The organism is uncultured Acetobacteroides sp. (assembly GCF_963667355.2).
Lineage (GTDB): Bacteria > Bacteroidota > Bacteroidia > Bacteroidales > ZOR0009 > Acetobacteroides.
Genome location: NZ_OY763328.2, coordinates 3,522,227 through 3,579,897, shown reverse-complemented (window position 1 = coordinate 3,579,897; position 57,671 = coordinate 3,522,227). Strand labels below are relative to the sequence as shown.

Below are 57,671 nucleotides of genomic sequence, written 5' to 3'. Positions count from 1 at the left end.
TACCATTCAAAATTTTTGTTCCCGTTTTTCTACAACATGCTTCCTGAAGGTTCCAACAAGCAGGTGGTATGCAAGCATAACAGAATAGATCAGGATGACTATTTCGGACTGCTGATGACCACTGCAAAGAGCGATAGTATTGGAGCCGTGAGAGTAATTAAAATTGAAAATGCATGAGCCTACCTGAAATAAACCATTGCCCAGGCACATTAGCCGAAGGCTTCAACACCTATAGCAGGACTTGCTTAAACAGAGTATTTCAGGGTAAAAAGGTGCATCATGTGCTACCATACGACTCACCAACATCTAATCCTGAAACAGGTGAACTCTTTGAAGAGAACCAAAAGCGAATGTCCATTTCTGGAGTACAGGAGAAATTCTCCGTATTGCTTGAGAAAAATAAGCTGCGGCTTATCAATGAAGGTGAGCGCGGAACCTATATTTTAAAGCCAATCCCAAGGGTAGGTAAAAAGCCTGACCAAATGCCCGCTAACGAGCATTTAACCATGCAAATAGCCCGACAGGTATATGGCATAGAAACAGCTGAAAATGCCTTGATTTTCTTTAAGGATGGTACTCCAGCGTACATTACCAAGCGATTTGATGTAAAAGAAGATGGAGTTAAGTTGGCGCAAGACGATTTTGCATCATTGGCAGGAAGAACACCACAAACACATGGGGAACATTACAAGTATTTAGGGAACTATTTGGAGCTATTCCAGCTGATGGAAGCACATCTACCTGCTTACAAGTTGGAAGCACTAAAGCTGCTAAAAGTGTTGATTTTTAACTACCTGTTTTCAAATGGCGATGCTCACTTTAAGAACTTCTCACTGTTGGAGACTCCAATGGGAGATTATCGCCTTAGCCCTGCTTACGACCTGCTAAATAGCCGGATTCATATAGATGATCGAGATTTTGCTCTTGAAGATGGCCTGCTGCCAAGGAACTTGGCTCAAGGGAAAGTTAGCAAGCAGTTCGCCATACTTGCAGAGAAGGCAGGTGTCAACGAAAAGATATTTAATGATTTGATGACGTTAATGGTTTCAAAATCTGATTTGGTTGAAAAAATGGTGAGCGCTTCTTTCCTGAATGAAACTACAAAAAGGAACTATTGGCAGTCGTATCAGGGACGTTTAAATCAGTTGTTGAAGATTTAATGTAAGTTGTGGATAATCTGCTATGTGTAAAATGGCCTAAGACGAAAAGTCCTGCATCGTATTCAAAGTAATAAACAAAAGAATATAAAATGCAGACAAATTTGGTGCAGTAAGTTTAATACTATAAATTAGCCATGTTAACTTTTTGTGTGACAACAATCTTAAAATTAAAATATGAGATTTACATATAACCCTAGAGTTATTAAACAATTAGGCACTGAACTAATTACGTCAGATAGTGTCGCTCTAACTGAATTGATCAAAAATTCTTATGACGCAAAAGCATCTCAAGTCAACATATTTTTCCTTGATGATATTAAAAATATTTGTGAAAAAGATCTTGTTGTTCCTATTCACGAAAGGATTATTGCTGAAATCTCTAAAATAGGAGGAAATCTTATTTTAATTGAGGATAATGGCATCGGAATGGATGAGTATCGTCTTCAAAAAGGCTTTTTTGAAATAGGATCAGATATAAAAGAAACAGAACAGAGGCAAGCAAATGGGGCAGATTTAACCGTAATTTTAGGAAACAAAGGAATAGGTCGTTTATCTGCTCAAAGACTTAGTCCGATCTTGTTTGTAGAAACAACTGCTGAACAATGCGATTTAATCAAATTGGTAAAAGTCAATTGGGTAGAATTAGAAAAAGATGCGAACGCTGAAGCTCAGAATTGGGATATAGAAAAAAGTTCTAAAAAAACGTATACGAGACTATGGCTATTGGGATTACCCGATCAACCATTGAATTTTTCTAAGTTTTTTCATAAAGTAGAAGAACAGTCCAAAGATTTATTTGGAACGCCATATGGCCCTAAATTACATTATTACAAGACAAACGAGGATGTTTTGTCGAAGTTAAATTTCTTGTACTCTCCGTTTGAAGTAGAGAATAACCCTATCTCTTTAAAAATTAAATATAATTCCACTCGCATAAAAACGGACTTCAACAAGGATAATTTAACAATTGCGGAATCTCTTCATAAATTCAAAATACAGAAAAGTAAAACAGGAGAACTTATTTTATCAGTAGAATTAGACATAAGACCTTGGTTTATTCAAAGAATACATCATAGCCAAGTTGGTGATGGTCTTTTTCAAGACTACAAAAAAGATCCTTCATTCTATCGCCAGTTACAGCATAAGTATAGAGAACGGTACAATACGAGTTTAAAGGATATAATACTGATAAGTTCATATTTAGAAAAGAGAATAAAAAGAGAATCAAGTAAGATATCAAGTGATGATTTAGAAAAACAAGTGGCTACTAATATTTCTAGCATAGAACAAGTATCGCCAATTGAAGGAGAAATATATTCTTTTAAAAGAGATAGAAGAATGCTAGAGTTGGCATATAATTCAGCCAAAGACAATGGATATATTAGTAATGAAAGTCAACTTCATGATATTAAGGCTTTTTTAGAAGCTTATAATGGTGTTAAACTATACAGAAATGGATTTAGAATAGCAAATCTTGGAGATAAAAGCAGTGATTGGTTAAAGTTACAGCAAAAAAGAACAACAGGTCAGCAATTCTATAGATTTGAATTAGGAAATGCTTTGGGGTATGTTAAAATCAATGACCCCAAGCAGGAGTATATTTCCGAAACAAGTTCACGAGAAGATATTACAGATAGACCAAATAAAAAGACCTTATCTGATTTGTTAGATTATATTTTTAATGAATGCTTTTATTATCTGACTAGAAATGCTGTAGGAATAACTAAAGATATTTTGGATGAAGAAGGGCTTATTCCTAGAAATCAAAGTCAAGATATTGAGAGAGAATCAAATTCTGCGAAAGAATTACTAGTTGCTGCGGAAAAAAATCTAAGTGCGTTTTCTGAAGCATTCAAAATAATTCGAGAAAATAAAGATTTAGATTCTGAGATTAAGATTAATACAGTAAAAAATCTATTGGACTCGGTAGATGGTTTAGCTCAAACACTGGGAGGTAGCCTGCAAAATAGTTTCAAGGCTTTAAGATCAGCAGACACAATATTAACTATTGCTCATCAAGAAAAGAAGCGTATAGAAGTTGAGACTTATAACAATTATAAATTGATGGCTAATGGATTGGTTACTGAAGTTATTACGCATGAACTTCATTCGCTTATTCAAAATGACCATTCGGTTGATTACGAAGAGAAGATAAACCTCGTTAAGAAATATCTATTTGAACAAAACAATCCAACTCTTTACAAAGATAATTTATTCCCTGTTAAGCAACATTTAGAGCAGGTATCGCACAAAATGTCTGAATTACAACAATTCTATAATTTTTTAGAAAAAACTTTTGTTTATAGTGGTAAGACAGATGATTTCGAACAACAAAATTTGAAATCGTTCTTAGTGCTATTTGAAGAACGTAATAAAATTAGATTGGATAAATATAAAATTGATATTGATATTACTGAAGCGGATCAGATTTTTTCTATTCCACGTGGTGCATTCATGCATATGTTTTATAATCTTTTTGATAATTCTATTTATTGGATCGGAGAAAGGCAAAGCAAAGCAATATATGACAAATCATTTCAACATCCTGATAAAGACAAAATCACTATACGAGTAAAGGATGGTAATTCATTACAGTATTTTGACTCTGGTATCGGTGTATTAGATAAATATCAATATACATTATTTCAGCCTCTAGTGTCAGGAAAAGAGAATGGAAGAGGTATGGGAATGTATATTGTACGCAAATTTTTGGAATCATTTGATGCTAAAATTGAATTACTTAATGATAGAAATAAATATGGTAATCGCTATATTTTTGAAGTAACTTTTAATTCTAATGTTGAATAAAATGGAACATTTAAGAAAAATAATTAATCATTTAGACGTGTCTTGTGTTGTATTTATCGAAAATGGTTTTGTTAAATGTGACAAAGCAAACGAATTAATCTCAAAGTATTTACTGTTACCTCTTGTAAATAAACAAAATATTATAAATAAATTAATTCGATGTAGTTATAATGAATTGGCAGAAAAATTATCTTTGTTTGAGAAGACATTTGCCAGTCTTAATCATGTGGAAACAAAATCTACTTACCTAGAGACTGGAGATATAGAATCTTACATTGGAATACTAGACGATAATCAAGGGATTGAAGCTCTGTTAAGTGAAGTATGCCAGTTTATACACCCCCACCCTGATATTATAGACATATTTTTTCAATATGGTGTATTGGGAAGTTATCCCTCTCAATATGACAACTTGTTAAAAGAATTTTTAAAAATCGATTCTACAGTTGGAGTATTGCTTTATTCTAACATTACACCAAGTGAAATAAAAATATTTGAAGAAGATGTTTTATTATTCCTTAACAAAAAGACTAATAAAACATTTATTTCAATTATTGATAATAAATTAGGCAGCGGAGATGATGAGGGTGTAAAAATAGCCAATGAATATATTAAAGGTATTTTAGATCAAAATACTAATATTTCTGGTTACTCAATTGTATTTACATCACAAACACCACCTGCTGATAATGTTAATATTGACAATGGTTATTTTCAAGTAGTGACAAAAAGTGAATGTGCAAACCGTGATATATCCCATGCTCTTTCTTTAATTGCCTTTTCAAGAACATTTTCTTATATTCATGATAAGATGCGCGAAGCTGTAGATAATGTTCCTTCAATTATGAGAGAACATAAACATAATATAGCATATATTATTGATAAGGCGAACAAAGAAGGAATGTTATCATACGAAGCGATTAGTCTTTGGTATGAGAATGCTATAAATTATAGTATCAATCAATCTATTAAAACTGAAGAAAATGCATATCTCCTTTCCTCAATAGGATTGGCAAAAATGGTAGATTCATCATTGATACTACATGATGATATTAGTCAAAGTTTGCAAGAAATAGGTTCTAATGAATTATTTGACTTTTCTATTAACGCAAAACATCTGCCCATTGCTCCTGGTGATGTATTTCAAATAGGGAAAAAATCATATCTAGTTTTAGTAGGACAAACTTGCGATTTAGCAATACGATCAAATACTTTTAAGCGAAATGCTTTAGTTGCAGAACTACTTCAAGCAAATTTTAGAACTATAGAAAGTGTAAATAAATATTACGAACTTAAAGTAAATAGCCAAGACATAAAAGCGGACAAACACAAAGAATGGATAAGTGATAATGTGAAACGGAAAATAGGCAGATGTGAAAATTATCTTTTATATAATGGATTTAAACATAATGGAGAATTGGGATATTTAAAAATACAATATAAGACCAATAATTTGAAATTAGTTGGGTTTGAAGTGTTAGATCTTTGTATGTATAACGAGAATGGAGATTGTAGTATTGACACCGTAGTTGAGTTAGATACGAAGTTGCAAAATTATTTGACAGACTCAAATTGTGCGAATTATAAGAATATTCAATCTAAATTAAATTCACTTGTTAATATTACAGATGAAAAGGTGATCTCGTTATTAAAAAACGAGACAAATGGGATCTTAGAATATAAACAAGAAGGTAATTTAATTATATTCCCTTACAAACGTGTTTGTCGAATAAAAGGAAATTTCAACAAACTTATACATCATAATTACTGGCACTATCGTAGTCGCATAGACTTAAATGAGATAAATCTATCGAATAATGAAAAATAAAATTTTTAAAATATTATCTATATTTACAGGTGGAGGATTCTTAGATATTGGATTTATAAACAATGGTTTCCAAATTGAAGAGGCTGTTGAAATAGATCAATCTTTTATCTATGGACATAATAAGGGTTTTGAAAGTTATTTTGCGACTTCAAATAACTATTACATCAAGAATAATCTAATATCTAATACTTTGATAAATCGGCCTATAGATGCATCTGATGACCTAGAGATTAATAAATTAGGTAAAAAACATCATAATATTTGCGGTATTATTGGAGGCCCACCATGTCAAGATTATTCAACGGGAGGGAAAAATGCCGGAGTAACAGGTAACAGAGGTAAACTTATTTTTAGTTATTGTAGAATTGTTGATAGTGTTAAACCTGATTTTATAGTATTTGAAAATGTTACAGGTCTTGTAAGTACAAAGGTTCACAAAGAAGAGGGATTTGATATATTAGTAAATAAACTTAAGGATCTAGGCTATGAGATTTGGTATGATGTACTTAATTCACTTGAATATGGATTACCACAAGATAGACCTCGTGTTGTTCTTGTTGGTTTTAGGCGTGAAATAGTAACAGATTTAACAAATGCTGGTTATATTCTCGAAAAGGATAATCTTAAATTAAAAACTGAATGCTTAGATAATGTTGTATTTAGATGGCCAACTGTATTATATCAACACCCCAAGAAACTCAAATGGCCCACTAGAAATACTTTTCGGAATGAATTATCTAAAGGTAACCTATGTTTAGATTTAGAAATTTATGATTCAATGACGGTTACCAGTGCATTTTGTGGCCTATCAGAGCAAACTCCAAACCAGAATGAGTTTTTTAAACCTAAATCTAATAAATTTGATACGATTGAAGAAGGTGATACTAATAGGAAGTCATTTAAACGATTGCATCGGTATAGGTATAGTCCAACAGTAGCATATGGAAATAATGAAGTGCATTTGCATCCAACTGAGGCAAGGCGTTTAAGTGTTAGAGAAGCCCTTCGTTTACAGACAGTTCCAGATAATTATATTTTGCCCAAAGACATGACTTTAACTTCTAAGTTTAAACTAATAAGTAATGGTGTACCTACTAAAAAAGCAGAACTTATTGCAAAAGAGATAAGAAGAACTTTATTATTATGGAGTCAACTTTAAATCTAAGTTTTGTTTCTACCTAATTTACATATAAAATACTATATAGTGAATATTATTATTTATAAAATATGAATGTTGATCTTTTAGAATGATTGGTTGTTTTAGAAGTTACACATCAATTTGCCTTTTCCTTTGACTTATAAATCCAGTAATTCTCGCGTTTGGAATAACTGTAAAATTGCTGTCATAATCTTCAGATGTAAGAAGAGCAATTAATCTTTCATATTGACGCCATTTTTTCATTGGATATTATTTTAATATAAGCCGCTAATTTGTATGAATACATTTGTTCTTCCAATTTTAAGGTGCAAAAAGATAGATTACAGATCAATTGTAGTAAATCAACAAGTCTTTTATCTGTTCTTCTTCGTGTGTGCACCAAAAAACAGTTGCACACGTTTTGCACACACCTAAGGGGTAAAAGATGAAACTGGATGATAACGGATGATAAGGAATAGTTATATTCAGGCTTGTAAATCAGCAGTTTTAGCGACAAAATGATAACAGATGAAAAGTGATGAAATGCACCCGAAGCCGACTCGAAATCAGGTGTACTGCTTGCAGTACCGGGGGTTCGAATCCCTTTCTCTCCGCCAAAAAGAAGCGGCTACCAACCCAATGGCAGCCGCTTCTTCTTTTTGTGCCCTGTGCGTGCTGGCAGTATAAGACCTCCGCCTATGTTCGACGCATTTACAAGATGCGCCAGCCTCGTGAGCTTATTCTACGGCGAGCAGGGAACAAGAAATTACAACCAGATAGAAAACGTCGGTATAATACCCAGGTTCGCTGAAAACGCACCATACCTCGCTAACAATCTACCATACTCCGCTGACAATTTACCCGTCTTGTTAGCAATCTACCATGTCTCGCTGACAATTTACCCGCCTTGTTAGCAATCTACCATGCCTCGCTGACAATTTAGCCGCTTCGTTAACAATCTACCGTATCTCGCTGACAACATACCATGCTCCGCTAACAATCTACCTGCTTTGCTAACAATTTGCCAGCCTCGTTGACAATCTCCCAACCTCCGCTGACAACATACCATACCTCGCTGATAATAACAATAGCCCCACTAGCCGTAGTCTACATCAGCGCTCAAGGCTAGGCGAAGTTTGCAACTTCGACTTTGCTAAGTAGCGGTTTACAGACCGCAATCAAAGTAACAAAAAGTAAAGCGCAGCCGTTGAGGTGGCTACGCTTTACTTTTTTGCTGGTTTGGCATTCAACCATAGTATAATTTACGGCTAGCAGGAGGCAAGATTTGTGAGAATAAGCCTCTACTAGGAATACCTACACTTCGCCCACCGCCATCAGCAGTACGCCTACTTTACAGATACGGCCTCCACGTAATACGATGCGGCACTCCCCTCCGATACGCTCTTGGCGCAATCTTTGCCATCGCATCTGCCACAGGGCTTAGCGGCAACGTAGGTCACCTTCTTGAGCACGCCTTTTACCGTAACCTCTTTCCCCTTAAAGCTGGCTGCCGAACCGCTTTTCAGGACAACGGCCATGCGCACGCTCCTATCGCTAGCGGGCGACACAAAGAGCCGCTTGTCGCTTTTAGGGCAAACCGAGAGCACCGTTCCCTTAAACTCTATGCTCTTACCCACATGCTTGCCCGGATTCTTTGCCACATCGGCGAGTTCTACCTTGCCGGCCTGAGCCACAAACACCCCAATTAGGAATAGGGATACCAGAAAAAATCGTTTCATCGTTACAAATTTTTAATCAACTATTGTAGAACCAAAGAAAGCAATTGTAAGCGATCTGTGAAATACTCCTTGGCAGTTTTAAGGCTAAAACTGCCCAACAAAAAACCCCGCAGACTAAGCAAGCGGGGTTCTGTAGATGCGTTTAAATGTTACTGCTGCATGGTATGCAGTTTATGGTAAATTCCTTTATTGGCCAGCAGCTCGTCGTGCGTTCCCCTTTCGGCAATCTCGCCCTCGTTTATCACAAGGATCTCGTCGGCATTCTTGATTGTCGACAGGCGGTGGGCAATAACGATGGAAGTTCTATTCTGCATCAGGTTGTCCAAAGCCGATTGAACGATCTTCTCGCTCTCGGTATCCAAAGCCGATGTAGCCTCGTCGAGGATGAGGATGGGCGGATTGGCCAGCACTGCACGCGCAATGGATACGCGCTGACGCTGCCCCCCCGACATCTTGCTACCCCTATCGCCTACCACCGTTTGGTAGCCATCGGGCGATGTCGAAACAAACTCGTGCGCATTGGCCACCTTCGCAGCAGCTTCCACGTCATCGGCGGTTGCACCCTCTACGCTAAACGCGATATTGTTGTAGTAGGTATCGTTAAACAAAATTGGCTCCTGGTTAACAATGCCCATCAGCGAGCGCAGCTCGCGAAGCTTATAGTTCTTCACGTTGACGCCATCCACCAGAATTTCGCCCTCCTGAATGTCCCAGAAGCGGGGCAAAAGGTCTACAATGGTCGATTTTCCCGAGCCCGATTGGCCTACCAGCGCAACAGTTTTCCCCTTCTCTACGGTAAAGCTAACGTTGCGGAGCACCCAATCGTCGATGTACTTAAAGCTAACGTTGCGGAACTCAATCTTGCTCTTAAATTCGGATATTGGCTGAGAGGTCGGCGTATCCTTAATCGGATTCTCAGCCGAAAGAATGGCATCAATGCGGTCGGCAGAAGCCATACCTTTTATGATGTTGTAGTACGATTGCGAAAAGCGCTTTGCCGGATTGAGCAGCTGCGAGAAGGCAGCCAAGTAGGTGATCAGCGCAGCAGCGGTAAGGGTTGGGTGAGGCTGCAAAACCAAGCGTCCACCGTACATCAGCACGGCAACCACAACGCTCACGCCAAGAAACTCGCTTAGCGGCGAAGCCAAATCGCGGCGCCACGAAGCATGGTTGCATAACTTACGGTACCTATCGTTTAGCTCCTTAAACTTTTTGGTCATATGCTTCTCTGCGGTAAAGCCCTTTACCACTCGCAGCCCGCTAAGGGTCTCCTCTATGGCCGAAAGAATATCACCCAAACTGTTTTGCGCCTTGTACGACGTTTTACGAAGCGAACGACCAATACGCCCCAGTATGAATACGGTGACGAAGATCATCCCCAGCACGAACAGCGAAAGCTGCGGGCTGATTATGATAAGCGTTGTCAGATACGCAATCAGCAGTAACGGATCTTTAAAGAGCAGTTCCAGCGAGCGAACCACCGAAACCTCAATTTCGTTGACATCGTTGGTCATCTTCGAGAGAATATCCCCCTTGCGCTCGTTGCTGTAGTACCCCAAAGGCAGCTCGAGAACCTTACGGTATAGCGTCATACGAATGTCCATTACCACGCCGTTGCGAAGTGGAATCATCACAAAACTGGTAAGGTATTCGAACAAATTCTTAAACAGGAATAAGAGCGCAACACAAACGCTAAGCACGCTTAGTGTCGCAATCTCACCATGCGTAACAATATACTGGCTGATAAAATATTTTACGTTATGAAGAATAGCCTCCGAATTCAGCGCCCAAGGCACAGCGTTGGCAACTACCGGCGACTGCTTAAACAAAATCTGAAGGAAAGGAAGCACTGCTGTAATCGAGGCAACCGAAAATATTGCAAGCAGAATGGATAAAATAACGAAAGCAACGATTCGCCCCCTATAGGGAATCATGAATCGGAAAATCTTAAAAATATTCTTCATTAAAAAGACGGTTATTTTTATTTCAACAGCCCCATACAACCGTAAAGGACGCTAACCCAATGGAAAAATCGGTCAAAAATAGCAAAAAGCAGGGTACTCCCCTGCTCTTTTGCATTTAATGTGTAACTTCTAGAATAATCCCGTGTAGTTTTGGGGGGTAATCTTAAGAATCTCCTCCTTAACCGCATCGCTAACCTTAAGCGTACCCACAAACTCGCGAATCGCAGCCTTTGTTATGCCCGACTTACCACGAGTTAGCTCCTTTAACGCCTCGTAGGGCTTAGGATATCCCTCACGGCGAAGAATGGTTTGAATAGCCTCTGCAACTACTGCCCAATTCTCCTCAAGATCATTGTTTATTGCCTCGTGGTTAAGGTAAACCTTGCCCAATCCCTTAAGAATCGACTTAAATGCAATAACGGTATGCCCCATCGGAACACCTATGTTACGAAGTACGGTAGAATCTGTTAGATCGCGTTGCAGGCGTGAAATAGGAAGTTTAGCCGCAAGATGCTCGTATAGCGCGTTGGCAATACCCAAGTTACCTTCGGCATTCTCGTAGTCAATAGGATTTACCTTATGTGGCATAGCCGACGAGCCAACCTCGCCCTCTTTCACCTTTTGCTTGAAGTAGTCCATCGAGATGTACATCCAGAAGTCGCGCGACAGGTCAATAAGGATGTTGTTTATGCGCTTAAGCGTATCGAAAATAGCGGCAAGGTTGTCGTAGTGCTCAATTTGGGTGGTGTACTGCGAACGGGTAAGCCCAAGTACATTATTTACAAAGTCGTTACCAAAATCAACCCAATTGATTTCAGGATAGGCAACATGATGCGCGTTGAAGTTTCCAGTAGCACCGCCAAACTTAGCACTTACTGGAATTTCCTGAAGCAAATCAACCTGCTTTTGAATACGTTCCACAAACACCATAATCTCCTTCCCCAACTTGGTTGGCGATGCTGGTTGACCGTGAGTACGAGCCAAAAGAGGAACCTCTGCCCACTCGCGGGTAAGCAGTTCGAGCTGCTCCACTACTTCATCCAAAAGGGGGTAGTAGATTTCGCCTATTGCATCGCGAAGTAAAAGCGGAGTTGCAGTATTGTTTACATCCTGCGAGGTTAAGCCAAAATGGATAAACTCAAGATATTTGGTAAGTTTAAGCGCCTCCATCTTTTCCTTAAGGAAGTACTCTACAGCTTTCACATCGTGGTTGGTAACCTTCTCTATATCCTTTATCTTTTGAGCTTCCTCTATGGTAAAGTTTGTGTAGATATCGCGAAGCTTCGAGTAAACGGCTTTGTCAACATCCGCAAGTTGAGGGAGAGGAATCTCGCATAGTGCAATAAAATACTCAACTTCAACTTTTAAGCGATAACGGATTAGTGCAAATTCGGAGAAGTAATCTCCAAGTTCATCAACTTGTCCTCTGTACCTTCCATCGATAGGAGAAATGGCTGTTAGCTTCTGTAATTCCATCTTTAAGGGGTTTATTTTGACGGACAAATTTACCAAAAAAATGATGGCTTCGACAGCCAGCCCAGCCTCTCAAGCGCCATTTAAAGACAATTTTGTTTTGGTTTGCAAATAAAATAATACCTTTGCGCCGGTAATCAAAGTAATTTAAACAATGCCCTCGGGATAAATTCGATAGTTGAATGATTTGTAGAAAAGTTTCGGCGGTGCTTCAAAAAAGCACTACCCCAATCGTAAAAGGGTTTAAACGCACGAAATTGTCGGCAACCTCCAATACTGCTGACCATACAAGTCTACACCGATTATCATCAGCACAACAATCCTTCCCGAATTACTCCAAGTTTCTCCAACAAATTTTCAACCACAAACGACGACGATGGTCAACGCAATCGGGCTTTCGATTGTGCGACTTACCGACATCCCTTTGCGCTGAAGAGGGCTAACGCTAGCCAACTCACTCCTCCAGAGCTAAACACCCCATTGTATAACCGGTAAAAACCAAGGGTCGATGGTAACCTTATTCGTTCGTGGCGACAATAAAATCATTCAAGAAACAGAGATAGAGCAACTCGAAGAGCTCAGTTTTGACGATATCATTTGGATTGACATGAACAATCCAAGCCTTAAGGAGAAAAAGGCTATCGAAAACTTCCTCCACGTAAACCTGACTACCCGACAGCAGGCAGAGGAAATTGAAAGTTCATCGCGCTACTCAGAGTCGGAGTCTACCATAATGGCGAACTCGAACTTCCTTATTCAGGAAGATGATGAATTCACCTACGAGGCGGTATCCTTCATCCTTAAAGAAGGAATACTTGTAACCGTTCGCAATATAGATTTAAAAGTATTCTCCGATACGATTCGACGCTTTTTGCTCAACAATCGCGCCTTCCCAACATCATTTCACCTAATGGTGGCAATTTTAGAAACGCGAATTGACCTTGACGCTGATATGGTAGAGCAAATTGCAAGAGATATCGCCAAAGTTAGTAAGGAACTAAGCCTCTCCGGTAGCGTTGATGAAGAGGTACTGCTGGACATCAACCAACTGCAAGAAAACTCGATGCTGCTCCGCGAGAACATCATCGATAAGCAGCGCGTTCTCTCGGGAATCCTTAAAAGCGAGCGATTCCCCAACGACCTTTACCCAAAGGTAACCATCATGCTTAAAGACGTTGGCTCACTTATCAACCACACCGACTTTAGCTTCGAACGTTTAGAATACCTACAGAACACCTTCTTAGGTCTTATCAACATCGAACAAAATAAAATCATCAAAATATTTACGGTGGTTTCGGTTATCTTCATGCCCCCTACTCTTATTGCAAGCATGTACGGTATGAACTTTAACTTTATGCCAGAGCTCACCTGGAAATATGGCTACCTATTTGCAATCTGCGTTATGCTATTCTCCTCGGGAATCACACTCTTCATCTTCAGAAAACGAAAGTGGCTTTAACACATTAACAATAAAAGAATTAAGGCGCTCGTTAAGTTAACAAGCGCCTTGATTCTTTTAAATAGTTCTGGATTTCTTTTGGCACCTTGACTTAAAAGCCGCAAAAACTCTTCATCACTCGCTTATTTTTTTCGATTTTTACAATTAATATCCTACCTTTACCGTAACATGTGTTAAATAACATCGTCTCGGAAAATTGCTTCAGATCAATTGTATGAAAATGTTGTACGAAGAGTTAAATAAGGACATCAGGTTTCAAGAAGGCATAAATTCATGCATAAGCTGCGGCACCTGCACCGCAATATGCCCTGCTGCTCAGGTTTATCCTTACCAACCACGCGCAATTGCAGAAACTATTTCGACCAAAGATGACAAACTCATAGAAGAACTCCTCAAAAGCGAAACAATTTGGTATTGTGGCGAGTGCATGTCGTGCAAAACCCGCTGCCCTCGAGGTAACGCTCCTGGATTGCTCATTATGGCTTTACGTGCTTTATCTATTAAAAAGGGATACTTTGCCGAATCGGAAAAAGGAAGGCAACAACTGGTACTCAAGCGAACAATTGGTGAATGGTCGTACAAATACGGTTATTGCATTCACGTGGACCATCTTAATACCGAAATGTTCCCAGAACTTGGTCCTATTTTCGATTTTGAAAAGCAACACATGGTTGCACTAATGGACCGTGTTGGCGCAAGTTACCATCAGGATAAGCCTGGAGCACTACGCAACATTCCAAAGGAAGCACTCGATGAAATTAGCAGCATCTTTGAGGTTACAGGAGCACACCAACAGTTTCAACATATTGAGGATGTATCCGCAATCAAAGCCAAGGAGATGGATCTTAAGTTAGACGAATCAGGTCTTGAATCGGAATACGTTCAACATATATACAACTTTAGCAACGAAGACGACCACTCGATATAAAAGCAGCAACACAATGATACCAGAAGGAAAGAAAAAGCTTTGGGCTAAATATCAGAAAGAAATTGCGGAGGACAACTACTACTACGCGCGAAGCTGCATTCGCCAAAACTTCTTCCCCGGCTCAGAATCTACATTTCTTCGCATTTTGAAAGGCGATTTGGGAAAATCGATACTCGATGATCCCCGCCATACAACCTGTACAGGGATAGCCTACCATACAGACTTGGTTCCGTTAGAAACAACCATGACTGTGGTGGCTCGCCAGTTTTCTCTAATGCACGAAGCGGGACTAGAAAACTACGTTGCCAGCTGCGTTACCTCATTTGGCATCTATACGGAGATACTCGACCTCTGGCATCATAATCCAGAACTGGAAGAAAAAGCACATAAACTTCTCTACAAGGCAACTAAAAGAGAGTTTGTAAAGCCCAAAAACTTAGTTCATACCAGCGATGTCATATATAAGTTTAGAAACGAAATTGCTCAAAAGTCGAAGTATCGGCTGGTAAATAAAGAAACAGGAGAACCTCTAAAGGTTGTAGAGCATATTGGGTGTCACTATGCCAAGATGTTTCCACACAAAGGTGTTGGCGGAGCGGAATACCCTCACGTACTTGTTGGAATGATTGAATCGTGGGGTGGGGATGTTGTAGACTACCCCGAACGTAGGCACTGCTGCGGATTTGGCTTTCGCCAGTATCTGGTAAAAGCCAACAGAGGCTACTCGGTGTCAGCATCAAAAAAGAAATTTGAATCGATGGCTCCATACAAGCCCGACTTTATACTAAGCAACTGCCCAGGATGCGCCTACTTCTTAGACAGATGGCAATACGTTATCGCCGACATGGAAGGAACAACCTACGACGATAAGGGATACGGAATTCCATCGCTAACCTACGAAGAACTTGCAGGGTTAGTTTTGGGCTACGATCCTTGGGATTTGGGACTTCAGCTCCACCAGGTAAATGTAGAACCTCTTTTGAAGAAAATTGGGATAGAATACAACCCCGATGCGAAGTTTAGAACAAAAGACGGGCAAGACTTAGGGCAACCTGAGAAACCTGAAATTCTTAAGTACTAGAGTTTACTAATTAGCGTGTGCACTTACTTATGATTAACGAAGGAAACAAAAAAATAGCAGTTATTGGAGGCGGCATCGCAGGGATGCAGTCCGCTAGCGTTCTTGGTCGCTTAGGCTATCAAGTAACTATTTTCGAGAAATCAGAGAGACTCGGAGGGAATGTAGCTAATTGGAATCACCTATTCCCCCACAACGAGAATGCCGCAGATATGGTAAATTTGCTAGACTCTACGCTTAAATCCCTATCAAACGTAAATATTACAGCAGGCACTACGGTATTAACAATTGACCACAAATCAGACAACATACTTATAACGACCCAAGCCAAAGAATACACCTTTGACGCAGCCATCATTGCCTCAGGATTCGAACCTTTCGACGCTACTAAAAAGGAAGAATACGGCTATGGCATTTACAATAGGGTGATTACATCTGTAGATTTCGAGAAAGCCGAAAAACAGGATCAACTAGGTAAGTACATCCAGAATCAATCGGGTAAGGTTGGCTTTGTTCACTGCGTAGGTTCGAGAGATGAAAAAGTCTGCAACGGTTACTGCTCTAAGGTTTGCTGTATTACTGCAGTAAAGCAAGCGATCGAAGTAAAGAAAACAAATCCAAATCTTGATGTTTACTGCTTTTACATGGATTTACGCCTGTTCGATCGCCATTTCGAAAGTATTTACCGTGAAGCACAAGAAACATGGGGAATTCAGTTTATTAGGGGAAGAATGTCCGAAGTAAACGAAGATATTGATGGCAAGCTTATTGCTCGCATCGAGGATACCCTATCGCGTCGTCCAATGAAGCTGTCGCTTGACATGCTCGTACTCATGGTTGGAATGGTTTCTTCAGAAAACACCCAACAGTTTGGAGACCAACTCAACATAAAATCGGAAGTTGACCGCTTTATTGTAGATAATAGTCAGGTACTAACTGCTCAAAACTCAAGTATAAAAAAAGGATTATTCGTAGCAGGAACAGCCAAAAGCCCTTTAACGGTAAAGGAAACGCTTGCCGATGCTAAATCGGTAGCCGTAAACGTCCACTTCTATCTTAAACAGATGTACCAATAATATGGCAAATTTTGGATTTACGACACGAAAGGATAGCATAATTATGCTCGACAAGGTAGATTTAACCCTTCGTCGCTACCTAATATCGGAATATCCCGAATACCAACTCTGCATCAACTGTGGTGTTTGTTCTGCAGTATGCACGGCAGCACAGCTAACATCATTCAACATTAGAGAAGTGAAGTTGAACATTGATAGAGGACAAACAGTTACTCTTGAGAATGATCTTGCCAAATGTATGGTATGCGGAAAGTGCGAAATGGCTTGTCCTAAAAATGTGAGCAATCGAAGAATCGTTCTTTTAATCAACAAATACCTTCAGGAGCAGCATGGATAAATTCAACATATTTGTACTCCCATTTACTATTGGATTAGTATTTGTTGTTGGTGCTTACATTGCCCAGCTTATTCACTGGATTCGATTAATACCAAAAGACGAAAGGAGAAAACTTAAAGTTCTTCTGGCCTCTCCTGTTAGATTTGTCAAATGCTGCACCGAAATAGCCAAAGAAAGTCTTCTTCACATAAACCTATTTAAAACCAACCTATTGCTCGGCTTTATGCACATGAGCCTTGCCTTTGGATGGTTTATGCTAATCGTCATTGGCAATCTTGAATCGAAAGTTTTCACGGCAAGTCACTTAAATCCGCCCTACTTTCCAATCTTCCTAGAGTTCTTTATTCCTGGCATGAGTAAATTCAAATACCATCAGGAATTCTCTTTTATAATGGATTTTTTTCTGTTATTGGTACTAACAGGCGTCGTTTTAGCCTTTTCGAAGCGCTTCGTTTCAAAGAAATTTAGTATTGCCAAAAAGCCAAAGCTAACGGTTATTGATAAAATTGGTCTTTACTCGCTTTGGTTGATATTCCCCCTACGATTCTTAGCAGAGAGCATCAACTCCGGAATTCACGAAACTGGAGGCTTCATCACCCAACCAATGGGAGAATTACTTTACAATGCGGGGTTTGGAAAGAACAGTTCCTATGCTGCATGGTGGGCATACTCCATCTCTTTAGGCGTATTCTTTATTGCAGTACCCTTTACCCGCTACATGCATATTCTTACAGAACCATTTTTCATCTTTTTGCGAAATGCAGAAGTGGATTCCAGTAAATTTCAACAAACATTCAACCAAGTACAGGCAAAAAGTTGCTCAAAATGCGGAGTGTGCTTAAATGCTTGCCCATTAACAACTACAAATATCAGCGGCAACCCGCAACCTATATACCTGCTCAATGCTCTGAACCAAGGGACACTCTCTCCCGAAATGGTTGAGAACTGCCTAAACTGCCGACGCTGCGAAGAGAATTGCCCTGTAGGCATTACCATAGAGCCATTAAGAATATCGCTGAAGAAACAAGTCGAGCACAATGCCGATTTTAGCTACACCTCATTGGCAGAATATCCTAAGGCAAAAATTGGATACTTCTCGGGATGTATGGGCAAGCTAACACCAGCCACGACGAGCAGCCTAGGAAAAATAGCAGAGACTGCAGGAGACAAACTTGTTCACCTCGATAAAGATGGTGGTATTTGCTGCGGACGTCCTCAAAAGCTATCAGGGCAGCTAGAAGCGGCAGAAGAACTTGCAAAGAAAAACACCGCCCTTTTCAAAGAAAGCGGAGTTGAAATGATAGTTACATCGTGCCCGATATGCCTCAAAACATTTAAAGAGAATTACCAGCTGAGCATACCTGTAATTCATCATACAGAATACATTAAACGCCTAATAGAAAATGAAAAGATTGGCGTAAATAAATCAAGTGAAATAACGGTTTACCATGATCCTTGTGAACTCGCTCGTGGTTGTGGCATCACCAAGGAGCCTCGGTACATTCTAAAGAAAGCCTCTCACTTTACAGAACTTCCTAAAGAAATCAAGGGGCAATGCTGTGGAAATACGATGGCTCATAATTCACTAAATTATGCACAAAAAGATGCCATTGCTAACATTACGCTCTGCGGCATTCCATCGAAAGCAAGCTCGCTCATTACTAGTTGCCCAGCCTGTAGTAAGGCTTTTAAACGAAGTGATAGCATAACGGTGGAAGACATTGCTGTTTTCACAGCAAGGCACATGTATAAGCCGGAACCTGTTTACGAAGAGCAATACTACAAAACAGCAAATAAGAGAACCGCAACAACATAGAATAAGGTATTGAAGGTAGCTTAAGGTTAGGCTACCTTTCCATTATTCCCCCTATCCCTTTTTGTTAGCACTAAAGATCCTTGCACAACTATAACACCTGAGAAAGCACTACAGCATTTTCTTGAGTTATCGCGCCACCTCCCTTATGGGAACTGACGAATAGTCATTTCGTTTACGAAGAAGCAACTACCGAATTAAGCACTCCTATAGACAATAAACGTTATTCGCAAGACGTTAAATTGGGGAGGAACTTGATATCGGCAAGAGTCCTGACAGAAGGGATTATTCTAGTACACATTAAGGGCAAAGAGGCATCAGGAACAAAAAGGTCACTTATTTTGTAGGATAAGCGCCCAAAAGCTTTCACTAAAATATCGATTTTATATTTTTGTGAGCGAATAAAACTAGAGTAACCAATGAGCCAGAAAATAAGACCGATGATTAAGATGAAGCGTGGTGTGAAATTTTTTACCCTGCTCTTTTTTACGTCATCGATTTTCTCGGTTCTCGTCATGAGGTTTGTGCCGATCACCTTTACTCCGCTTATGCTGATTAGAAGTGTGGAACAAGCTTTTGATGGAGATTTCCCAAAAGCAAAAAGAGACTGGGCTTCCTACAAGAATATCAGCAAAAACATGGTGTTGGCGGTAGTTTCATCGGAGGATAACAAGTTCCCGGAGCACTACGGATTCGATTTTGTAGCCATAGAACGAGCGCTAAAGCACAACTCTAAGAAGAAAAAGATTCGTGGAGGAAGCACCATATCGCAGCAAACCGGCAAAAATGTGTTCCTTGTACCGGCTCGCAACTGGATTCGGAAGGGATTCGAAACATACTTTACCGTACTAATAGAGGCAACGTGGTCGAAGAAGAGGATAATGGAAGCTTACCTAAATATTGTAGAGCTCGGGAACGGCATTTACGGGGTACAGGCAGCATCGGAGTACTACTTCGAAAAGGATGCCAAGAAGCTGACCAAGCGCCAATCGGCCCTGCTCGCCGCTACGCTACCGAGTCCGTTGAAACGTAATCCGGGTAATCCCAATGCAGCAATGACGCATAAGCAGGAGATGATACTTCGGATTATGCGAAAAATTCATGATGTTGACCTTTAGCTCTGCCAAAGAAAACACCCCAAACCCTTAACATTAGCCTACAGTGAGTACATTTCGTAAAATTGCCATAGTAATTCTGGTGCTACTCGTTAGACCAGGCTCGCTCTTCGCCCAAATCGATAAAGACTACTTCTTTAACAACGGGAGGCAATGCCTGATCGACCAAAAGTATGCGGAATCGCTGGACTACTTCAACGTACTGATAAAAACCGACAGGACGCTACACGAGGCGTTTTTCCTAAGGGGGATTGCAAAGTACAACCTCGATGATCTGATTGGGGCTAACCAGGACTTTTCGGAGGCGATCAAGCTGAATCCGGTATACACTCAAGCCTACCACTATAGGGCAATTACGCTCGCCCGAATGGGGAACACCGAATCGGCCATTGCTGACCTGAACGCAGCCTCGCTCCTGCGGCCGGAGTACCCCGGCATCTACTTTAGTAGGGGTATTACCCACTTTATGTCGAAGCAGTTCGAAAAGGCAATAGATGACTACAACAGGTTTATCCAGAAGGAACCCAAGGTTAGCGATGCCTACGTAAACAGGGGAACAACCTACCTTTTCATGAAGGATACCACTGCTGCTTTGGTCGACTACAACAAGGCCATTGGGCTTAACTTTGCGAATTCGGACGCCTACCTGAAGCGAGGCCATGTTTTCTCGCTGCAAAAGAAGATGAAGGATGCCCTTGCTGATTTCAACAAGGCGATTGAACTCGATTCCACCAACTCGATGGCCTTCTTCAACCGCGGTTTGGTGTACTACGACATGAAGAAGTACAACAACACCATGGCCGACTTCAGCAGCTCTATTCGTTTGGAGCCGAACAATCCGGTTACCCTATACAACCGCGCCATCCTGAGGGCTCAGGTTGGAGACCTGAACAACGCGGTTAAGGACTACGACAGGGTTGCCAAAATCACCCCCAAGAATGTGCTGGTTTACTACAACCGCGCGGCCGTGCTTGTTGAGCTGGGGATGCTCAGGGAAGCGCTGAAGGACTATACGCGGGCAATTGCGCTCTACCCCGACTTTGCCAACGCCTACATGAATCGATCGTACATCAAGCGTAGGCTGAACGACATGAAGAGCGCCAAGGCCGACTTCGATATCGCCAATAGGAAAATCAGGGAGTACCGGTCGAGGCTTAACGACAGCACCTTCTCGGTGTATGCCGATACCAGCAAGAAGTTTACCGCCATGATGTCGTTCGATGCCAACTTCGACGATAACGACATGCTCACCAACAACCAGGTTGACATCAAGCTTCGCCCGCTTTACCGCATTGAGGTTACCAAAGCCGATACGCTGCCACAGCTGCAGAACGCCTACTTCTACCCGGCCTACGACAGGTTCAGGAACAGCCTTCGCAACAGCTTGCAGCTTACGCTCACCAATCAGCCACAAAAGCCTACGCCGGCCGTTCTGGACAGCCTAAAATCGCTGGCAGGAACGCTCGCGGGAAAATCGCCGGCAGTGGCCAATATGGTGGAAGCCATCGTAGAAAGCAGCCAGAACCAGTTCTCGAAATCGGTTAGCGCCTACGGCAAAGCCATTGAGGCCGACCCAAAGAACGGATTCACCTACATCAACCGCTCTACCGTACAGGCCGAAATGATCGACTTCACCAAATCTATTGAGAACAGCATGCAGCCTACGCTGCTCGACGAGAAGGGGCTTACCCCAACCATGTCTAAGCAAAAAACGGAGGTGGCCGTTTACAGCTACGATCAGGCGATAGACGACCTTAATAAGGCGGCAAAGCTGCTCCCCAGCTACGCCTACATCGACTACAACCTGGGCAACATCTACACGCTCTCGAACCGTATGCCCGAGGCGATACAGAGCTACTCCAAGGCCATAGAGGAGTACCCCAACCTCGCCGATGCCTACTACAACCGAGGGCTCATCCAGATCTACCTGAAGGATACCAACAAGGGCTGCCTCGATATCAGCAAAGCCGGCGAGCTGGGCATCCGGGATGCCTACGCCACCCTAAAGAAGTACTGCATTAAGGAAAAGTAACCCATACCGAAGGAGACGAGCCCAACCGCTCGTCTCCTTTGCTTTTGGAGCGACTCGTCCCCAAAGCGAGGAGTGCAACAATGGGCCCTTCGATCGTCGTTTTCCAATTTGGGAATAGCGCGTTCGCCCTCCCAATGACCGTTTCCCAGCTTTGGGAAGGGCACGTTCGACCCTCCGATGCCTGTTTCCCAGCTTTGGGAAGAGTACATCCGACCCTCCGATCAAGGTTTTCCAACTTGGGAAACGTACATTTGCCCCTCCGATCAACGTCTCACAGCTTGGGAAAGATAAACGTACCACCGCTTATACCCCCTATGCCAAGCGTCTCGGGACTTCCACCTAAAATCTACCGTCGAGCATCTAAAGTCTAACTTCTACAATTGCAGATCTTGCTACCTTTGTAGGCTATGAGAGATGAGACATCGTACCGGAATATCTGGCGAATTGCCTACCCGATCATCGTTGGGAGCATCAGCCAAACCGTCCTCAACATTACCGACACCGTTTTTGTGGGGCATCTGGGCGAGCTGGAGCTGGGTGCGGGGGCGCTGGGTACGCTATTCTACCTCACCATTATGATGGTGATCAACGGATTTACCATCGGCAACCAGATTATCATGGCCCGCCGCTTTGGCGAGGAGCGCACCGCCGATATCGGCAGGACATTTGCCAGCTCGATACTGGTGCTGTTCGCCATTACCACGGCGGTTTTCGTAGCGGTAAAGCTGCTCGCGTCCGCCCTCCTCCCCACGTTGGTTAGCAACGCCCAGATATCGCAGCTGGTCGACGGGTTCATCCAGTACCGCATCTGGGGGATCTACGCGGCGGCGTTTACGCTGCTGCTCCGCTCCTTCTACGTGGCCACCGCCAACACCCGGGTGCTTATCCCGGTTACCACCACCACCGTTGGGCTAAACATCGTGCTCAACTACATCCTCATCTACGGGAAGCTCGGACTGCCGGCAATGGGGTTCAACGGAGCGGCGCTTGCCTCCGTAATTTCGGAGCTGGTAGGGTTTGCCATCATAATCGCTTATACCATCTACAAGAAATACCCACGGGCATTCGGGCTATTCAACATCCGCAGGTTCGAGCCCCAGATCGTAGGGGAAACGCTTAGGATTGCATCGCCGGTGATGCTGCAGCACCTCATCTCGTTTAGCGCCTGGTTCGTAATCTTCCTGATTATCGAGCGAATGGGCGAGCGCTCGCTGGCCATATCGAACATCGTGCGCAGCCTGTACATCGCCATGATGGTGCCCATCTGGGGATTTGCCGAGGCCACCAACAGCCTGGTGAGCTACCTGATGGGCGAGAAGCACTTCGACCGCATCGCCCTGCTGGTGAAGCGCTCGATGCTGCTCAGCTTTACCAGCGTGATCCTGGTGGTTGCGGCGTTCTACCTGCTGCTTCCGCAAATCATCGGCTTCTACAGCCCCGACACCTCGCTGGTTGCCGACACCATCCCAGTGGCCAAGGTGGTAATGGTAGGCGCCACCATCATGTCGCTGGGGTTTATCGTTTTCATGGCGGTATCGGGCACCGGCAACACCCTAACGGCGTTCGGGCTCGAGCTCTCCGACATCACCCTATACATTATCATTGCCTTTGTGCTGGTCGAATACGCCCACATCAACGTGACCAACATCTGGTTTGTCGAGACATTCTACGCGGGCTACATGCTGCTGGTATGCTCGCTCTACCTCCGCTTTGGGAAGTGGCGCAATAAGGTAATTTAGCAGGATACAATAACAGAAGTAACGATGAATAGAACGCTTACGCTTACGATCTTCTTTTCCCTTTTTGTACGGATTGGATTGGCACAAACCCTCGACGTTGAGCTTGCCAGCCAGCCGGTGAAGTTCGTCAACCCGAAGATTTACGTGGATAACGTGGTCGACAACCGCGACTTTACGAGCTGGATTGGGACAACCAAGGTTGCGAAAAACAGGCAGCGCCACCTGAACCTTTCCGGCGGAGTAGCATCGGCCATCAAAAGCCACACCGACTATATCCTTCCCCCAAGCCCGGAGAAAAAGCCCGTAACCATGCACATCATGGTGCTATCGGCCAAGGAGCAGCCCACCAGCAACGGCTCCGAGAAGGCTACGGTAACGGCAGTAACCAGCTTCACCGCCCAATCGAAAGCCGGTGGCGAGGTGGAGATCTACCGCACCTCATCCACCGTAAGCGAAAGCGGCAGGGATGCCACCACGCTTTACGAGAAGCTGATCCGAAGAGCCATTGAGGAGTGCCTGGAGCAGCTCAACAGCAAGGATGTAGACAAGCTAACCGCCGATGCGGCCGCCATCCAGCAGCTCAGGAGGACAAAGAGCGAGGTAAAGGTTCTCCCCGACTCCATCAGCCTCGATCGGCTCGTAAACATTGGCAGCAGCAAGTCGGAAGAGGTAGCCAACCCCGAATCGGCAAGCGCACCCATGCCAATGGGGAAAAAGGCGGAACCCGAGGAGCGCTACTACAGGGTAGACGAGATGTCGACGGTATCGATCCTGACGGGCATCAACGGTATTGGATGCACGGCAACCTACTACATCAACAGCCTCTACTCAGACAACCGCATCTACATCCCGCTCACGGTAAGCGCAGAGTACATGGATAACATCACCACCTCCGAAGCCAGCCGCTACCAAGAGCCCTCGCTGTACTACGCCAAGATTGGGGCCGAGCTATTTTACCCCCTCAACAAGTACTTCTGGCTCAACGCCGGGGTGCAGATTCCCCTTGGCACCGAAAAGCTGGCGGATCTCGACGGCAACGACTCCGAAACGCTCCTTGCCGGCATCTGCCTAACGCAGAGCATCCGCGTGATGTCGAGCCAGTACGAAGGAGTGACCTTTGCGGTGGGGGCATTCGAGCAGATTCTCTCGTCGAAGATACAGCCCTTTAACGTTGGGCTACGCATCGAGATTGGCATTAAATTTTAGAATAGGGAATAGGGAGAAGCAACTCACTGCTCCCTATTCCCCACTCACTATTCCCTTCTCACTTTTTATCAATTTTCCCTGTTTTTAGGACTGGAAATCTGACTTCCTTTTGCTATACTTGCACCTCGGGAAAGTGAAATAACAGGTTCAACACAACAACAGGGAATAAGGGATTTGACGGTAGCAGCAGGCATTAAAGGACGCCAGATTGCTCGTACTCCCAACCAGCAACACCATATGAAAAAGGGGATTCTGCTACTGGTAGCTCTAGCAGCTGCAACGCTTCAGGTTAAGGCTCAAATCGGCAACAATGCCGACACCACCCTATTGGCTAAGCCAATCTCCGATTCGGTATCCGTTGCTGGCGTTAAGCCAAGCCACATCACCACGGTTGCTGTTAACGACACCACCGCAATCTCCTACATTCGCCCCCAGGGGTACCACTTCATCACCAATATCCCCAAAGACTGGTTAGAGTTTGGGCAACGAACCGTTTCCAAAAAGGGTTTGATTACCGTTGGCGCGCTGGCGGCATCGACGGCGCTGCTGATGACCATCGACCGTCCGGCAATGGACGCCGTGCAGCAGTTTGGCCGCTGGGCCGGAGTCAGCGGCGAGCGCAAGTTTGCCAACACCATCAAGTTTAAGATGGGGGGAACGGCGGTCAACTTTATGGACCTGCCCCAGAACCTCAACTCTACCCTCTACTTCATCGGCGAGGGGTGGCCCACCATCGCCTTTACGGCCGGGGTGCTGGTAAAGGGACTCATCACCAACGACAATAGGGCCATACAAACGGCCTCGCAGATTGGCGAGGGATACCTGGCCATGGGCATTACGGTGCAGCTCATCAAGCGGCTCACCGGAAGGCAGAGCCCCTTTAAGACCACCAAGGGGTCGGGAAATTGGCAGCTGGCCCCCGCCTACTCGCACTACCAAGGCGATGTGCCCAACCACGACGCGTTCCCATCGGGGCACCTGGCTACGGCCATGGCCTCCATCACCATATACGCCGAAAACTACCCCGAGATTCGGTGGATTCGCCCCGTGGGCTACACCGTAATGGGACTCGTTGGCCTAGCCATGATGAACAACGGCGTGCACTGGATGAGCGACTACCCGCTGGCCATTGCCATTGGCTACACCTACGGGAAGATTGTTACCTCGCGCGACAAGTCCATCCGAGTATTCTCCAGAAGGGGCAACCACAACCCCGAGGTAGGCAAGCTCAGCTTCGGACCCAAGGTTATCGGATCGCCCTACTACCAGGACTACACCCTTGGACTTTCGCTTAGCCTGACGCTGTAGGAACAAGAAGGTAGAGGAAGCTAAAAGAATAGGATTGCCATAAGCTAATTCGGACAAGAGCACAGCAAATGCTGAGCCTCTATGATGAGGCTATCACCAATAAATGACATTGTTCCCGAGCGGGAGGATAACATGCCACGATAGCACGTTCCTTTTTCATCTTTTAGTGCCATCATTCCGCTATCTCCATTTAACTACTGAAATTACTCCATTTAGTTTCTCCCCCATCGAGCATCTTTCGTACCTTTCCGTCCAAAACCATTTTCGACAACGACCATGGCTATACGCTACGAAAAAGACTACCTGATGCGGCTAATGCAGAACTTCTTTCTGGCGCTCGACCGCATCGTGAATGCCCGAAAGAATGAGGAGCACGAGGTGGTGCTCTCGGAGCTGGAGGTAACCTTTATGGCCTTCTTCCAGCAGAACCTCGCCTTCTTCGAGGCGATGACGCCCGACGAAATCGTCGCCTTCTTTTCCAACGCCCCCTACCCCTCCGAAAAGGTGGAGATGGTGGCCATGCTGCTCTTCGAGGCCGGCGTGGTGGCCCCCGAGCCCGAGGTGCAGCGCCGCCGCCTTACCACGGTGAACACGCTCATCGGGCACCTCTCCGACATCCGCAAATCGGTATCGCTCGACCACATGGCCAAGCAGCAGTACATCCAAAAGCGGCTGGGCGAGCTGGGGTAGCATAGAAAAGGGGAGCCGCTATCGACTCCCCCGCTAGGCGCAATGCCCATCAATCCGTTATCTAAAGATTTTATCGCCACTTTGATGGCCAAATCCGGGGTGAAGGTCGAAGCGCACCACCCCCACGTTGGCCTTATCGCCAACCGCTTTAGCAACCAGCGCCGTTCCCTCCGATCCAAATCCAGCGCATAGCTCGATGGCAGTAACCCCTTCGGCCACCAGCTCCAAGGCAACCTTCTGGGCCTCCTCGTAGGTTTTTACGCCAACTACCGATAGGTTGACTACAGGCGTACTAATAGCAGCCCGATGGGTAGCGCTATCTACCTCTGGCGCTATGAAAATAAATGCGGCATTTACTGACATGTGCTCTCTCCTTTACTTAGTTTATGATGTAGAATTTTGAACCACAAATCTAGCAAAATCACCACTCTAAGCACCCTTGGGGCTGCCCCCTACAGCCCACCCCAATTACACTTTTCCTCCCATACGTAAATTGGCGGCACCAGTTCGGCAGGGCGGGAAGGAAAAAGAAAGGGAGCCGACAATCGGCTCCCCCTTATTCTGCTCCCGAAGGGGCTACTTCTGCCCTTCGCTCTTCTTGTCCTTATCCTTTTCCTTGTCTTTCTCCTTCTCCTTCTCGCGCTTATTCTTTAGAGCGGCTTGGTGTAGCGCTTCGGTCTTTTCGGCATCCTGATTAAGCAGAAGGATCTTTGAGCAAAGTGTCTCCCACTTGGGATTGGAGTCCTCCAGCAGCTTGCCCTGCACGTAGACCAGGATGTTCTTGGTAGCCTGCTCAAACTCCCTACGAACCCTTGTGGCAGCAACAAAGTCAGCCTTGCTGTCCTTGTCGTCAACCTTTTGGCTGTAGGTGGTGTCGAAGGCGGTTACATCGTTCACCAGCTGCGCCTGCTTCGGCTCGAGCTTCAGCGCTACAAGGGCTGCCGCATTTTCGGGCTTCTTCAGGTCTTCGATAAAGCTAGCGAGGGTGCTCGATTCGCCCGAGTAGGAGCCTTCGAGGAAGTCGAAGCCATAGTGCTCGAAGAGCACGTTGAGCCGCTTGGCGGCCAGCACCTCGGCGGCAACATCGGAGTAGAGGTAGCTCTGCACCCCATGGTAGAGCCCCCGGTACGAGTTTCCACGCTTCTGGTCCAACTCAAAAAGCCTCTCCGTAAACTCGCTTTTCCGTGACAGCATATAGCCCCGTGCCAGATTAGCGTTCGCCTCCTTAAAGAGTAAGTAAGGCTTAGAGGTGGTTAGCCCCTCAATTCCCGATCCCACAACTTGGCTGTCCAGCTTTTTGCCGTAGTCAACCTCGTCTTTTAAGAGCATCTTGCTCGTTGAAAAATACAAATTCATACAAAAAAATTTTTTGGTACTAATTACTTCAAAAGCTCTCTTCGTAGGATTCAAAAGCTGCACCACGAAAATTGCATCCATCCTCCCCTAAGGAAATTCCCGAGCGGGGAATTGTACGCCGCTGCGCCGGCACGATCGTTTCCGAGCAGAATTTTGCGTGCCGCTGCGCTAGCGTGAAAAATTCCGAGCGGAAATTTTCATCCCGCTGCGCTAGCGTGGAAAATTCTGGGTGGAATTTTGCGTCCCGCTACGCCGGCGTGGAAAATTCCGAGCGGAAATTTGCGTGCCGCCGTGCCGGAGTGAAAATTCTGGGTGGAAATTTGCGTTCGGACGCGCTGGCGTAGAAAATTCTGGGTGGAAACGCCTATTGGGAGCTCCAGTTGGCAGCAACCATAAGCGTAGACGGTTCAATCTTCAAAGAACAGCGCCCCTAAATTAACTATTTTTCTATTTCACCAAAGGTTTTGTTAATTATTTCTTATTCCGAAGGTATTTTTTTAGAGGATACCGCTAGACTTTAGCAGTAATCGACACCCAATGCCCACCTCCTCCCCTGAAGCCCCTGCAGCTTTTGGGCATCAGAGCCGTACCTCCGGCCACACGCCAAGCAGCGTTCTGCTTGGATATGCCCCCCTTAAGTGTTAAATTGCCGCCTTAATTCATTACATAAAGTCTTATGAAAAAGTTACTACTATCGCTGCTACTGGGCGTAGTGCTGCTGGCTGCTGGATGCAAGAAGGATAATCCTATTCCTGTACAATCAATCGCTATTGCCGATGCACCGGCAACAGCAGGGTTAGGCCAACCCGTTAAGTTAAGCGTAAAAACCTCCCCCGAAAATGCTGATGTCCCCTTCACGCTGGAGTGGACAGTTGACAAAACCCTTGCCGACTTCGACGAGGCCACCCAAACCCTGACCCGCAAAGCCAACGGCCCGGTTACCGTTACGGTAAGCGTCAAGGGACGACCAGAGGTTAAGCAGAGCATAACCATCAATCCCATAATCGCCCAAAGCGTAGCGTTTAAGACAAGGTTTGTTGATGCCGAAGTGGGAAAACCAGTAAAGGTGGAGCTGGAGGTAACCCCAACTGGAGCCGATACCGACTTTACCTGGACGCTGAGCAAAAACATCGGCACCTTCGACGAGGCTTCGAAAACGCTAACCCTAAACCAACCAGGACTGGTGGAGCTAACCGCATCGGTAAAAGGAAACCCAGACATCAAGGATGTATGCGCGGTTAAAGATGCTAGCATCGTTTACATACCGGATGTTACCTTTAGGAAAATCCTTCTCTCTAAGTTTGATGCGAATAACGATGGCGAAATTCAGAAATCCGAAGCAGAATCAGCCAAGATTATTTCAACAAGTAAAGAGAAAATATATAGCCTAGAAGGAGTTGAATACTTTACAAATCTAGAAAAGCTGTACTGCGAAACACCGAAAGAAATTGCCAACTTGAACTTAAGTAAAAACACGAAGCTCCACTTGTTATATCTAGCCAAAGTAAAATCATTGGATATTAGTAAAAACAACGAACTTGATACGCTAATGCTAGTTGGGAATCAGTTACCCTCAATTGATTTAAGTAAAAAAACAAAACTCATCGTTTTCCAGAGTACTGAGAACAATTTCACATCGCTTGATGTCAGCCAAAACACAAAGTTGAGAAATCTAAAATGTACCTTGTCTAAATTGGCTACTATTGACGTAAGCAATAACAAAGAACTTGTCGAGCTAAACCTTGAAAGTAACCAGCTATCCTCCATCAATATCAGCCAAAACACAAAGTTGAAAGTTTTAAACTGCATCAATAACCAGCTAGCCTCTATTGACGTAAGCAAGAACGTAAACCTGACCTCCCTAGATTGTAACAATAACAATTTATCGGCTATTTATTTGGGCAATAACACCAACCTCCGTAACCTCTATTGCAGCGGCAATAAGTTGTCAGCAATTGACATAAGTAACTGTACCAATCTATTGGACTTCCAATGCAACAACAACAGCCTATCTGCTATTGATATAAGTAAAAATTTAGAACTAACTGAATTCTATTGTAGCAACAATATGTTGTCAACAATCGACGGAAGTAAGAATACAGAAATAAATTGGTTAAGGTGCGATAACAACAAGTTAGTATCAATCGACCTGAGTAATAGTATTCATTTATGTACTTTGGTTTGCAAAAACAACAATCTAACTTCCATAGATGTTAGTAAGAATTTATTCCTGCGAAATCTCGATTGTAGTCAAAATAAGTTAACAACTATCGACATAAGCAACAACAAGCAATATTTAGGAATACCAAACCCCTCGAATGGGATGCCTTGTGTAAACGTGATTTTCACAGGCAACCCCAATCTCACCAAAATCTACGTTTGGAAAGGATTCACCCCTGCTGCAAACTTTACAAAGGATGCTACCACCAGCTACGTGGAAGTACCCTAGCGGAGAATGCACGAAACCGAACAAGCCGCAGCGGATATGCTGCGGCTTTTCTTATGCATAAAAGATTGAGCGACGCCGATACACTCCCCGCTTACAAGTGCAGCTAAATTGTACCTATTTATGGTAAACGCCCCGGCGGCACCTAAACATCCCCACGGGGTACCTGTTTCTCCCGCTACTAATTAATAACCCCAAAAACGTGAGGCCATGAAAAAGTTAGCAATTCTATCGATTACAGCACTTTTTGCACTGGCAGCATTTCAGGCTAGCGCACAAGGACAGGCAGTTCGGGAAAGCCAGATGAGGAAGAAGGAGCTAAAGTCCAACCTAAAGGCCGAGAAGAAAACCCTGCGAACGCTCAAGGCAAGCGAGGTGAGGGCAACCGCGAAAACCCAATTCGTGGCCGACTTCGGCGAGATGCCCGATGTAAAATGGGACCGGGTTAAGAGCTTCGACGTAGCCACGTTCACCAAGGACGGCCAAAAGATGAAGGCCTACTACGACTCCGGGTCCAAGCTGCTTGGCACCACCACCCCCACCACCTTCGACAACCTACCCGCCGCCGGCCAAAGGAGGCTTCTAGCAAAGTACAAGGGCTACACGGTTGGCAAGGTATTCTTCTTCGACGAGAATGAGGCGTACGAAAACACGGAAGACATGGAGCTCTTCGGGGTACCCTTCGAGCACCTCGACCACTACTTTGTGGAGCTGATCAACGGCAGCAGCCGAATAATGGTTAAGGTAACCAAGGAGGGCGACGTGTCGTTTATGGCCAAGCTGTAGAAAAGCGCAGGAACTTTCTAATGAATAGCGAGCCGCAGCGGATATGCTGCGGCTTTTCTTGTGCCGCTACCCAAACCTTGAACGAGGGAGGCTCATCGCCTACAGCAGACAGCCCATAGCATTAAACCCGGTAGAAACGCTACCTTTGGACGATTTTGTAGAACAACACCAAAGAGCAATGTCGCACCAAAACACCTCCGTAAAGTCCATCTACTTTGCCCTACTGGCCAACCTCGGGATTGCCATTACCAAAACGGCGGCCGCCATCGTAACCGGCTCGGGGGCCATGCTGGCCGAATCGATCCACTCCTTTGCCGACTGCGGCAACCAAGGCCTCCTATTTTGGGGGCTAAAGGCCGCTAAGAAGAAGCCCGACCAGGAGCATCCGCTGGGGTACGGCAAGGAGATCTACTTCTGGTCGTTCATCGTGGCCCTGATCCTGTTTAGCATGGGCGGGCTGTTCTCCATCTACGAGGGCATCCACAAAATCAGCGCACACGAAGGGCTGAAAAGCCCCATCGTTGCCATTGCCGTTCTATCGGTGAGCATCATTCTCGAAGGGGCGTCGCTCTACGGCTGCGTGACGCAGATCAACAAGGTAAGGCGCAACGTATCGCTTTGGGCATGGCTAAAGAGCAGCCGCCAGAGCGAGCTGGTCATCGTTTTCGGCGAAGATGTTGCCGCGCTGCTGGGGCTATCGTTTGCGCTTGCATCGGTAGGGCTCGCTGTCGTAACCGGAGATCCGATTTACGACGCCATCGGAAGCATTGGCATCGGCGCCCTGCTGGTTGGCGTATCGTTTTTTCTTGCGGTGAAAATTAAGAGCCTGCTCATCGGGCAAAGCGCCGAAAGCGAAATCCGCATCGAGGTGAAGCAGTTTCTGGAAGCCCGCCCCGAAGTCGACCAGCTGCTTAACCTGATCACGCTGCAGCTCGGCCCTCAGGTAATGGTTGCCGTAAAGGCCAAGATGGCAAAGGCTGATTCGGCCGACCAGCTGATTGACCGGATAAACGCTTGCGAAGCAGCGCTAAAAAAAGAGTACCCCACCATCCAGTGGATATTTTTCGAACCGGATTCCGAGGAGTAGCCCGCAACTCAAGGCAAGCAATGTTCTACTCTCCTTGAATTGCAGCTAAATAAACCCTACTAGTAATAAATACAGCATACGCCTATCGATTTTGTCTTAAGGTCGCAGTAAATTGGATACCCTATTAACCAATAAAAAAGGACAGCTATGAAACAGCTTGTAATTTTGTCAATGTCCCTTTTCTTTGCGCTAACGGTATCGCAGGCGAATGCCCAGGAAAACATAAAAAAAGATATCAAACAGGCCAAGAAGGAGATCAAGGATACCAGAAAAGATAAGAAAGAGGTCATTAAAGAACCTAGAGCATCCCTAAAGGAACAGCGACGGGAGCTGAGAAGCCTTAGAGGAAAGCTAGTAAGCGAACAGACGAAAAGCCAATTCAACGTTGACTTTGGCAACTTGTCAGATGTTAAATGGGAAAGAACGAAGGATTTCGACAAGGCCACTTTCACAAAGGATGGCCAGATAATGACAGCCTACTACGACATAGACGCACAACTGGTAGGAACAACCTCGCCCAAAATGTTCGCCGATCTTCCTGCAAAAAGCCAGAAAAAAATCAACACCAAATACAAAGACTACACCATAGGTCAGGTTATCTACTTCGACGAGAATGAGAATTACGACCCAGACTACATGGTTCTTTATAATACTCCATTTGAGCATCTCGACCACTACTTTGTGGAGCTATCAAAAGATAGCAAAAGAATAATCCTCATAGTAACCAAAGAAGGTGACGTATCCATTTTTAGGGAGCTATAGTATTTTACCCCCACACCTAAAGAGGACATAGCGCAAATTTAAAACAGAGTTCACTCGTCTTCAAAAAATAAAGCCGCAGCGGATGTGCTGCGGCTTTTCTGTTGGGTAAAAAGACAGAGAGGCTTCCTGCATTTAGCTTCTAGCTGCAACTAAATATCCATTATTAAAGAAAAACAGGAATTAGACTCTGGCTTTTAGCTATGAGCACGCTGTAAATTGTCTCAATTAACTCCTAAAACACTTACTGTTATGAAAAAGATTGCAATTCTATCAACAATGCTACTGTTCGGGTTAACCTCACTTCAGGTAAGCGCACAGGAAGATCTCAAGAAAGAGATCAAACAAACTAAAAAGGAAATCAAGGAGACCAAGAAAGAGCTTAAAGGAAACAAGAAAGAGCCTAAGTCCGAATTAAGAGCAGAGAGGAAAGAGCTACGAGCCCTTAAAGGGGAAGTTGTCAGCGAGCTATCGAAGACCCAGTTCAACGTCGATTTCAAAAACACTTCAGACGCTCAGTGGGTAAGAACCAAATTTTTCGATGAGGTTACCTTCGAACAGAATGGTGTTAAGACCAAAGCCTACTACGACGCGCAATCCCAGCTAGTAGGAACCACAGCAGACAAGACCTTCGACGATCTGCCCGCGCCTGCCAAGAAAGAAATCGAAAAGAAATACAAAGACTACACCGTACAGCAAGTCATTCTCTTTGACGACAACGAAGCCAACGAAACGGACATGTTCCTTTATGGTGAAGAATTTGCAGATGCCGACCACTACTTCGTAGAGCTCACAAAAAACAGTAAGACCATCGTTCTTATGGTATCTCCAGAAGGAGAAGTATTCCTGTATAAGGAGCTCTAGCGCTTATCTCTCTATATAGATATAGAAATAATATGGCTAATACAAAAAAAACGCCGTAGCCAGCTGGCTACGGCGTTTGGTATATCCAAAACATCAAGCTACCTCAGGTACTTGTAGCGATTCTCCATTTCGGCGCAGGCCCGCTCGGCCACCTCCTCGCGGGTACCCATTCCATCGATCACCGACACCTCTTGGCGCTGCCGGTAGCGCTCCAGCACGGGGATGGTTTTAGTTTCGTGATCGATTAAGCGCTGAATGATCTTCTGCGTGGTGGTATCGTAGGGCATGCATCGGTCTGTTTTGCTGCGGGCGTCGAGGCGCCTCACCAGTTCGAGGGTGGGCACCTCCAGCTCAATAAAGTGGGAGATCTTCATGCCGTGCTTCTTCAGGATGCCCTCCAGGATGTACGACTGCACCAGCGTCCGGGGGAAGCCGGTGAACACGTATCCCTTCGAGTTCTTGGTGGACTGAATCTTCTTCTCGATAAGCGGAACCACGATGTCGTCGGGCGCCATCTGCCCGCTCTCGAACAGTTCCTTCACCTTGGCCCCCACCTCAGTTCCGCGCACGATCTCCTCCTCCAGCATCTTTCCGGTGGACAGGTGCTCCAGCCCGTACTTCTTGGCAAGCGCAAGCCCCAGCGAACCGCGGCCCGCTCCCGGATAGCCCATCACCAGCACGTTGAACATCTGCTTGCTCATCTCCTCGTTTACGATAAGCTCGATGTCGCGGGTAATCGTATCGATGGGCTGCTCGCCGTTTACCGACTTGCAGATGCCCCGCTCCCTAAAGAAGTCGAGCACCGGCAGCGTTTTCTCCTGGTACTCGCGCAGGCGCTTGCGGATAACCACCTCGTTATCGTCGCTGCGGCTCTGCTCCTTGGCCCGCCCCAGAAGCCGCTGGGTGCTCACCTCCTCCGACACCTCGATGTTGATCAGGCAGTTCAGGCTTGTATTAAGGTTAATCATCAGCCCCTCCAGGATGAAGGCCTGCACGTAGGTGCGCGGAAATCCGTCGAAGAGGAATCCGTTGGCATCGGGATTCTGCTTGATGGTCTTTTCAATAATCTGAACGATGATCTCGTCGGACACCAAGCCACCCTCGGCGATGATACTTTTAGCCTCAAGGCCAATCTTCGTTTCCGCCTTCAGCTCCTCGCGCAGCAAGTCGCCGGTGGAGATGTAGTGCAGCTTGTACTTCTTGATAAGGAACTCCGACTGGGTTCCCTTACCCGCACCCGGAGCGCCAAACAGGGCAATGTTAATCATGGAGAAAAGTTTTAGTGCCTACAAATATAGGCGAATTAGGGCGTGCTGATTCCGCCAAACACCGTAAGCATCCCAAAATAAGTAAGCCGCAGCGGAGCAGCTGCGGCTTACCTGCTCACCCCATACAGGGTTTGAAACCCTGTATGGGGTAGGAGAATGTATTAGCAGATACTACCTTTTCAAGTTATCGTCAAAGTACTTGGTGATTTTGGTCATCAGGTGTACGCGATCCTTGCCGCGCTCCCCAACTTGGGCATCCCCAATTTAAATGTTAAATTGCCGCCTCAAATCAAATCGACTGAAAAGTCTATAGCAACAATGGCAAAGCGCTTAGACAGCACCCTTCGCTTGCTAGGGATTCAAGCAGGGGAGACAAGAACACTTTTCACCAGCCATGCAACGGTAAGGGAGTACGAAAAAGGGGACATCATCTTTCACGAGAAGAGGTGCAACAGCACCGAGTACATCCTGATCGATGGAATTCTCCACCGCTACAACGCCACCCTTCAGGGATTACCCGTTACCACGGGCTTCTACCAGGCCACAGCCGCCATTACCCCCCACTTTGCGCGCACCATAGCTGGACAAAGCCTTTTTTCGATGGAAGCGCTCACCTGCTCTGTGGTAGCCGAAATCTCGGTGGAGGATTTAGATCGCCTCCGCAGCATCAGCCCCGAGCTCGAACGCTTCGGAGCTCGGGTGGTAGCCAACGAGCTGCTCAGCAACCTTCAGGAAGATGTAGTCAACCGCAGCACAAGCGCCAAAGAGCGTCTGCTGTTGCTGCGCAGGCGCCATCCGCTCCTCGAAAATCTCGTACCCCACAGCGCAATAGCCTCCTACCTGGGCATAACCAACGTTTCCTTTAGCCGGCTGCGCAGCGCATTATCCCACGAATAACCCCTCTTTTTATCAAATGATAATGGAATAGCAACACCAAGTTCCCAATTTAGCGCCATCGAAAAAATCAAACCCGCTAAATTGAAGAATTGATGATAATGGCTGAAAAGAAAACCACGTTTGCTCTTGTAACAGGAGCAAGCCAAGGTCTAGGCAGATATATTGCGATGGAGTTGGCTAAAAAGGGATACAATCTTATTCTTGTTGCCCTACCGAACGAGAATATTCAACAAGTTGCCTCGCAGGTAAAAGCCCTAGCAGTGGAGGCAATCTACTACGAAACCGACCTCACCAACAAGGAGAATGTACTAGCGTTGACCGAATGGGTGAACCAAAACTTCGAGGTAAGCGTCCTAATCAACAATGCGGGAAAAGGCGGCACCCAGAGCTTTCAGAACTGCAATGCAGACTACATCGACAGCATCATCCAGCTGAACATAACAGCCCCTGCACTGATTATTCACCAGCTGCTCCCCAACCTCAAAAAACAGGAGAGCGCCTACATCCTCAACGTGTCAAGCATGGCCTCCTTTAGCCCTATTGGCTACAAAACCGTTTACCCTGCATCCAAGAGGTTTGTTCAGCACTTTTCCAGAGGGCTGTACCAGGAGCTAAAGGAAACCAATGTTTTTGTGAGCGTTGTACACCCAGGCCCCATGAAAACCAACAAGGACGTCTCCCAACGGATAGAAAGGCAAGGTTCCCTTGGCCGAATAGGTCTCCTTTCGCCTGAAAAGGCAGCAAAAATCTGCATCAACCGCCTTTTCAAAAAGGATTCGCTAATACTCCTCGGATGGGCCAACCACCTCAACTGGCTGCTGATGGCCATTATCCCCATTTGGATTAAGCTTCCGCTGCTAACAACCGCCGTTCGCCGCGAGCTAAAACCTAGCGTACAATAAGTCTATGAGCAATTCACCTAAAGTATTGGTAACAGGAGCCAACGGACTACTGGCAACCAACGTAATTGCAGAGCTGCTCACCGAAGGATATCGCGTTAAAGGACTTATCCGCAACCCTAGCAGCTTCAGGTATGGACAGCATCCCCATTTGGAGCTAGTTCAGGGAGATATAACCAATCTGCAAGACATAGAAGCTGCCATGCAAGGTTGCAACTCCGTGGTACACGTAGCTGCCATAACGGCACAACATCTCCGCCGCTATACAGACTACCAAGATGTAAACGTAACAGCAACCAGCAACCTTATTAAAGCAGCAATAAGATCCAATGCAACAAAATTTGTTTACGTAAGTACCGCCAACACGTTCGGATATGGCACCAAAGAGGCTCCTGGATGCGAAGATCTTCCCATTTCAAGCCCCTTCGACAAGTCTCTTTACGCGTTAAGCAAACTAGAGGGGCAATCGGTGGTACTCTCGTACCAAAGCAAAATAGACGTGGTAGTGGTGAATCCTACCTTTATGCTCGGCCCTTACGATTCCAAGCCAAGTTCTGGAAGAATCGTTCTTATGGGACAGCGGAAGTGGTTTCTCTTTTATCCTCCAGGTGGGAAAAACTTCATACATGTACAGGATGCAGCCAGAGGTGTAGTCAAAGCACTCGAAAAAGGTAAAAACGGAGAAGCATACCTGCTAGCCAACGAAAACCTATCATACAAAGAGTTTTTCCAAAAGATGGCGAATAGATCAGGATATCATCCTCTTCTTATTATGACACCTCGCCCTCTACTCCTTATTGCTGGTATAGTCGGCAGCATACTAAGAATCCTAGGAGTAAAAACAGAAGTGTCGCTTACCAATATGAGAATTCTCTGCATCAACAACTACTATAGCAACGAAAAAGCAGTAAAAAGTTTTGGGTTATCCATGCAACCAATAGAAAAGGCCATTGCCGATTGCTTAGATTGGTTCTCTACAAGAAGATAAAAAAGAGGCTGTCCCATAAGTATCGGACAGCCTCTTTTTTATCCTTTATTTACTTCTTCAAGTTATCGTCAAAGTACTTTGTGATCTTGGTCATCAGATGTACGCGATCCTTACCGCGCACGTTGTGCTCGTGCTGTGGATACACGAAGTAGTCAACCGGGATGTTGTTGCTCACACAATCGCGGATGAAGTTGAGCGTATTCTGCCAAACCACCGTCACGTCGTAGTCGCTGTGGATGATGAGCAGATCACCCTTTAGCCCCTTTACGTTGTTCAGCAAGCTGGCACTAGCATAGCCATCGGGGTTCTCTTGAGGAGTATCCATGTAGCGCTCGCCGTACATTACCTCATAGTACTTCCAGTCGATAACAGGAGCACCAGCCACGCCCACCTTAAAGGTTTCGGGATGCTTGCACATCAGCGAGGTAGTCATAAAGCCGCCGTAACTCCAGCCGTGCACGCCAATGCGGTCGGCATCCACGTAGGGTAGCGACTTTAGGAAGGCAATACCTTGCATCTGGTCGTCCACGTCAACCGTTCCCAACTTGCGGTGAATTGCCTGGTAGAACTCGTTTCCGCGGGCAGGCGTACCGCGGTTATCCAACGTGAATAGGATGTACCCCTTTTGCGCCATGTAAAACTCCCACAGGCGAGCGCCTCCCAGCCAACTATCGGTTACCAGCTGCAGGTGCGGACCTCCATAAACGTACACGATAACGGGGTACTTCTTGGTGGAATCGAAATCAGCAGGAAGAATGATGCGCCCATATAGGTCAAACTTTCCATCCGAAGTTTTAGTCTTGATAAATTTCTCCTGCCCCATGTGGAAACCTTCGTAAGGGTTCTTTGCCGTAACCAGGTTTCGGACAATAGCGGGCTTATCGATAGCTTTAATGTTGATGACGTTTGACACATCGAGGCTGCTATACTGATCGATGATCATCCCTGCGGCATAGTTAACGATAACATTATGCGTTCCCTTTTCACATGTTAGTTGAACGGTCTTTCCGCTCTTCACCTCCACGCGATAAAGATGGCGTTCGAGTGGGCTAACAGCCGTCGAGGTATAGTATATGTAGCGATCATCGGGGGTGATCTCCTTAACATCGGAAACCTCCCAATTGCCCTTAGTTATCTGCCTTATCATCTTTCCGTTGATATTGTAAAGGTAAAGATGGTTCCAGCCATCGCGAGGGCTCTGCCAAACAAACTGTGTTGGATTTTTGGTAAGGAACTGAGCAGGATGCTCAGGCTCGGTCCACTTGTCGCTCTTCTCCTCGAAGAGGGTGGCAACGTACATACCATTACGGGCATCATACTTGTTTAGCTTCATCTCGTTCTGCCCGCGGTTAATCTCGGCAACGAGGATGTAGCGCTCATCTGGCGACCAGCAGATGTTGGTAAAGAAGCGATCATATGGAGCTCCAGTTTCGAGGAAAACCGTTTTCCCACTCTTTAGGTTGTAAACGCCCACCTTCACCTGATGGCTGGCCATTCCTGCCATAGGGTAGCGCTCGGGACGTAGCTCAGCAACGCGCTTGGTTATATCCACAATCGGGTACTCGCTCACCATGCTCTCGTCCATACGGTAAAAGGCAAGGCAGTTCCCCTTGGGCGACCAAAAGATACCACCCTTAATACCGAACTCGTTACGGTGAACCGATTTACCGTTAACAATTCCCTTGCCCCCATCGTTGGTAACCTGAATTTGCTCCGTTCCATTAATAATAAACAGATTATCGTTAACCGTAAAAGCAGCCTTGTCGTTCGAAGCCGCAAGGGTAAAATTCTCCGCACTAGCAGGTGCCGATACGCTGCACTTAACCTGCTTCGACACCAAATCGTAGCACACCGAGGTGTTATTCCCTGTAAGCAGCAAGGCATTCGTATTAAGCCAGTCGGCTCTCAAAACCTTGAAGTCTTTACCGGTAACCTTACCAAGCGCATCGAAGCTGGCAACCTCGGTTATCGTTCCAGTTTTAGGATCAACCTCCTTTATCTTTCCATCTTCAACGTAGGTAACAGATGATCCACGCCAGGCAAGACCACGAAGCGTTTTGGGGGCAAATTCGCGCCCCTGCCCCATCGTAGCCTGCTCTATGCTGAAGTCTTTAGGCTGAGCAAAAGCCCCAACACCCAACAGCAGCAGCAAGGGTAAAATAGCTCGTTTCATCAGAAATTATGCTTTAGTTTTTTATTGTTCACACTGGTAGTTTTTGACACCATCGCTGGTGGCAAATTGTGCGCAAAGAAATAAAAAAGGCGTAACAAAATGGATTGTTACGCCAGGTATTGTGCCTTCCAGCCCGCATCATTTAGGCAAGTTGGTAGAAGTTAAATTCTCGACCTAAAAGTGTTTCGTAGTTTTTCCCGAATTCAAGCATCTCCTCGTCATCGTTATCGTAATGCCAGTTAAACTCGACATTAGTCAACACCGCAAGTTTCTTAAACAGTTCCAGCAGAGCCTTAGAGGTGCTGGTATTAAAGTACTCCAACTCCATATTAACCGTAGTTATTGATGTTGGAGAAAGAACATAGCGCTCAATTCGCTCAAAGAGCGGAGTGAAAAATTCGTACGAATTGTTTGGAATCGATATTCCCTTGATTTCAATCAGCCCCTTTGTCGGATCCATCAGGACAAACGGCGTCCTTGATGTCCTTTCTAGCTTAAAAATTTCCATCAGCCAAGATTTTTAAATTATTAAATCTCGTAAATCGATGATCTATTCCCTTTTACTCTCCCTCATCGACAACGTTTCTTAGAGTCTTTTGCGTATGCAATATATTTTTTTTATCCCAAAAAATTACACTCTAATCAAACTTTATTCTCTTTCTTCTACATCATCTGATTTCCATGGCAAGAACAGTCTACAATGCCCTTGCCAATTCTACTTTTTCATCAAGCCACCTATGTTATTTACCAGTAATGATAGCAGCATGTTAATGAACGATAGCGCCACCGAAAAGGAGAGAAGAAAAATGGCCATAGCGCCAAAATGCATGCTTACCAGGCTTATTCGGTTCGAAATGGTAAACTGGAAGCTATCCTTGGCAAATGCAGATATTAGCTCCGACATCACGTTGGCAACAAGCAATACAGCCAACACCATCAGCGCACCCATTAGCGCCGTTTTAATATCGGAGATGCTCAGCATCATATGCGATGAGATACATAGCGCGATGTAGGTGAAACCCCAAAAAAGCGGAGAATGGAGGTTAGCCTTTGTAAATAGCAGTTTCACAAATACCCAAAATCCATCGCCAACCGCCACTAATCCCGATTTCCATCCGTACGACACCTCAATTGGCCAACCTTCGGTGAAATCATTAAACTGGTTAACCATGTTACCGCGACCCGGAAGCATAAAGTAGGCCAAAGCCATTAAAATGCCTCCTCCGACGAGCATTGGACCAATGCCAATAAAGAAGTTGCCTATCTTCTGGTAAATGCTTTTCTTGTTGTAGGTATGCGAGACGAAGCCCAGCGTACCCGATTTTGGATCGGGCTTAAAGAAGTGTACCTCCTTTACCTTATGCATAAAAACGAGGCAAAGTAGCCAATGCCCAAACTCGTGAACCGGAGTCCCGATCCAACCCGTAAAGTAGGTGTCAAAGTTAGGCCCTACCGACTGGGAGTAGTTTCGGCGGGTAGTTCTTGCCAAAAGGTATAGAATCAGCCCCATCAGAGCAATTACTCCTACAAACCACCAGAACTGGTAAAGGGTACTAAACACAACTGCTTTAATCGATCCCATAACAAATGTTTATGTTTCAAAACTAGCAAAAAAAGAGGGTATCCGAATGGACACCCTACTTGTTTTATTGCGTTTGATGATTTACGATCTGCGCGAACGCGAATCTCTATCACGACGAGGTCTGTCTCCACGGTCGCGGAAACCACGATCGCCACGGTCTCCACCGCTTTTACGATCGCCACGGCGTTCGCCTCTATCGCCTCGTTCGCCACGGTAACCGCCGCCAAAGCCGCCACCGCCACCACGACGTTCGCCATGGAAGCCACCGCCATTACCACCCTTGCTGTCGCCAGCAATCTCGGCAAGAGGACGACCACCGCCACGGCGCATGGTGTTAAGAACTTCGAGCGTATGCTCAGCCTCCTTAAACGGAATGGTTACAAACGAGAAGGCATCCATTACCTTAACATCGTCGATAACGGCATCAGGAAGGTGTGCCTTATCCTTAAGCAGGTCAACAATCATTTTCGAGTTGTAGCCGTCGAACTTACCAAGCGCGATGAAAAGGCGAGCCTTACCCTTGGTATCTACCGATACGGTACGAATTTCGGAGTAGCTGTTCTCATCAAGTTCATCCTTAAATGCTAATTTAAGAAGCGAAGCAAGCGCAATCTCTGGTCCGTTAACCTCAATAAGATCTTCGGCCATGCCGAGGTATTCCTTGAACGATTCGTTTTCCACAATCTCTTCCAGATCTACCTTAATCTTATTCTTCTTAATCTTGATCACATCGACTGCTGAAGGCAGCGTCTCCTTGCGGATCTTCACGTTTACGTTGCGCTGCATGGCAACAAACTGACGGTACTCCGATGGGGTAATGAAGGTAATTGCCGTTCCCTGCTTACCTGCACGACCAGTACGACCAATACGGTGAACGTACGACTCGGGGTCTTGAGGCAACGAGAGATTAATTACGTGGGTAAGGTCGTTAATGTCGATACCACGGGCAGCCACATCGGTAGCTACCAAAATGTTGATATGCTTGTTACGAAACTTACGAAGAATCTTCTCGCGTAGCGCCTGCGAGATGTCGCCGTGCAAACCATCGGCATCGTAGCCACGCTCGATGAGCTTAGAGGTAATCTCGTCTACCCCATTCTTGGTGCGGCAGAATACGAGTCCGTAAAATTCGGGTTCCACGTCAATAATACGGGTAAGCGCATCAAAGCGATCAGAATCGCGAAGTTCGAAGTAGATCTGGTCGGTTAAGTCGGCAGTAACCTGCTTCGACTCTACCTTAAGCAGCTCTGGCTCCTTCATGTAGCGCTTAGCGAGTTTTGCAATGCGCTGAGGCATTGTAGCAGAGAATAGGAGCATTCTGCGCTCCTCGGGCGCGTGCTGAAGAATCTCTTCGATATCGTCAACAAAACCCATGTTGAGCATTTCGTCGGCCTCGTCAAGGATAACGTACTGGAGGTTGTCGAGAACCAAGCTGCCACGACCGAGGTGGTCGAGGACACGACCTGGAGTTCCAACTACAACCTCTACGCCCTTTTTCAACCTACGAAGCTGCTCGCTTATAGATTGTCCTCCATAGATGGAGATGATAAAAAGCTTCTTGTCGCCTTTAAACGAAGCAATTTCTTCTGTCACCTGTATCGCCAATTCGCGCGTAGGAACCAAAACCAACGCTTGAACTCCTTTCCCGGGTTGTACCCTCTCAAGGATCGGTAATCCAAATGCTGCCGTTTTCCCGGTTCCTGTCTGCGCCTGTCCGATGACATCGCGTTCGCCATTAAGTAAGGCCGGAATCGCCAGTGCTTGGATTGGTGTTGGAGTTTCAAACCCCTTTTCATCAAGAGCCTTAAGGGTGCTCTCCGAGAGCCCTAAAACTCTGAATTCATCCAATTTGTCCATTAAAAAATTTTATTAGTCTAATATGGGAGTAAACAAGTTATCCCACAGCGGGCAAAGGTACGGAAATAAATGAAAGATTTATAGGCAAATAGGGATGCTCCCTTCTTAAGCCTCTTAAATATCCTTAAAGCTTCGGAGCCCTTCGTTATGGCGAAATTGCGCGTGCAACAACCGTGCAGGCGTAGCTTGGGAGGCCTTCAAGCGCACCTCTTTCCATGCCAGAAGTTCGGGGAAGCCTGCTGGCGTACTTTCTCCTCGCCAGAAGGTGTCGGGAAGCTTACCTGCGCACTTTTTGCCTCGCCGGAAGTATAACGAAGCGCATTTAGCCTTCAAGTGCCTACTGAAATAAAAGAGAGATGCCCCGAAGGAAGCATCTCTCTTTACAATTGCAGGTGTACTATCTTTTACAAGCCGTACTTCGACCAATTGGCGAGGGCATCCAACGCTGCCTTCACGGTTTCGTCCTCGGCGTTGATTACCTGGAAGTACTCCGAGGTATCCCAAAGCTTTTGAGCGATTAACCCTTTCAGCACCATGTTAATCTCCTTTGCCGACTTGTTGAACTCCTCCTGATTGGGCTCTACCCCCATCTTCTTGCCGTACTGCATGAAGCTCTTCTGAATTTCGTTGTCGATGGTGAATTTCTTTTTGAAGATATCGAACAATGCGTACTTACCCTCCAGCGCCTTACGATTTTGATCGACGTAGTTTACCACAAACTGCTGGAATACGCCCTTACGCGACAGGTTTCCGTAGTACTTGGTGAACCATGTAGTGTCGAGCGGGATGAAGATGTCGGGCATGATTCCGCCACCTCCGTATACGATACGCTTTTTGGCAAGGGTCGTAAACTTGAGCGAATCGCTAAAGTGGATGCTGTCCTTACTGGTTAGCTCGCCCTTTGCCTCGCGCTTGTAAAGGTCCATGTAGTAGCCTTCGGCATCACCATTCTTGAATGGACGTTGAATAACGCGACCAGTTGGGGTATGGTAACGAGCAACGGTAAGCCTTACCATCGAGCCATCGGGAAGCGGCTGCTGGTTTTGCACCAACCCCTTACCGAACGTTCTACGACCAATGATTAGCCCTCTATCCCAATCCTGAATAGCCCCCGAAACAATTTCCGAAGCAGAAGCAGATCCTTCGTCAACCAGCACTACAAGCTTCCCTTTTTCAAACAGCCCCCTTTCGGTAGCAGCGAAATCGCGTCGTGGTTGATTGGAGCCTTCGGTATAAACGATCTTCTTGCCGACGCTTAGGAACTGATCGGAAAGACCAATTGCTGTTCCAAGATAACCTCCTGAGTTCCCACGAAGATCCAGGATAAGCGATTCGGTACCGGGTTTCAACTTTGCAAATGCATTTTGGAACTCTTCGAAGGTGTTTTGAGCAAAACGAGAAACCTTAATGTACCCAACGGATGGCGTTAGGTTGTATGCCGCATCAACGCTATAAATTGGAATTTTATCACGGATAATCACGAAATCTAGCAGTTCGGCAACGCCCCGACGTTTTATCTGCAGCTCCACCTTCGAGCCTTTAGCGCCACGCAGGTAGGTAAAGACATCCGAATTCTTTAGCCCAATGCTGGCCACCATCTTTCCATCAATCCTAAGAATGCGGTCGCCAGGAAAAAGCCCCACCTTTTGCGATGGGCCACCTGGAATGGTATTAACAACGATTAGCGTATCGTCAAGTATGTTGAATTCGATGCCAATCCCCTCGAAGTTGCCCTCGAGCGGTTCGCTCATCTTCTTAACCTCTTCCTTCGAAATGTAAACCGAGTGAGGGTCTAGCTGGCTAAGAATATTAACTATCGATTTTTCTACAATGTCTGGCGTGTTAATGGTATCCACATATTCCGTTTTCAGCATGAAAAGGAACTTGTTTAGTTTAAAGAGCTGCTCATTCAGCTGCTGGTCTTGCGCCGAGACGAATGGCGCAGAAAGCATCAGCATCGTTGCAGCCAGAAAGATCTTTCTCAACTTATTTCTCATGTAGGTATTTTTTCTTTATAACAACCAAATGGGATGTTTGCTTGCAAATATAACCAATTAAGCATGCCACAAGCTGCTCAACTAAACGAACAGTTTTCCACAACACAACAACCATTTTGTAATTAAGCCAGTAGGAACGCAAAAAAGCCCCCGGCAGAACCCGCTCCTCGACTAGGATTATTAAACTTTAACCATACCAAAGTAATCTTAAGCCTCATGGTATCGAAAAATGGATAGATTTGCGAAAATCGAATTTCAAAAGAACGATGGTGAAGTACCCTTACAGCATAAAACGGATGGATCTCGCAGCTTTTGCGGGCATGCTCCTTATGCATTCCACTAAGGGTATAAAACACGCCGCAATGCTCTAAGGCTGTCTACGATTCTTGGGCCTTTCCTGGACAGCCAATGACCATACCCCGAGCAACTTTTACAAAGGCCAACTCTCCGTGTATTTATCAGATCCGTTAAAGTCAAACTTTTCATAGTTATTCCAATGATCGTTCAAAAATTTGGAGGCACATCTGTAGGAAGTCCGAGCAACATGCAGCATGTAACATCCCTTGTCAATGATGGGAACCGTAAGATTGTAGTGCTTTCGGCAATGTCGGGAACAACCAACGCGCTGGTAGAGATTAGCGAGGCGTTAAAAAAAGGCAAAATCGAATCCGCCAAGAAAAAGAACAAGGTTCTACTCGACAAATACGTAAAGGTTGCCGCAGTGCTGCTAAGCAAGGAGGAGTTCAAAGCAAAGGCAGCTGCCTACATCGCCCAAATATTTGAAGAGATTAACGCCGCCATAGAGCAGGGCTACAGCATCGACATTGAAGGAGAAATTCTTTCGAAGGGCGAGTTACTTTCCACCCATCTGGTGTACTTCTACCAGCTTCAGGAGGGCATAAATGCAGCGCTTATCCCTGCGCTCGAGTTCATGTACATCAACGAGGAGGGCGATCCGCAGATCGACGTTATCAAGGAACGGCTAAAGCCCTTTCTTGAACAGCATCGGGACAAAAATATTTTAATTACGCAGGGCTTTATCTGCCGCAACCACAAGGAAAAGGTCTCGAACCTAAAGCGCGGGGGAAGCGACTACAGCGCATCGCTCATTGGTGCGGCTGCCAATGCCGATTGCATCGAAATTTGGACCGATATCGACGGCATGCACAACAACGACCCCCGATATGTGGAAAATACCACCCCCATCCGGCAGCTTTCGTTCGACGAAGCCGCCGAGCTGGCCTACTTCGGAGCAAAAATTCTTCACCCTTTCTGCATTTTTCCGGCGCAGGAGTTCAACATCCCCGTGCTGCTGAAGAATACGATGGATCCAGCCGCCGAAGGAACGTACATCAGCAAGACTATTATCTCGCGCGGGTTCAAGGCGGTTGCCGCAAAGGACAACATCACCGCCATCAAGATAAAAAGTAGCAGAATGCTGATGGCATACGGCTTCCTAAAGAAGGTTTTCGAGGTGTTCGACTGCTACCGCACGCCCATCGACATGATTACCACCTCGGAGGTGGCCGTTTCGCTCACCATAGACAACGACAGCGAGCTGGAAGGCATCATAAAGGAGCTGGAAACCTTCGCCTCGATTGAAGTTGAATCCGAACAAAGCATCATTTGTGTTGTTGGAACCCTGGTAGCCGACAAACACGGCATGGCTGCGCAGGTTACCGAGGCGCTATCGTCGATTCCGCTTCGAATGATCTCGTACGGGGGAAGCGACTACAACATTTCGGTGCTTATCCGCAGCGAATACAAGAGCGAGGCCCTACAGCTACTACACCAACATCTATTTCAGAATAGCTAAATGAAGAATTTTCCGCATAGCAGCCTCACCGAGACGCTAAAAACCATCGAAACGCCATTCTATCTCTACGATATGGGGCTGCTTAACCGCACCCTCGACAAGGCCAAGGAGGCTGCCGACAAGCGCGGCTACTTTATCCACTACGCGCTTAAGGCCAACAACAATAATCCGCTGCTAATTGCCATCCGTGAACACGGTTTTGGGGTGGATTGCGTGAGCGGCAACGAGGTAAGCAAGGCGTTGGAGATGGGTTTCAACCCCAGCACCATCGATTTTGCTGGAATTGGCAAGACCGACGAGGAGATTGAAACCGCACTTGCCGCCGACATCTTCAGCCTTAACGTAGAGTCGATTGAGGAACTGGAGGTGATTGATGAAATTGCCGAGCGAATGGGCAAAGTGGCCAACGTATCGCTCCGAATCAACCCCAACATCGATGCGCACACGCATAAGAACATCACCACAGGGCTAAGCGAGAATAAGTTTGGGCTCGACCTCACCTCGCTCCCCAAGCTGGTAGACCGCCTGCACATCTTTACGCATATAAACGTAAAGGGGCTGCACTTTCACCTCGGCTCGCAGATTCTAGACCTCAGCGTGTTCAAAAAGCTTGCGGTTAAGGCCTCGCAGCTGAACAACTACTTCGAAAAACAGGGCTTTAACTTCGAGCATATCAACATGGGCGGAGGGCTTGGCGTGTCGTACAAGAACCCGGGGAACGAGCCCATAGCCGATTTCGAGGCTTTCTTTAAGGTATTCGAAGAAAACCTGAGCCTACCCAAAGGCGTAAAGGTTCACTTCGAGCTTGGCAGGGCGCTGGTTGCGCAATGCGGAATACTGGTGACCAAGGTTGTCTTCGTAAAGAAGGGGCTTACCAAGAAATTCCTCATCCTCGATGGCGGAATGACCGAGCTGATCCGCCCTGCGCTCTATCAGGCGTTCCATCTTACCGAAAACATCAGCCGCAACGAGGTTCCTGAGACCTATGACGTGGTTGGGCCCATCTGCGAATCGACCGATTGCTTTGGCGAGAACCTTTCGCTCTCGACAAGCTACCGCGGCGACCTTGTAGCCATCTACACCACCGGCGCATACGGCCAGGTGATGAGTTCGAAGTACAACATGCGCGATAAAGCGAAGGCCTACTACGTTGCCAACGGGATTCTGTCCGACGAAAACGCCTACCTGGAGTCCATAAAGGCTGCAACAAAATAGCATTTGGAGGTAACGTAACGGAAAGTCCCCTGTAAGCGAGCTTGCAGGGGACTTTCTATTTATAGTAACATCCTATCAAGGAGAATTTGCGGAGGAATCGGCATCAGCTTGCACCTTGCATGAAGCAGGGGGTGCCAATGTGGCAACCATTCCGGCGCCATCGTCGCCCGTTGCCTTGTCGTCGCTTGTCTCTGGAACGGCATTCTGCCTATTTATGATCTTGCAGCCCTTATAGTAGTAGCTGATGATATGCTGGTACGACATATGCATCCGCGCCATGTTCGATGCGCCATCCTGGCAAAGCCCTACGCCGTGGCCGTAGCCCTTTCCCGAAAAGATTATGCTGTCGCCAACCTGCGTAAAGCTGAAAAAGGCGGAGCGCAACCCGAAATCCTTCCGCACCTTATAGAGCGGGAAGGCAACATTTCCAAGTTCGACTATCGATTTGCGCTTTTCCTGCCTAAAATCTTTGGAAAGCAGATCGGGAGGTGCGGCAACGCCGTTATCCGTAAGGTATTTGTCCCATTTGGAGAGGGGAACGCCCATGCGCCATCGGTAGCTGCGCGAGTTGGAGCAGTACGGGCAGGGGCACGAGCGCAGATAGCTCTTATACTTGGGCCATACATCCTCGGAGTTGACGGTTTGCCCGCCACAGTTGGCGTGGAACACCGCAGTTATGAGCTCGTTGTTGCGGTTTACGACGACTAGGTCGCGAGTTTGCTCGCATCCCTTTACAATATCGGGGTTGGAGGAGGAAATCCCCTTGTAGGCCTGGCAATGCACGTCGTCGCAAAGGTTAAAGCTCTCGGCTTTGTGCTTACTCATGTGCCCGAGGGCAAAGGTTCGGGCAATTACGGCCTGCACCTTGTACATTTCCAAGGGCTGCCTCCCTCCTATCTCGGCCTCTACGACCCCTGCGATGTACTGCTCGAAGTCTGTTTCGAGGATAGACACCACTCCGGCATCGTTGGCCGCAAATGTGATGCGCCCGGCGTACTTTCGGGGGCTCTTCGAGGAGGGATTGGCTGGGTTGAGGCTGAAAACGGCCGAATCGTTGGCCGCCTTGACAAGCACCTTGACGAAAGTGCCCAGCGCCCGATCGATGGTACGAATACGCACCTTCCCTTTTGCCGAAGTTATGTAGAGCAGCTCGTCCTTTTTGAGCTCGGCCAGCTGGATGCCTCCGCCAAAAACCCGAAAGACCTCCTGCTGTGGCTTCAGGATGAGGCTTTGGGGCCGCTGCTGGGCGTAAACCGAGATAAGAATCTTCGTTGACTTGCTTGGAGCGTACGGTTGGGCGAAGAGTTTGGAAAATCCACCTCCCAACAGCAGCAATCCGAACAGGATAAACGAGATTCCAACCTGCCTCACCAGCCCTACTCCGATAAAAGTTCGACCATTCGCCTAGCGGTGCGCTCCGACGAGCCCACTTCGCCGAGCAGCTGCATCAGCTCGGCATAGTCGCGGAGCACCTGCTCGCGCTTTGCGCCACCGGGGAGCAGCGCTTCGAGTTCTTCGGCCATCTTGTCCACCGTCATGTCGTACTGCAGCAGCTCGCGCACCACCTCGCGGTTCATGATGATGTTTACCAGCGACACCCACTTAATCTTTATGAACGCTCGGGCAATTGCTGCCGAGATATGGCTCGTCCGGTAGCACACAGCCTGCGGAACGCGGTGCAAAGCCGCCTCCAGCGTGGCCGTTCCCGACGTTACCAGCGCCGCAGTGGATACGCTGAAGAGCTCGTAGGTCTGGTTGTAGACCATTTTCACCGCACCGTCGCTCAAAAACGGCGCGTAGAACTCGCGCGAGAGCGATGGCGCTCCCGCAACCACAAACTGGTATTCGGGGAAGCGTGCCGCCACCTGCTTCATCAGCGGAAGGCATTTCTCCACCTCCTGCTTTCGGCTGCCGGCGAGCAGACCCACTATTTTTTTCTTCTCCAGCTGATTCGCAGCCACAAACTCGTCGAATGTAGGGAGCGTCTTTCGCTTCTGATCGAGCGCATCGACGAGCGGATTGCCCTCGTAGCACACCTTAATGCCGAAGCGGCGGAAGTAATCGGTCTCGAATGGAAAGATGGTGAAGAGCTGATCGACGTGCTGCTGCAATCGCTTGACGCGCCCCTCCTTCCAAGCCCAAACTTTGGGGGCTATATAGTAGAAAACCTTTATGCCCCGCTCCTTTGCCCACTTGGCGATGCGGAAGTTGAAGCCCGGATAGTCAATTAGGATGATAACATCGGGCATAAACGCGGCGATGTCGCTCTGGCAGTCGGAAAAGTTGCGCGATATGGCGCGCAGGTTCTTCACCACCTCCAGAAAGCCCATAAAGGCCATCTCGCGGTAGTGCTTTACCAGCGTTCCGCCAACGGCGGCCATCAAGTCGCCGCCAAAGAAGCGGAATTCGGCCTGCGGGTCGTGCTGCTTAAGCCCCTTCATCAGGTTAGAGCCGTGCAAGTCGCCCGAAGCCTCGCCTGCAACCAGGTAGTACTTCATCCTTAGTATATTTTTTGAAGCAGGTAAACAATCAGGACAACGGTAGCCATAATCATGGTTCCCCAAACCACCCCTTTGGCGCTACGATTGCGGTTGTAGTGCAGGTAAAGGTAGAAGATGATTAGGTTAGGGTAAACGCATAGGCTCAGAATCTTCGAAAACGTTCCAAGAATCAGCATGGTTTGGATGTAGGACCACAGCTTGATCGATCCCGACATGATTAAAAGGGCAACTACAAGAATAACTAGGGGGAAAGATGCAGCCGCAACAATCCCAGTCCTATTGGCGTCGCGTTTAAAAAACTCTACCATCGTTTGAAGTTCTTTTTATAAGTACTACAAAGCTAAGATTTAATTCGCTTTTTGCGAAGCGGATGTGAGGATTTGAGCATTTTGCCAGCGAAAAAAAGAGGGGTAAGCGATTGACGCCGACATTAGGACGAAGGGCAAACATTTTTTCTGCAAAACGGCTCTGATTAATCAGATTGCCTGCATATAAAGCTCCGTTAACGCCCCATGGAGGTATAAATAGCCACACATCAAAAGAAAAGGGAACCAGATATGTCGGGTTCCCTTCGATATTAGGGTAGTATAGCCTTACTTTTTTGGAGCAGATGACTTCTTCGATCTATTTTCGTCAACCTCGAAACCGTATTCGGTAAGCTTTTTGGGCTCATTGGGGAATATGCCGGTAAGAATGTCACGGCTGCTTCTAATAAACTGATCAACTTCTTTCATTAGATTATTTCTTTCCTCAATAAGCACCTCCACTTGACGGCGATACTCGTTGGCCTGTTTCGCTTTTACCTCCACAGTTTCAATTTTCGCCTTTAATGGATCCGAAATAATAGTTTTGATGGGCGATTTCTCGCCATCTTGAGTGGCTCTCCCCATAATGTCCTTGGCAAGTTTTGCCCGTTTGTCTAGATTGGTGGGAATTACAATCTTCATAACATTCTTGGTTTTTAATTACGACATTTTTTCTCCTTAAGTTGAAGTGTTGTTTTTTGAAAAACTTCAATAATCAAATTTAAAATGATTTTTAGCAAAAAGCAACACTACATATGCAAGATGTATAGCCGATTACACCTCTTTTAGGGTCATTTTTACAATAGCATATTTTGCAATTGCTAGTATTTACGGGGCTTTTTGTAGGATTTGAAAGCTAAATAAATAGGGTCACTTTTTTTCTGGTCTTAGAAAATAAATTTTTAATAAAAAGGCTTAACCCTTTTTATCCGAATAATGTTTACTGGAATAACAGAAGGTTCATTGCCTAATAATAGCCTTCCTTTTGCAGATGAATAGCGCTTTAATGGCGCAAATAGAGTGGAAACATCTGTTGAAATACGGAAAATTCGAATTCCCAAAGCATCTCGTCTGGCTAGAATACGGTAAATCTAAATTCAAAAAACTGCTTTCTCTATTCAAATACTGCGTTTTTGAATGTAAAAACTGAGTATTTGAATCAAAAAAGAGAGTATTCCGATTGAAAAAGGGAGTATCTCGATCCCCAAAGAGACTTTTTGAATTGAAAAAATGAGTATTTGAATTCAAAAAGCCGCTATTTGAATCAAAATAATGAGTTTTTCAATGTAAACACCCTCTTTTTCAATCGAAAAAAGGAGTATTTCATTGCAAAGAGCCCCTTTTTGAATCGAAAAAATGAGTTTTTTGATTGAAAAACTCGCTTTTTGAATCGAAATACTGGCTTTTTCGATTCAAAGAGCCCCTCTTTCGGTTAAAACAAGGAGCTTTTCGCCCCCAGATAGCAAAAAAGGAGAGCCTGGTAGTGCTCTCCTTTTCGCGTTATGCTGTTTGACTACAGTTTTTTAGCCATCTCTTCGTCGAATACCCACTCCTGCTTCATCTGGTCGAGGAATGCGCGGTTCGTCCAGTCGACATACACCGGAACAACGGCCACATAGCCGTTGGCCAGCGCCCATTCGTCGGTATCAGTTGCCGATGGCTCGTCGTTATGGAAGTATCCGGTAAGCCAGTAGTACTCTTTCCCCTGCGGATCGGTGCGCTTCTCGTACTCTTCGCTCCAGTTGCCGTGCGTTACGCGGCAATGAGCATATCCCTTGATCTTTTCGGAGGGAATGTTGGGGATATTTACGTTGAGCAGGGTAAAATGGGGCAATCCCTTCTCCAAAACCTTCTTGATGATTGGGGGAAACCAGCGCTTGGCGGCGGTAAAATCGGCATTGGCCGAGTGATCGAGCAGCGAGAAGCCCACTGAAGGAATGCCGTAGAGCGTTCCCTCTACCGCTGCGCCAATGGTTCCCGAGTAGATGACGGCCACCGAGGCATTGGAGCCATGGTTGATCCCCGATATCACCAAATCGGGCTTGCGGTGGAGCACTTCGTACATCGCTAGCTTGATGCAGTCGGCAGGGGTGCCGCTTACCGCATACCACGATACGTCGTCCTCCTCCTTTACGTGGCGAAGGCGCACGGGAATGGCTGATGTGATGGCGTGCGACATGCCCGACTGACCCTGCTCGGGGGCTACCACTACTACGCGGCCAAATTGCTTGGCTATCTCGGCCAATGCTGCAATACCGCGGGCGTTTATGCCATCGTCATTCGATATTAGGATAAGCGGACGTTGTATTTCTGTCATATCTACTTCTTTCTTTAAATGTTAGGGCATCCATCAGGATGCATTCTTGCGCAGCGACTCAGCGCAGAGGTACAAAGATACGGAAGACCCCGAGATAAGCGAACGAATTTCGCCAACCTTTACCTGATAAAGGAATCTGAGAGCTAAGCAACCGAAGGTTATCCTCTGTGCTCCATCTAGCTGCTAGCGATTTCATATCATCTAAGTGCCAAGTACGTAAGCTCAAGGCTGCGGCTCTGCTCCTATGCGTTAATGGTAGGGCAAATAGTAGCACATATGCACCTAAAGCACCTCAAAAAACGCGGAGCGGCAATACCATTGCTACCATAACCCTCCCAAACAGGAGCCTCTCCGCTTCTATAGGGTTACAAAGTGGTGGTTATACACCTCGAAGAGGGCTTTTCCCCTCTTTCTCACCTCTGCGGTAGGGTTAATCTCCTGCGGATAGGTGTTTCCGACGTTATCGTAAACCACCACCGAGCTGCCCTCGGCGTATCCGAAGCCGTTATTGAAGGTAAACATGCTCCAGTCCTTAAAGTTCTTGTCCAATAGGTTGCGCGAGAACATGTAGGGTTTGGTATTCATCTTCAGCTGCGCGAGAAGCGTTGCCGCAAGGTCGTGCTGCACTCCATGCCTGTCAACTTTCACGCCCTTTACCTTCAGCGCGCCTCCCAGCCAGAGCATGGGGATTCGGTTGCGCTTCTCATCGTACATCTTTAGGCTGCTGGGGCAGCTGCGGCCGTGGTCGGCCACCAGCACGATGAGCGTATTGTTCCACCAGCTGCACTTTTTGGCTTTACGGATGAAGTCGCCTAGGCATTTATCGGTGTAATGGGCCGCATTCATAAACTTCGAGTCCTCGTCGTCGCCCTTTATCACCGTCTTCATGGGCACATCGAAGGGCTCATGGCTGCTCGAGGTAAAGAAGGTGTAGAAGAACGGCTTCCGCTCGGCCTTCAGGTCGTCGAAAAGGCGGTTGAAGACAAACTCGTCCTGCGCCCCCCACTTCGACTGCAGCTGATCGGCCGCAAAGTCGTCCTGCGTAACGTAGCGGTCGTACCCCGCCGATATCAGGTAGGTGCGCATGTTGGCAAAGCCGATGTCGCCGCCGTAGTAGTAGGCGGTGCTGTACCCCTTAGCCTTAAAATCCTTTGCCAGCACCGGCAGCTTCAGCACCTTGGCGTTATGCTTGATGATGGAGGTGGTGGTTTGCGCCGGATAGCCGCTCAAAACCGACACCAGCCCCTTCTCCGACCGCTGCCCATCGTTGTAGATGTGGGTAAACAGCACGCCTTCGCGCATCAGGCTGTCCAGGTTGGGGGTCACCCCCTTCTCCTCGCCCAGCGTTTCGGTGATGTTGCTCGCAAAGCTCTCCATCATCAGCACAATTACGTTGGGTTTTGGGGTGTTCAGGATGTATTCCGTCTCCCCCGACTGCTTATACATGTCGGCAACGATCCGCTGCGCCTCCTTGATGTCCATAAAGTTGTACTCGCGGTCGGTATCCTCCATCTTGTTGAGCGAATAGAATACATTCCATGCCACATTGATGGTCGCCTGGTTGGTGTAGGCATTCTTGGAGAAGTATGCTTTTCCGGGATTCATTGGCGAGATGCCAAAACCTCCGCGTATCGGAATAATGTTCAAGGATATCAGCAGGATGCTCCACCATGGCAGGCGAGCCTCTACGGTTGTTCTAGTATTTACGAATCTTTTGTAGATGAACCACCAGGCTACCACGTACGAGCCAATGGCAATAGGAAACGAAACGAGCTGAACAATATTCAACGATGCGGCAGCCTCCTTCGGCGTCTTAAGGTAGAGCAGCGGGGTGGAGTCCATCCTAAAGCCCCAGTAGCCAAAAAGAACCGCATCGGAAATAACGACAATCGAAAGGATGATAAGAAAGGTCAGCGTAACCCCTGCCGCAAAGCGCTTGGCCAATTGAGGGGCAATCCAGCTGATGACGATGAAGAATAGCCCGCATAGCATCACCAGGTAGCCAATCATCGAAAGGTCCATGTGCAAGCCATGGATAAATATTCCGAAGTAGTCGGCAGCTGCAACTCCTGTGGTATCGCGGAAGTTAACTGCCATAAAAAGAAGGCGAGAAGTGAAAAAGAATGCCACCCAAAAGAGTAGGTAGCCAAGATATTCGCGGAACAGATACTTCAGCGCAGCCAGATGACCTCCCTTATAGCTCATTGTCGGATTTTAGGATAGTTGATTTACGTCAAAATGCCTTACAGGCCGTGCAAAACTATCAATTAAAAGCAACAGTCCAAGTAAAAAAAGCAGTAGTTAAGCCTTTTTACACCAGCTTAGGAGCCACATTCGAACAAAGCTGGCAAGCCAATATCCGAACAAAACAAGCGATACGGCAACAAGGAAAGTGTGCCCAACAAATTAAACGCGCATTAGGGGCTATATCCTGTTCTTCACCTTCTCAACGCTCATTGTATTAAACTCTTTAAGATGCTCGACTTCTTCACTATCATCAAACTTCGACTGAATACGGTGAAGAACAACCATCATAAACACGCCCAAAACAATATTGGCGAAGAACATCAGGGTAATATCAAGGTATTGGCTGAGGATGATATCAACAACAATAACCACCACCTCAACAAGAACGATAGACACCATTGTTTGCCGATGCGAGAAACCTAACGCCAAAAATTTGTGGTGAATGTGCGTCTTATCAGGATAAAATGGAGACTTTCCGGCTCTCATCCTTTCAACAAACACCCGCGCTGCATCAAAAAGCGGAATAAAAAGAATGGCAAAGATAAAGATTGGAGCGCCCCTAAATTCGAACACGGGCCCAGAGACAGATATCATGCAGAGCTTTGCGCTTAAAAACGCAATTAGGTATCCGATAAGAAGCGATCCCGTATCACCCATGAAGATCTTATTCTTACCCCCAAAAACATTGTAAATAAAGAAGGGGATAATAACGCCCAGCATGGCAAATGCAAGCATAGAGTAGACAAAAAGATGCTGCTCCAAGAACCAAACGCCCAGCGACGCAAGCGCTATACTGCTCAAGCCTGAGGCTAAACCATCAACACCATCAATCAGGTTTATCGCATTTATCACAAAGCAAACAAGAATGACCGTTAGGATATACCCAACCCAATTAGGGATTTCGTGCATTCCGAAAAAACCGTGCATGTTATCAACATAAACACCAGAAGCAATCATTAGAACAGCCACCAGTACCTGACTTAGCAGCTTATACCTAAAGCTAACAGAAATCAGGTCGTCAGCCAAACCAATAAAGAACAGTACGACCAAGCTGCAAAGCAAAAACAGCGTTTCAACTAAAACATTATGAGAAATATTATCGGCAACTTCAATCCCAACAAGGTAACGGATTCCCATTACGAAGGATACAGAGAAAAGAAGGGCGGGCAGAAACGAAACGCCTCCTAATCGAGGAACCTGTTTGGTGTGAACCTTTCGCTCGTTTATAAAATCAAAAAGCCCCTTTCGCCTTGAGATAATAACAATTCGAGGAACAATAATAAAACCAATTGCTGCTGAAATGGCAAATGTTAAACAAATAAGTAAGTTGATAACAACAGTTTTATCCATAGAATATCAAAAAAATTAAAAAAGCGGTTGAGAATAAAATCCCAGTTACTTAAAATAAAAACAGCAAAAT

General features: G+C 46.1%; 46 protein-coding genes (1 of these 46 cut by a window edge). 28 read left to right on the top strand and 18 right to left on the bottom strand.

All coding sequences use genetic code 11. The features are described from left to right. The 6 genes from ACHZA1_RS14770 to ACHZA1_RS14745 form a co-directional block, all read left to right on the top strand. Positions 1-177, top strand: the 3' portion of a protein-coding gene (locus tag ACHZA1_RS14770) for a HipA N-terminal domain-containing protein (RefSeq protein WP_320052633.1). 153 nt of this gene lie to the left of the window's left edge; only the last 177 of its 330 coding nucleotides appear in the window; its start codon lies beyond the left edge, outside the window; the stop codon is at positions 175-177. Then, a complete protein-coding gene (locus ACHZA1_RS14765) occupies positions 174-1,160 on the top strand; it encodes a HipA domain-containing protein (RefSeq protein WP_320052632.1) in 987 nt (328 codons plus the stop codon). The genes ACHZA1_RS14770 and ACHZA1_RS14765 overlap by 4 nt, the downstream gene beginning before the upstream one ends. A 174-nt stretch (positions 1,161-1,334) precedes the next feature. Further along, a complete protein-coding gene (locus ACHZA1_RS14760; protein ID WP_320052631.1) occupies positions 1,335-3,968 on the top strand; it encodes an ATP-binding protein in 2,634 nt (877 codons plus the stop codon). Position 3,969: 1 nt separating this feature from the next. Beyond that, complete coding sequence (locus ACHZA1_RS14755) at positions 3,970-5,796, top strand: hypothetical protein (protein ID WP_320052630.1); 1,827 nt, start codon at positions 3,970-3,972, stop codon at positions 5,794-5,796. Next, the gene (locus tag ACHZA1_RS14750; RefSeq protein WP_320052629.1) at positions 5,786-6,955 is read left to right on the top strand and encodes a DNA cytosine methyltransferase; all 1,170 of its coding nucleotides are present in this window, start codon (positions 5,786-5,788) and stop codon (positions 6,953-6,955) included. The genes ACHZA1_RS14755 and ACHZA1_RS14750 overlap by 11 nt, the downstream gene beginning before the upstream one ends. A gap of 507 nt (positions 6,956-7,462) precedes the next feature. After that, positions 7,463-7,621, top strand: a complete 159-nt coding sequence (locus tag ACHZA1_RS14745; RefSeq protein WP_320052628.1) for a hypothetical protein — start codon at positions 7,463-7,465, stop codon at positions 7,619-7,621. Positions 7,622-8,280: 659 nt separating this feature from the next. On the opposite strand, the gene ACHZA1_RS14740 is transcribed toward ACHZA1_RS14745, so the two are convergent. From ACHZA1_RS14740 to purB, 3 genes are all read right to left on the bottom strand, one after another. Next, positions 8,281-8,673, bottom strand: a complete 393-nt coding sequence (locus tag ACHZA1_RS14740) for a hypothetical protein (protein WP_320052627.1) — start codon at positions 8,671-8,673, stop codon at positions 8,281-8,283. A gap of 149 nt (positions 8,674-8,822) precedes the next feature. Beyond that, entirely contained in the window at positions 8,823-10,637 is a 1,815-nt protein-coding gene (locus ACHZA1_RS14735) for an ABC transporter ATP-binding protein (RefSeq protein WP_320052626.1), read from the bottom strand. A 129-nt stretch (positions 10,638-10,766) separates the two neighbouring features. Then, positions 10,767-12,113, bottom strand: coding sequence for an adenylosuccinate lyase (gene purB / locus ACHZA1_RS14730; protein WP_320052625.1), 1,347 nt, complete (start codon positions 12,111-12,113; stop codon positions 10,767-10,769). 505 nt (positions 12,114-12,618) lie between these two features. Between purB and corA the strand changes: the two genes are divergently transcribed. The 12 genes from corA (at position 12,619) to ACHZA1_RS14670 (ending at position 26,891) form a co-directional block, all read left to right on the top strand. Beyond that, the gene (corA, locus tag ACHZA1_RS14725; RefSeq protein WP_320052624.1) at positions 12,619-13,569 is read left to right on the top strand and encodes a magnesium/cobalt transporter CorA; all 951 of its coding nucleotides are present in this window, start codon (positions 12,619-12,621) and stop codon (positions 13,567-13,569) included. 214 nt (positions 13,570-13,783) lie between these two features. After that, complete coding sequence (locus ACHZA1_RS14720) at positions 13,784-14,497, top strand: 4Fe-4S dicluster domain-containing protein (RefSeq protein ID WP_320052623.1); 714 nt, start codon at positions 13,784-13,786, stop codon at positions 14,495-14,497. A 13-nt stretch (positions 14,498-14,510) separates the two neighbouring features. Beyond that, the gene (locus ACHZA1_RS14715) at positions 14,511-15,578 is read left to right on the top strand and encodes a heterodisulfide reductase-related iron-sulfur binding cluster (protein ID WP_320052622.1); all 1,068 of its coding nucleotides are present in this window, start codon (positions 14,511-14,513) and stop codon (positions 15,576-15,578) included. Positions 15,579-15,607: 29 nt separating this feature from the next. Next, the gene (locus ACHZA1_RS14710; protein WP_320052621.1) at positions 15,608-16,651 is read left to right on the top strand and encodes an FAD-dependent oxidoreductase; all 1,044 of its coding nucleotides are present in this window, start codon (positions 15,608-15,610) and stop codon (positions 16,649-16,651) included. Position 16,652: 1 nt separating this feature from the next. Further along, positions 16,653-16,988, top strand: a complete 336-nt coding sequence (locus ACHZA1_RS14705; RefSeq protein ID WP_320052620.1) for a 4Fe-4S dicluster domain-containing protein — start codon at positions 16,653-16,655, stop codon at positions 16,986-16,988. Next, the gene (locus ACHZA1_RS14700; RefSeq protein WP_320052619.1) at positions 16,981-18,804 is read left to right on the top strand and encodes a (Fe-S)-binding protein; all 1,824 of its coding nucleotides are present in this window, start codon (positions 16,981-16,983) and stop codon (positions 18,802-18,804) included. Before ACHZA1_RS14705 ends, ACHZA1_RS14700 begins: the two co-directional genes overlap by 8 nt. A 416-nt stretch (positions 18,805-19,220) precedes the next feature. Then, a complete protein-coding gene (gene mtgA / locus ACHZA1_RS14695; protein WP_320052618.1) occupies positions 19,221-19,919 on the top strand; it encodes a monofunctional biosynthetic peptidoglycan transglycosylase in 699 nt (232 codons plus the stop codon). Positions 19,920-19,962: 43 nt separating this feature from the next. Next, on the top strand, positions 19,963-21,948 hold the full coding sequence (locus ACHZA1_RS14690) for a tetratricopeptide repeat protein (RefSeq protein WP_320052617.1): 1,986 nt from the start codon (positions 19,963-19,965) through the stop codon (positions 21,946-21,948). Between the two features lie 407 nt (positions 21,949-22,355). Continuing rightward, the gene (locus ACHZA1_RS14685) at positions 22,356-23,687 is read left to right on the top strand and encodes an MATE family efflux transporter (protein ID WP_320052616.1); all 1,332 of its coding nucleotides are present in this window, start codon (positions 22,356-22,358) and stop codon (positions 23,685-23,687) included. Positions 23,688-23,711: 24 nt separating this feature from the next. After that, positions 23,712-24,893, top strand: a complete 1,182-nt coding sequence (locus ACHZA1_RS14680; RefSeq protein WP_320052615.1) for a hypothetical protein — start codon at positions 23,712-23,714, stop codon at positions 24,891-24,893. Positions 24,894-25,130: 237 nt separating this feature from the next. Then, positions 25,131-26,201 carry a phosphatase PAP2 family protein gene (locus tag ACHZA1_RS14675; protein ID WP_320052614.1) on the top strand — a complete coding sequence of 357 codons (1,071 nt, stop codon included), beginning with the start codon at positions 25,131-25,133 and terminating at the stop codon, positions 26,199-26,201. A gap of 276 nt (positions 26,202-26,477) precedes the next feature. Continuing rightward, positions 26,478-26,891: a hypothetical protein gene (locus ACHZA1_RS14670; RefSeq protein ID WP_320052613.1), complete on the top strand. Its 414-nt coding sequence runs from the start codon at positions 26,478-26,480 to the stop codon at positions 26,889-26,891. 57 nt (positions 26,892-26,948) lie between these two features. Here the strand turns inward: ACHZA1_RS14670 and ACHZA1_RS14665 are convergent, their stop codons facing one another. Together ACHZA1_RS14665 and ACHZA1_RS14660 are read right to left on the bottom strand one after the other, a co-directional pair. Beyond that, complete coding sequence (locus tag ACHZA1_RS14665; protein WP_320052612.1) at positions 26,949-27,254, bottom strand: DUF6506 family protein; 306 nt, start codon at positions 27,252-27,254, stop codon at positions 26,949-26,951. Between the two features lie 213 nt (positions 27,255-27,467). Then, entirely contained in the window at positions 27,468-28,247 is a 780-nt protein-coding gene (locus tag ACHZA1_RS14660) for a DUF6261 family protein (RefSeq protein WP_320052611.1), read from the bottom strand. A 676-nt stretch (positions 28,248-28,923) separates the two neighbouring features. Here ACHZA1_RS14660 and ACHZA1_RS14655 point away from each other — a divergent pair. The 5 genes from ACHZA1_RS14655 (at position 28,924) to ACHZA1_RS14635 (ending at position 34,189) form a co-directional block, all read left to right on the top strand. After that, complete coding sequence (locus ACHZA1_RS14655) at positions 28,924-30,696, top strand: hypothetical protein (RefSeq protein ID WP_320052610.1); 1,773 nt, start codon at positions 28,924-28,926, stop codon at positions 30,694-30,696. A gap of 207 nt (positions 30,697-30,903) precedes the next feature. Beyond that, complete coding sequence (locus ACHZA1_RS14650) at positions 30,904-31,479, top strand: hypothetical protein (RefSeq protein WP_320052609.1); 576 nt, start codon at positions 30,904-30,906, stop codon at positions 31,477-31,479. Between the two features lie 178 nt (positions 31,480-31,657). Then, entirely contained in the window at positions 31,658-32,566 is a 909-nt protein-coding gene (locus tag ACHZA1_RS14645) for a cation diffusion facilitator family transporter (RefSeq protein ID WP_320052608.1), read from the top strand. A gap of 147 nt (positions 32,567-32,713) precedes the next feature. After that, positions 32,714-33,328, top strand: coding sequence for a hypothetical protein (locus ACHZA1_RS14640; RefSeq protein WP_320052607.1), 615 nt, complete (start codon positions 32,714-32,716; stop codon positions 33,326-33,328). Between the two features lie 249 nt (positions 33,329-33,577). Next, positions 33,578-34,189 carry a hypothetical protein gene (locus ACHZA1_RS14635; protein WP_320052606.1) on the top strand — a complete coding sequence of 204 codons (612 nt, stop codon included), beginning with the start codon at positions 33,578-33,580 and terminating at the stop codon, positions 34,187-34,189. 98 nt (positions 34,190-34,287) lie between these two features. On the opposite strand, the gene ACHZA1_RS14630 is transcribed toward ACHZA1_RS14635, so the two are convergent. Beyond that, a complete protein-coding gene (locus ACHZA1_RS14630; protein ID WP_320052605.1) occupies positions 34,288-35,457 on the bottom strand; it encodes an adenylate kinase in 1,170 nt (389 codons plus the stop codon). A gap of 318 nt (positions 35,458-35,775) precedes the next feature. Here ACHZA1_RS14630 and ACHZA1_RS14625 point away from each other — a divergent pair, with 318 nt between their 5' ends. The 3 genes from ACHZA1_RS14625 (at position 35,776) to ACHZA1_RS14615 (ending at position 38,241) form a co-directional block, all read left to right on the top strand. After that, positions 35,776-36,354 carry a Crp/Fnr family transcriptional regulator gene (locus ACHZA1_RS14625; RefSeq protein WP_320052604.1) on the top strand — a complete coding sequence of 193 codons (579 nt, stop codon included), beginning with the start codon at positions 35,776-35,778 and terminating at the stop codon, positions 36,352-36,354. Between the two features lie 98 nt (positions 36,355-36,452). Continuing rightward, complete coding sequence (locus ACHZA1_RS14620) at positions 36,453-37,256, top strand: SDR family NAD(P)-dependent oxidoreductase (RefSeq protein ID WP_320052603.1); 804 nt, start codon at positions 36,453-36,455, stop codon at positions 37,254-37,256. 4 nt (positions 37,257-37,260) lie between these two features. After that, positions 37,261-38,241, top strand: coding sequence for an NAD-dependent epimerase/dehydratase family protein (locus tag ACHZA1_RS14615; RefSeq protein ID WP_320052602.1), 981 nt, complete (start codon positions 37,261-37,263; stop codon positions 38,239-38,241). Positions 38,242-38,290: 49 nt separating this feature from the next. Here the strand turns inward: ACHZA1_RS14615 and ACHZA1_RS14610 are convergent, their stop codons facing one another. From ACHZA1_RS14610 to ACHZA1_RS14590, 5 genes are all read right to left on the bottom strand, one after another. Then, entirely contained in the window at positions 38,291-40,414 is a 2,124-nt protein-coding gene (locus ACHZA1_RS14610; protein ID WP_320052601.1) for a DPP IV N-terminal domain-containing protein, read from the bottom strand. Between the two features lie 142 nt (positions 40,415-40,556). Next, positions 40,557-40,922: a DUF1987 domain-containing protein gene (locus tag ACHZA1_RS14605; RefSeq protein ID WP_320052600.1), complete on the bottom strand. Its 366-nt coding sequence runs from the start codon at positions 40,920-40,922 to the stop codon at positions 40,557-40,559. Between the two features lie 207 nt (positions 40,923-41,129). Beyond that, the gene (locus tag ACHZA1_RS14600; RefSeq protein WP_320052599.1) at positions 41,130-41,996 is read right to left on the bottom strand and encodes a metalloprotease family protein; all 867 of its coding nucleotides are present in this window, start codon (positions 41,994-41,996) and stop codon (positions 41,130-41,132) included. Between the two features lie 81 nt (positions 41,997-42,077). Beyond that, a complete protein-coding gene (locus ACHZA1_RS14595; RefSeq protein WP_320052598.1) occupies positions 42,078-43,853 on the bottom strand; it encodes a DEAD/DEAH box helicase in 1,776 nt (591 codons plus the stop codon). Between the two features lie 404 nt (positions 43,854-44,257). After that, positions 44,258-45,850, bottom strand: a complete 1,593-nt coding sequence (locus ACHZA1_RS14590; protein WP_320052597.1) for a S41 family peptidase — start codon at positions 45,848-45,850, stop codon at positions 44,258-44,260. A 496-nt stretch (positions 45,851-46,346) separates the two neighbouring features. On the opposite strand from ACHZA1_RS14590, the gene ACHZA1_RS14585 reads away from it, so the two are divergent. Together ACHZA1_RS14585 and lysA are read left to right on the top strand one after the other, a co-directional pair. Further along, positions 46,347-47,666, top strand: coding sequence for an aspartate kinase (locus ACHZA1_RS14585; protein ID WP_320052596.1), 1,320 nt, complete (start codon positions 46,347-46,349; stop codon positions 47,664-47,666). Next, positions 47,667-48,881 carry a diaminopimelate decarboxylase gene (gene lysA, locus ACHZA1_RS14580; RefSeq protein WP_320052595.1) on the top strand — a complete coding sequence of 405 codons (1,215 nt, stop codon included), beginning with the start codon at positions 47,667-47,669 and terminating at the stop codon, positions 48,879-48,881. 75 nt (positions 48,882-48,956) lie between these two features. Here the strand turns inward: lysA and ACHZA1_RS14575 are convergent, their stop codons facing one another. The 7 genes from ACHZA1_RS14575 to ACHZA1_RS14545 all read right to left on the bottom strand — a co-directional run bounded on the left by ACHZA1_RS14575 (position 48,957) and on the right by ACHZA1_RS14545 (position 57,601). Beyond that, positions 48,957-50,252 carry a SpoIID/LytB domain-containing protein gene (locus tag ACHZA1_RS14575; protein ID WP_320052594.1) on the bottom strand — a complete coding sequence of 432 codons (1,296 nt, stop codon included), beginning with the start codon at positions 50,250-50,252 and terminating at the stop codon, positions 48,957-48,959. A 5-nt stretch (positions 50,253-50,257) separates the two neighbouring features. After that, positions 50,258-51,379 carry a lipid-A-disaccharide synthase gene (gene lpxB / locus ACHZA1_RS14570; protein ID WP_320052593.1) on the bottom strand — a complete coding sequence of 374 codons (1,122 nt, stop codon included), beginning with the start codon at positions 51,377-51,379 and terminating at the stop codon, positions 50,258-50,260. Between the two features lie 2 nt (positions 51,380-51,381). Further along, on the bottom strand, positions 51,382-51,690 hold the full coding sequence (locus ACHZA1_RS14565) for a hypothetical protein (protein WP_320052592.1): 309 nt from the start codon (positions 51,688-51,690) through the stop codon (positions 51,382-51,384). A gap of 285 nt (positions 51,691-51,975) precedes the next feature. Further along, on the bottom strand, positions 51,976-52,329 hold the full coding sequence (locus ACHZA1_RS14560; RefSeq protein WP_320052591.1) for a hypothetical protein: 354 nt from the start codon (positions 52,327-52,329) through the stop codon (positions 51,976-51,978). 871 nt (positions 52,330-53,200) lie between these two features. Further along, the gene (surE, locus tag ACHZA1_RS14555) at positions 53,201-54,004 is read right to left on the bottom strand and encodes a 5'/3'-nucleotidase SurE (protein WP_320052590.1); all 804 of its coding nucleotides are present in this window, start codon (positions 54,002-54,004) and stop codon (positions 53,201-53,203) included. 357 nt (positions 54,005-54,361) lie between these two features. Then, positions 54,362-56,209 carry a sulfatase-like hydrolase/transferase gene (locus ACHZA1_RS14550; protein WP_320052589.1) on the bottom strand — a complete coding sequence of 616 codons (1,848 nt, stop codon included), beginning with the start codon at positions 56,207-56,209 and terminating at the stop codon, positions 54,362-54,364. 219 nt (positions 56,210-56,428) lie between these two features. Next, entirely contained in the window at positions 56,429-57,601 is a 1,173-nt protein-coding gene (locus ACHZA1_RS14545) for an MraY family glycosyltransferase (RefSeq protein ID WP_320052588.1), read from the bottom strand. Positions 57,602-57,671: the final 70 nt, after the last annotated feature.

Coding starts and splice junctions, on each gene's coding strand:
- lpxB (WP_320052593.1), bottom strand. CDS start 51,379: ATGAAGTACTACCTGGTTGCAGGCGAGGCTTCGGGCGACTTGCACGGC.
- ACHZA1_RS14645 (WP_320052608.1), top strand. CDS start 31,658: ATGTCGCACCAAAACACCTCCGTAAAGTCCATCTACTTTGCCCTACTG.
- ACHZA1_RS14650 (WP_320052609.1), top strand. CDS start 30,904: ATGAAAAAGTTAGCAATTCTATCGATTACAGCACTTTTTGCACTGGCA.
- ACHZA1_RS14630 (WP_320052605.1), bottom strand. CDS start 35,457: ATGATTAACATTGCCCTGTTTGGCGCTCCGGGTGCGGGTAAGGGAACC.
- ACHZA1_RS14620 (WP_320052603.1), top strand. CDS start 36,453: ATGGCTGAAAAGAAAACCACGTTTGCTCTTGTAACAGGAGCAAGCCAA.
- ACHZA1_RS14595 (WP_320052598.1), bottom strand. CDS start 43,853: ATGGACAAATTGGATGAATTCAGAGTTTTAGGGCTCTCGGAGAGCACC.
- ACHZA1_RS14565 (WP_320052592.1), bottom strand. CDS start 51,690: ATGGTAGAGTTTTTTAAACGCGACGCCAATAGGACTGGGATTGTTGCG.
- ACHZA1_RS14605 (WP_320052600.1), bottom strand. CDS start 40,922: ATGGAAATTTTTAAGCTAGAAAGGACATCAAGGACGCCGTTTGTCCTG.
- ACHZA1_RS14655 (WP_320052610.1), top strand. CDS start 28,924: ATGAAAAAGTTACTACTATCGCTGCTACTGGGCGTAGTGCTGCTGGCT.
- ACHZA1_RS14660 (WP_320052611.1), bottom strand. CDS start 28,247: ATGAATTTGTATTTTTCAACGAGCAAGATGCTCTTAAAAGACGAGGTT.
- ACHZA1_RS14765 (WP_320052632.1), top strand. CDS start 174: ATGAGCCTACCTGAAATAAACCATTGCCCAGGCACATTAGCCGAAGGC.
- ACHZA1_RS14745 (WP_320052628.1), top strand. CDS start 7,463: ATGAAAAGTGATGAAATGCACCCGAAGCCGACTCGAAATCAGGTGTAC.
- ACHZA1_RS14590 (WP_320052597.1), bottom strand. CDS start 45,850: ATGAGAAATAAGTTGAGAAAGATCTTTCTGGCTGCAACGATGCTGATG.
- corA (WP_320052624.1), top strand. CDS start 12,619: ATGGTAACCTTATTCGTTCGTGGCGACAATAAAATCATTCAAGAAACA.
- ACHZA1_RS14610 (WP_320052601.1), bottom strand. CDS start 40,414: ATGAAACGAGCTATTTTACCCTTGCTGCTGCTGTTGGGTGTTGGGGCT.
- ACHZA1_RS14665 (WP_320052612.1), bottom strand. CDS start 27,254: ATGTCAGTAAATGCCGCATTTATTTTCATAGCGCCAGAGGTAGATAGC.
- ACHZA1_RS14600 (WP_320052599.1), bottom strand. CDS start 41,996: ATGGGATCGATTAAAGCAGTTGTGTTTAGTACCCTTTACCAGTTCTGG.
- ACHZA1_RS14680 (WP_320052615.1), top strand. CDS start 23,712: ATGAATAGAACGCTTACGCTTACGATCTTCTTTTCCCTTTTTGTACGG.
- ACHZA1_RS14635 (WP_320052606.1), top strand. CDS start 33,578: ATGAAAAAGATTGCAATTCTATCAACAATGCTACTGTTCGGGTTAACC.
- ACHZA1_RS14675 (WP_320052614.1), top strand. CDS start 25,131: ATGAAAAAGGGGATTCTGCTACTGGTAGCTCTAGCAGCTGCAACGCTT.
- ACHZA1_RS14550 (WP_320052589.1), bottom strand. CDS start 56,209: ATGAGCTATAAGGGAGGTCATCTGGCTGCGCTGAAGTATCTGTTCCGC.
- ACHZA1_RS14545 (WP_320052588.1), bottom strand. CDS start 57,601: ATGGATAAAACTGTTGTTATCAACTTACTTATTTGTTTAACATTTGCC.
- lysA (WP_320052595.1), top strand. CDS start 47,667: ATGAAGAATTTTCCGCATAGCAGCCTCACCGAGACGCTAAAAACCATC.
- ACHZA1_RS14585 (WP_320052596.1), top strand. CDS start 46,347: ATGATCGTTCAAAAATTTGGAGGCACATCTGTAGGAAGTCCGAGCAAC.
- ACHZA1_RS14760 (WP_320052631.1), top strand. CDS start 1,335: ATGAGATTTACATATAACCCTAGAGTTATTAAACAATTAGGCACTGAA.
- ACHZA1_RS14735 (WP_320052626.1), bottom strand. CDS start 10,637: ATGAAGAATATTTTTAAGATTTTCCGATTCATGATTCCCTATAGGGGG.
- ACHZA1_RS14720 (WP_320052623.1), top strand. CDS start 13,784: ATGAAAATGTTGTACGAAGAGTTAAATAAGGACATCAGGTTTCAAGAA.
- surE (WP_320052590.1), bottom strand. CDS start 54,004: ATGACAGAAATACAACGTCCGCTTATCCTAATATCGAATGACGATGGC.
- ACHZA1_RS14715 (WP_320052622.1), top strand. CDS start 14,511: ATGATACCAGAAGGAAAGAAAAAGCTTTGGGCTAAATATCAGAAAGAA.
- ACHZA1_RS14740 (WP_320052627.1), bottom strand. CDS start 8,673: ATGAAACGATTTTTTCTGGTATCCCTATTCCTAATTGGGGTGTTTGTG.
- ACHZA1_RS14710 (WP_320052621.1), top strand. CDS start 15,608: ATGATTAACGAAGGAAACAAAAAAATAGCAGTTATTGGAGGCGGCATC.
- ACHZA1_RS14560 (WP_320052591.1), bottom strand. CDS start 52,329: ATGAAGATTGTAATTCCCACCAATCTAGACAAACGGGCAAAACTTGCC.
- mtgA (WP_320052618.1), top strand. CDS start 19,221: ATGAGCCAGAAAATAAGACCGATGATTAAGATGAAGCGTGGTGTGAAA.
- ACHZA1_RS14670 (WP_320052613.1), top strand. CDS start 26,478: ATGGCTATACGCTACGAAAAAGACTACCTGATGCGGCTAATGCAGAAC.
- purB (WP_320052625.1), bottom strand. CDS start 12,113: ATGGAATTACAGAAGCTAACAGCCATTTCTCCTATCGATGGAAGGTAC.
- ACHZA1_RS14755 (WP_320052630.1), top strand. CDS start 3,970: ATGGAACATTTAAGAAAAATAATTAATCATTTAGACGTGTCTTGTGTT.
- ACHZA1_RS14700 (WP_320052619.1), top strand. CDS start 16,981: ATGGATAAATTCAACATATTTGTACTCCCATTTACTATTGGATTAGTA.
- ACHZA1_RS14625 (WP_320052604.1), top strand. CDS start 35,776: ATGGCAAAGCGCTTAGACAGCACCCTTCGCTTGCTAGGGATTCAAGCA.
- ACHZA1_RS14705 (WP_320052620.1), top strand. CDS start 16,653: ATGGCAAATTTTGGATTTACGACACGAAAGGATAGCATAATTATGCTC.
- ACHZA1_RS14685 (WP_320052616.1), top strand. CDS start 22,356: ATGAGAGATGAGACATCGTACCGGAATATCTGGCGAATTGCCTACCCG.
- ACHZA1_RS14615 (WP_320052602.1), top strand. CDS start 37,261: ATGAGCAATTCACCTAAAGTATTGGTAACAGGAGCCAACGGACTACTG.
- ACHZA1_RS14640 (WP_320052607.1), top strand. CDS start 32,714: ATGAAACAGCTTGTAATTTTGTCAATGTCCCTTTTCTTTGCGCTAACG.
- ACHZA1_RS14750 (WP_320052629.1), top strand. CDS start 5,786: ATGAAAAATAAAATTTTTAAAATATTATCTATATTTACAGGTGGAGGA.